Source organism: Bacillus sp. EE-W1 (assembly GCF_009760835.1).
GTDB classification, from domain to species: Bacteria; Bacillota; Bacilli; order Bacillales; family Bacillaceae_G; genus Bacillus_A; species Bacillus_A wiedmannii.
In genome coordinates, this window is sequence record NZ_WIPE01000005.1 from 1 (window position 1) to 56,006 (window position 56,006).

Genomic DNA, 56,006 nt, shown 5'->3' on the forward strand with positions numbered 1-56,006 from the left:
GTGAGAGTAGGACGTCGCCAAGCAACTAAACACGAGTCAAATGACTCGTGTTTTTTCGTATTTTCTTTTATAATCCATAGTAATTAAAAAATGTGTTTAAATAATTATTATTTTGATTAAATACAGGGGAATGTGGCTAGGATAGTGAATAAGCAAAAGAGTTGCAAATTTTATTAATACGTATATAATTAAAGTCAAAGATAGTCAAAGTCAATAAAGGTGGCGGATAAATGAGAAATATATCTGATATCATTGAGCAATATCTAAAGCAAGTTATTGACTTAAGTAATAATAATGTGATTGAAATCAAAAGAAATGAGATTGCGGATCGATTCGAGTGCGTACCATCTCAAATCAATTATGTAATCAATACCCGTTTTACGATAGAAAGAGGATTTGTAGTAGAAAGTAAACGTGGTGGAGGAGGTTACATTCGCATTATAAAAGTCAAACTGCATGACGATATAGACATGATTGATCAAATGCTTCATATGATTGATCATAGCGTTGCGCAAGGGAATGCAGAGAGTATGATTATACGTTTAATAGAAGAGGGAATCATAACAAATCGTGAAGCTAAACTTATGTTAAGTGTACTAGATCGTTCTGTATTATCAATGGATGTTCCTTCTCGAGATGAACTTAGGGCTCGAATATTATGCGCAATGTTAAGAACACTGAAATATAAATAAATATAGCTTTTGTAAAAGAATAATAACTAAGAGATAAGGCAGTTAAATATTGTAGAGGTTTTGAAAAAAGAACACGCACTTTTATTTAAACAAGTAAAGGAAAGTGAACAATCTAGTAATGTATGAAAATTACTATCAGATAGATCGTTCCTATTGTAAAGGTGGGGATAGTGATGACTTGTCAAAACTGTAATATAAGACCAGCAACTTTACATTATACAAAAGTAATCAACGAAAAGAAGACGGAAGTTCATCTTTGTGAGCAATGTGCAGAACAAAGTGGCTATACGTCTTTCTTTCAATCACCGCAGTCTAACTTTTCATTCCATGATTTATTTGCTGGGTTATTACACGGTGAATCAACAATGTTTGAAGAAGGACAAAACGGGCTTTCGAATACAAGTATATTAAGGTGTCCAGATTGTAAGATGACATATGAGCAATTTACAAAGGTGGGACGGTTTGGATGTGCTTCTTGTTACGATACATTTAAGGAACATTTAAAGCCATTATTAAAACGTCTGCACGGCGGACATACAGATCATTGTGGAAAAATTCCGGAACGTATAGAAGGAAATCTTCACTTAAAGAAAGAATTAGATGAACTAAAACTCATTCTGAAACAATACGTACAGAAAGAGGAGTTTGAGAAAGCTGCTGAAGTAAGGGATGATATTCGAGGTCTTGAAAATCAGCTTAGTGAGCATAGAGAGGGGGAATAGTTCTATGTCACTGGACAAAATTATGAATGAAGCGATTAGTCCATGGATGAAGGGGGATGGCCCTGATTCTGATATTGTTTTAAGTAGTCGAATTCGTTTGGCTCGTAATTTTAAAAAATATCAATTCTCTACTATGCAAAACGAAGAAGAAGCTAGACAGATTCATGAATTATTTAAAAAGGAATTTATAAATAAAACGGTAGAACCTTTTGGAGAGTTTGAACTATTAAAAATGAATGAATTAACGCCTCTTCAAAGGAGAGTATTAGTTGAAAAGCATTTAATTAGTCCTAACCTTGCAGGAACAGAATATGGAGCATGTCTATTATCAGAAAGCGAACATATTAGTGTTATGCTTAATGAAGAAGACCACATTAGGATACAGTGCTTATTTTCAGGGTTACAGTTATCAGAGGCTATTCAAAGTGCCAATCAAATAGATAATTGGATAGAGGAAGAGGTTGAATATGCTTTTGATGAATCACTTGGATATATAACGAGCTGCCCTACTAACGTTGGTACAGGATTGAGGGCTTCCGTAATGATTCACTTACCGGGACTCGTTTTAACGAAAAGAATTAGCCGCATTATACAAGTAATTCAAAAATTAGGGTTAGTAGTAAGAGGAATATACGGTGAAGGTAGCGAAGCGTTAGGTAATATATTTCAAGTGTCAAATCAAATGACGCTAGGAAAATCTGAAGAAGATATTATTGCAGATTTAAAAAGTGTCATTCAACAAATCATACAGCAAGAAAAAATAGCTAGAGAATTAATTGTACAAAATTCAAGTATTGAGCTTGAAGATAAGGTTTATCGCTCTTATGGCATACTAGCAAACAGTCGGTTAATTCAATCTGCAGAAGCGGCCACTTGCTTGTCAGATGTACGACTTGGTATTGATTTAGGATATATAAAAGGTGTATCGAGAAATATTTTGACTGAGCTAATGGTTCTTACACAACCAGGCATTTTACAACAATATGCAGGCGGACCTTTAGGACCAGAAGAAAGAGATTATCGAAGAGCAACCTTAATCCGTGAGCGATTACGTATTGAAAAAAACTAAGCGCAAGTAGGAGGCGATTTCTATGATGTTTGGAAGATTTACAGAAAGAGCACAGAAAGTATTAGCTTTATCTCAAGAGGAAGCAATTCGTATTGGGCATAATAATATTGGAACAGAACACATTTTACTTGGGCTTGTACGCGAAGGGGAAGGAATTGCAGCAAAAGCGTTAATTGCTCTTGGATTAAGTCCAGAGAAGGTTCAAAAAGAGGTAGAAGCGTTAATTGGACGCGGAACAGAAGCTTCTCAAACTGTACATTATACACCGCGTGCTAAAAAGGTTATTGAGTTGTCTATGGATGAAGCTCGTAAATTAGGTCATTCTTACGTTGGAACAGAACATATCTTACTTGGTTTAATCCGTGAAGGTGAAGGTGTAGCAGCACGTGTTTTAAATAACTTAGGTGTTAGCCTAAATAAGGCAAGACAACAAGTATTGCAACTCCTTGGAAGTAATGAAGCAAGTTCAGGTCACCAAGGTGGTTCTTCAACGAATGCAAATACACCGACACTGGATAGCTTAGCACGTGATTTAACAGTTGTTGCACGTGAAAATCGTCTAGATCCTGTTATCGGTCGTGGTAAAGAAATTCAACGTGTAATTGAAGTTTTAAGCCGTAGAACAAAAAACAATCCTGTATTAATTGGAGAACCTGGTGTAGGTAAAACGGCAATTGCAGAAGGATTAGCACAACAAATTGTAAATAATGAAGTTCCTGAAACATTAAGAGATAAGCGTGTTATGACACTAGATATGGGTACAGTTGTAGCTGGAACGAAATATCGTGGTGAATTTGAAGATCGTTTAAAGAAAGTTATGGATGAAATCCGTCAAGCTGGAAACATTATTCTATTTATTGATGAACTTCATACATTAATTGGTGCAGGTGGAGCAGAAGGTGCAATTGATGCATCTAACATTTTAAAACCATCTTTAGCACGCGGAGAGTTACAATGTATTGGGGCGACAACCTTAGATGAATATCGTAAATATATTGAAAAAGACGCGGCTTTAGAAAGACGTTTCCAACCAATTCACGTTGATGAGCCAAGTTTAGACGAATCAACTCAAATATTGAAAGGTTTACGTGATCGTTACGAAGCGCATCACCGTGTATCTATTACAGATGATGCAATTGATGCAGCTGTAAAGCTTTCAGACCGCTATATTACAGATCGTTTCTTACCAGATAAAGCAATTGATTTAATTGATGAAGCTGCTTCAAAGGTTCGCTTACGCTCTTATACAACACCACCAAATCTAAAAGAGCTTGAAGTAAAACTTGAGGAAATTAGAAAAGAAAAAGATGCAGCTGTGCAAAGTCAAGAATTTGAAAAAGCTGCTTCCTTACGTGATATGGAACAACGCTTACGTGAAAAGTTAGAAGATACGAAGCGTCAATGGAAAGAGCAACAAGGAAAAGAAAACTCAGAAGTGACAGTAGAAGATATTGCAAATGTCGTTTCTACGTGGACTCGTATACCGGTTTCTAAACTTGCACAAACAGAGACTGATAAATTATTAAACTTAGAATCCATTCTTCACAACCGTGTTATTGGTCAAGATGAAGCGGTAGTAGCTGTAGCGAAAGCTGTTCGTCGTGCTAGAGCAGGATTGAAAGATCCGAAACGTCCGATTGGTTCATTTATTTTCTTAGGACCAACAGGTGTAGGTAAAACAGAACTAGCAAGAGCATTAGCAGAATCTATGTTCGGTGATGAGGATGCAATGATTCGCATCGATATGTCTGAGTACATGGAGAAGCATTCGACTTCTCGTTTAGTTGGATCTCCTCCAGGATATGTTGGATATGAAGAAGGTGGACAATTAACAGAAAAGGTTCGCCGTAAGCCATATTCAGTTGTCCTATTAGATGAAGTAGAGAAAGCTCATCCTGATGTGTTTAACATTTTACTACAAGTATTAGAAGATGGTCGCTTAACGGATTCCAAAGGGCGTACAGTTGATTTCCGTAATACAATTGTTATTATGACATCTAACGTTGGTGCAGATGCGTTAAAACGTAATAAACATCTTGGATTTAACGTACAAGATGAGAGCCGCGATTATTCAGATATGAAAGGTAAAGTAATGGATGAACTGAAAAAGGCATTTCGTCCAGAATTCTTAAACCGTATTGATGAAATTATCGTGTTCCATATGCTTGAGAAAAAACATATTCAAGAGATTGTAACACTTATGGTGAATCAGTTAGTGAAGCGCTTAAAAGAGCAAGAGATTGAATTGCATTTAACAGAAGGAGCGATTTCAGCCATTGCTGATAAAGGATTTGACCGAGAATACGGTGCTCGTCCGCTTCGTAGAGCAATTCAGAAACATGTAGAAGATAGACTATCGGAAGAACTTTTAAAAGGTGCTATTGAGAAAGGACAAAAAGTTATCTTTGATGTTGAAGGGGAATCATTTGTCATTCATAGTGCTGAAAAGGTAAAATAAGTATAGACAAACTAAGAGGGCTACGAGATAGCCCTCTTTCTTGTACGAGAAGGATAAACTGTTTATAGATGAAAGTGAAGTGAAATATAAAACGATATGGCTAAAAAGAAAACAAAATTCACATGTCAAGAGTGTGGTTATCAGTCACCAAAATATATGGGGAAATGCCCTGGTTGTGGTCAATGGAATACGCTTGTTGAAGAGATGGAACCGGTTGTATCATCAAGACGCCTTAATTATGCCAATGCAATTCAATCGGAAGTAACAAAACCAAGACGCCTAACAGAAGTAGAAACAAAATCTGAGGCACGTATTGAAACGAAATTCCAAGAGTTTAACCGTGTACTTGGTGGTGGGATTGTAGATGGATCCTTAGTACTTATTGGTGGAGACCCTGGGATTGGGAAATCAACATTGTTATTACAAATTTCATCGCAATTAGCAGATTCTTCATATGATGTACTATACATATCGGGTGAGGAGTCAGCAAAGCAGATTAAACTTCGTGCAGATCGTTTGCATGTAAAGGGTAGTAATCTATTTGTTGTAGCAGAAACTGATCTACAGCGAATTGCAGCGCACATTGAAGAAATGAATCCAGCTTTTGTTGTTATTGACTCTATTCAAACGATACATTTACCTGAAGTGACGTCAGCCCCAGGAAGTGTAGCGCAAGTACGTGAATGTACAGCGGAATTAATGAAACTTGCAAAAACGAAAGGAATTCCTATTTTTATCGTCGGACATGTAACAAAAGAGGGGGCAATTGCAGGACCTCGTATGTTAGAACATATGGTCGATGCAGTTCTTTACTTTGAAGGAGATCGTCATCATACATATCGTATTTTGCGAGCTGTGAAGAATCGTTTTGGCTCCACGAATGAAATGGGTATTTTTGAAATGAAAGAGCTCGGTCTTGCGGAAGTCTTAAACCCTTCTGAAATTTTTCTTGAGGAAAGACCCGTTGGAGTCGCAGGATCAACAGTAGTTGCCTCAATGGAAGGAACAAGACCGGTTTTAGTAGAAATACAAGCATTAATCTCCCCTACTAGTTTTGGAAACCCTCGAAGAATGGCGACGGGAATTGATCATAACCGTGTATCGCTTATTATGGCAGTGCTAGAAAAAAGAACAGGTTTATTATTGCAAAACCAAGACGCATATTTAAAAGTAGCAGGTGGTTTGAAATTAGATGAACCAGCAATTGATTTAGCTGTGGCTTTAAGTATTGCTTCGAGTTTTAGAGATAAATCTACGACACCAACTGATGCAGTAATAGGAGAAGTAGGATTAACTGGAGAAATAAGAAGAGTATCAAGAATTGAACAACGTGTACAAGAAGCAGCTAAATTAGGATTTCAACGTGCTATTATTCCTAGAAAAAATTTGGGAGGATGGACAATTCCGGATGGGATTGAAGTAGTAGGTGTATCTAATTTAGGGGAAGCGCTTCGTTTGACATTAGGAGGCTAGGCTATGGAAGAAAACAAGCAACGTGTCAAAAGTATGATTAATATTTTACAGCTCGTGGCCCCAGGAACACCACTGCGCGAAGGGATAGATAATGTGCTTCGCGCACAAACAGGGGGACTAATTGTTCTTGGATATAATGAACAAATTAAAAGTATTGTTGATGGGGGATTTCACATTAATTGTGCATTCTCTCCTGCTAGTTTATACGAATTAGCAAAAATGGATGGGGCACTTATTTTAAATGAAACTGGAAGTAAAATTTTAATTGCAAATGCACAGTTAGTTCCAGAGGCATCTATTGATTCTATTGAAACAGGTATGCGCCACCGGACGGCAGAGCGTGTAGCAAAGCAGACAGGTAGTCTCGTTGTGGCTATTTCACAAAGACGTAACGTAATTACACTATATCAAGGGAATTTACGTTATACACTAAAGGATATAGGTGTTATTTTAACAAAGGCAAACCAAGCTATTCAAACGTTAGAAAAATATAAGGCTGTATGGAATGATGGTATTACGAATTTGGGCATTCTAGAATTTGAAGAAGTCGTTACAATGTCCGAGGTGGTTCATGTGTTACATAGTGTTGAAATGGTACTGCGGATTAAAAATGAAATATTGAGCTATATTCATGAGTTAGGAACGGAAGGTAGGTTAATTCGTTTACAACTTACAGAACTACTAGCTGATTTAGAGGCAGAGGCAGCGTTATTAATTAAAGATTATTATCAAGAAAAAACACAAGACCATCATCAAATTTTGAAAAAGTTACAAGATCTTGCGAATACACAACTTCTAGAGGATAGCGATTTAGTTAAATTGCTTGGCTATCCAGGACAAATGAGTTTAGAAGAAAGTGTGACGCCGAGAGGATACCGAATCACAAGCAAAATTTCGCGCGTTCCGCCACTTATCATTGAAAATTTAATTAATCGATTTAAGACTTTGCAAGGTGTTTGTCGAGCAACTATTAATGAATTGGATGATGTGGAAGGAATTGGAGAAGTAAGGGCGAAGAAAATACGAGAAGGCTTAAAAAGAATCCAAGAGCATCTCTATATGAGTAGACACAATTAAGAATATTACATTGATTCCATAATATAACGACACTAGAACATTTTTGGTATAAGATATGGTATATTGGTAAATAAAACTATTTATAAAAAAAACACGTCCGCTTTTGCATTCGGCGTTTTGATTAGCGAAACAATGGTTAATAATGAGTAGGAGGTGGTTGGATGTTAAAACGGATTGTACAGCTCTTCTTTCTAGTAATTGGCGGAGCGTTAGGGATTTACTTAATCCCAAAAGTTATTAATGTATTAGACATCGGTGCCGTTCCTTTATTGGAAGGATCGTATGTTCGTGCAATTATTGGTGCAATTATTTTATTTTTAACAACATTTTGGCTTGTAGATTATATTGTTCAACTTATTAAGCATATTGAAGAGGCTCTTGTAAAGGCGCCTGTAGCGGATGTTTTATTTGGTACATTAGGGTTAATCTCTGGTCTTATTGTTGCATATTTAATTTTAATACCAATTCGTGAATTTACAATTCCAGTTATTAGCACAGTGTTGCAAGTGTTCTTTACTCTTTTACTTGGATATTTAGGATTCCAAGTAGGGTTTAAAAAGAGGAATGAATTGCTAGGATTATTTACATTACCACAACGTGGGAAGAAGAAAAATAATAATAGTGAGAACGAAGAAACTGAGGTAGAAGAATCTACAACTCATTGGAAAATTCTCGATACGAGTGTAATTATCGATGGGCGTATTGCTGATATTTGCCAAACAAAGTTTTTAGAAGGAACAATTGTGATTCCACAATTCGTGTTAGAAGAACTTCAGCACATTGCCGATTCTTCTGATGCTTTAAAGCGTAATCGTGGTCGCAGAGGATTAGATATTTTAAATCGTATTCAAAAAGAGATGCCGATTCCGGTAGAAATTTATGAAGGCGATTTCGATGATATTCAAGAAGTGGATAGCAAACTTGTAAAGTTGGCGAAAATCACTGGTGGAACGGTAGTAACGAATGATTTCAATTTAAACAAAGTTTCTGAATTACAAGGGGTAACGGTGTTAAATATTAACGATTTAGCTAATGCAATTAAACCTGTTGTACTCCCAGGTGAAGAACTGAGTGTTTATGTTGTCAAAGATGGAAAAGAACAAAATCAAGGTGTTGCATATTTAGATGATGGCACGATGATTGTAGTAGAAGATGGTAGAGAATATGTAGGTTCACAACTCAATGTGCTTGTTACTAGTGTGTTACAAACATCGGCTGGGCGTATGATTTTCGCCAAACGTAAATTATTAGAAAAAGCATTATAAGTAGAGGATTATTAATATGTATACATTAATTATTCCAGCAGCTGGTCAAGGTAAGCGGATGGGTGCTGGTAAAAATAAGTTGTTCTTACTTATTAATGAAGTACCGATTATTGTGCATACGTTACGTGCTTTTGAAAAAGATAAAGCGTGCAAAAGTATTATTATGGCAATTAACGAAGAAGAACGTCCGTATTTTGAAGAATTAATGCAGAAGTATCCAATTGAAAAGCCAGTACAATTTATTCAGGGCGGAGCCGAAAGACAAGATAGTGTATATAACGCCATTCAGCATACTAGTGATGTTGAGTATGTTCTTGTACATGACGGCGCGCGTCCATTTGTAACGAACAAAGTGATTCAAGATGTATTAACTGCAGCGGAAAAATATGGAGCGTCCATTTGTGCGGTACCAGTGAAAGATACAGTTAAGAAAGTAGAGCAGGGTATCGTTGTCGAAACGGTAGAAAGATCTCAGCTCAAAGCTGTACAAACCCCACAAGGGTTCGCTGTTTCTCTTTTGTTAGAAGCTCATAGAAGTGCAAAACAGGGTTGTTTCCTTGGTACAGATGATGCAAGCCTCGTAGAACGTATCGGGAAGCAAGTAGGTGTAGTAGAGGGGAGTTACTATAATATTAAAGTGACGACTCCAGAGGATTTATTAATTGCTGAAAGTTTCCTTCATGTTCAAAAGAAATGAAAGTGATGATTATAGCGAAAAAAAGCTCGGCAACAGCCGGGCTTTTCTTTATAAGGATAGCGATATAATATAGAATCATAAAGCTCTGTAGTTTAGCTTGAGGAGGATGTAAAAAATGTTTCGAATTGGACAAGGTTTTGATGTACATGAGTTTGCGGAAGGTAGACCGTTAATTATTGGTGGAATTACAATTCCTCATGAGAAAGGATTAATTGGTCATTCAGATGCAGACGTATTGTTACATACGATTGCGGATGCATGTTTAGGTGCAATTGCAGCTGGGGATATTGGAAAGCATTTCCCTGATACAGATCCTGCTTTTAAAGATGCTGATTCAGCTGTATTGCTGCAAAAAGTTTGGGAATTTGTACGTGAACAAGGTTACGAGTTAGGGAATCTAGATTGTACAATTATTGCTCAAAAGCCAAAGATGGCACCGCATATTGAAAGTATGCGTAAACGTATTAGTGAACTATTAGAAACGTCTATTGACAATATCAATGTAAAAGCAACAACAACAGAAAAATTAGGATTTACAGGTAGAGAAGAAGGAATTGCTTCTCAAGCAGTTGTTTTATTACAGAAAAAATAATGGTTTTTAATTCGTAAGATGGATAATCACATTTTTTTGGTGTACAATTATAGAATGTGTTGACATTAAGAATGGAAGGTGTACCAATTATGGAAAAGCAAGTGAGAGTGCGCTATGCGCCAAGTCCAACAGGACACTTACATATCGGAAATGCGCGTACGGCATTATTTAATTATTTATTTGCTCGTCATCAAGATGGTAAGTTTATTATTCGTATTGAAGATACTGATGTGAAACGTAATGTTGCTGGTGGAGAAGAAAGCCAATTAAAATACTTGAAATGGCTCGGTATGGACTGGGATGAAGGTGTTGATGTTGGTGGTGAATTTGGACCATATCGTCAAACAGAGCGTTTAGATATTTATAAAAAATTATATGAAGATTTATTAGAACGCGGTTTAGCTTACAAATGTTATATGACAGAAGAAGAGCTAGAAGCAGAGCGTGAAGGACAAATCTCTCGTGGTGAAACACCGCGTTATGCTGGAAACCACCGTGATTTAACTGAGGAGCAAATGAAGGGATTTGAGGCTGAAGGCCGCATTCCGAGTATTCGTTTCCGTGTACCGGTTGATCGCGACTACACGTTTAAAGATATCGTAAAAGATGAAGTTGCATTCCATTCAAATGATTTCGGTGATTTCGTTATCGTGAAAAAAGATGGAATTCCAACTTATAACTTTGCGGTAGCAGTAGATGATCACTTAATGGAGATTACACATGTACTTCGTGGTGATGATCATATTTCAAATACGCCAAAACAAATGATGATTTACGAAGCTTTCGGTTGGGATATTCCGCAATTTGGTCATATGACTTTAATTGTAAACGAAAGCCGTAAAAAGTTAAGTAAGCGTGATGAATCTATTATTCAATTTATTGAGCAATATAAAGAGCTTGGATATCTTCCAGAAGCGATCTTTAACTTTATTGCACTACTAGGTTGGTCGCCAGTAGGAGAAGAAGAAATCTTCTCTCAAGAAGAATTTATCAAAATGTTCGATGCAGCTCGTTTATCAAAATCACCTGCATTATTTGATTCTCAAAAACTAAAATGGATGAACAACCAATATATGAAAAAGCAAGATTTAGATACGGTGGTAGAATTAAGCTTACCGCATCTAGTGAAAGCTGGACGTATAGGTGAAACTTTAAGCGAACAAGAACAAGCTTGGATTCGTGATGTAATTGCGTTATATCATGAACAAATGAGTTTTGGAGCTGAAATTGTAGAGCTTTCTGAAATGTTCTTCAAAGATCATGTTGATTATGAAGAAGAAGGACAAGAAGTATTAAAAGGTGAACAAGTACCAGAAGTACTTCGTGCATTTGCGGGTCAAGTAGAAGCACTAGAAGCGATGGAACCAGCAGCAATTAAGGCGGCTATTAAAGCAGTGCAAAAGGAAACAGGTCATAAAGGTAAAAACTTATTTATGCCAATCCGTGTTGCAACTACTGGTCAAACACATGGCCCAGAGCTTCCTAATGCTATTGCACTTCTTGGAAAAGAAAAAGTTTTAAATCGTCTTCAAAAAGTAATTGGTTAACATTTTCTAGATTTAGAAATATAATAAGTATACTTAAAACCTAATAAGGAAAAGCGACGAGAAGGAGAAGTAGAAAATCAGGCTTTTTACAGAGAGAACCACCTTTAGGCTGGAAGTGGTTTATAAGCGGATTTTTGAAATGCCCCTTCGAGTCTTCTGCTGAACAGCGAATTGTTTTGTGAAACGTCTTAGGGCGTAAAGTAAGCAGAAGCGGTGTACACCGTTATCATAGATGAGTTTGAGGCTTTCTTTAGCCTAAACAGAGTGGAACCGCGCTTATAAGGCGTCTCTGTCAATATGACAGAGGCGTCTTTTTTATACCGTAAAAATGGGTATGAGTATAAGTTTTATCCCCGTGTATAAAGATTTAGGGGGATAAGTAGGGAGTTAAGGGAGTTAGTTCACTCGAAAAAGCAGCCCATAAAGGGGAGGGAGCGTCGATGTTTAAGAGGCTTCGGGAAGATATTGAAGTCGTTTTTGAACAGGATCCAGCGGCAAGAAGTTATTTCGAAGTCATTTTGACTTACTCTGGATTACATGCAGTTTGGGCCCATCGAATTGCACATGCTTTTTATAAAAAGAATTTCTTCTTTATTGCACGTTGGATCTCACAAGTTAGTCGTTTTTTTACCGGTATTGAGATTCATCCAGGAGCAACAATTGGTCGTCGTTTTTTCATAGACCATGGAATGGGGGTTGTAATTGGAGAAACGTGCGAGATTGGTGATAATGTAACGATCTATCAAGGTGTTACATTAGGTGGTACGGGTAAAGAAAAGGGGAAGAGGCACCCTACAATTCAGGATAATGTATTAATTGCAACAGGTGCTAAAGTACTAGGTTCTATTACAGTTGGAGAGAATTCTAAAATTGGAGCAGGGTCTGTCGTATTAAAAGAAGTGCCTGCACATTCTACAGTTGTAGGTATACCTGGCCGAGTCGTTATTCAAAATGGAGTAAAGATCGGTCAAGAATTAAATCATTCTGACCTTCCAGACCCAATTTTTGATAAGTTAAAGGTCATGGAAGTAGAACTTGATAAATTGAAAAAACAACTTGAAGCAAAGGTAGAAAGGAAGGATAAAAATGACTATTCACATTTATAATACGTTAACGCGTCAAAAGGAAGAGTTTACTCCATTAGAAGAAAATAAGGTAAAGATGTATGTGTGTGGACCTACAGTTTATAACTATATTCACATTGGGAATGCAAGACCACCTATGGTATTTGATACGGTACGCCGTTATTTAGAATATAAAGGGTATGATGTGCAGTATGTATCTAACTTTACTGACGTAGATGATAAATTAATTAAAGCAGCAAATGAATTAGGTGAAGATGTGCCGACAATTGCTGACCGTTTCGTTGAAGCGTATTTTGAAGATGTAACGGCACTAGGTTGCAAACATGCAACAGTTCATCCGCGTGTAACGGAAAATATGGATATCATTATTGAATTTATTCAAGAACTTGTGAATAAAGGATATGCATATGAATCAGAAGGTGATGTGTACTTTAGAACGAAGGAATTTGAAGGATACGGTAAATTATCGCATCAACCAATCGCCGACTTACGTCACGGTGCACGCATTGAAGTAGGAGAAAAGAAACAAGATCCTCTTGATTTTGCTCTATGGAAAGCTGCGAAAGAAGGAGAAATCTTCTGGGAAAGCCCTTGGGGGAAAGGTCGTCCAGGCTGGCATATTGAATGCTCAGCAATGGCGCGTAAATACTTAGGAGATACAATCGATATTCATGCTGGTGGTCAAGACTTGGCATTTCCTCATCATGAGAATGAAATTGCGCAGTCTGAGGCATTAACAGGAAAAACATTTGCACGTTATTGGATGCACAATGGATATATTAATATTAATAATGAGAAGATGTCTAAGTCACTGGGGAACTTCATTTTAGTTCACGATATCATTAAGCAATATGATCCACAGCTAATTAGATTCTTTATGCTATCGGTACATTACCGTCACCCAATTAATTTCAGTGAAGATTTACTACAAAGTACAAATAACGGACTGGAAAGAATTAAAACGGCTTACGGTAATTTAAAACACCGTATGGAAAGTAGTACTGATTTAACAGATCATAATGAGAAATGGTTAGCGGAACTGGAAAAATTCCAGACTGCATTTGAAGAAGCAATGAATGATGACTTCAACACTGCTAATGCAATCACTGAGTTATATAATGTAGCAAATCATGCAAATCAATATTTACTGGAAGAACATACGTCTACAGTTGTAATTGAAGCATACGTAAAACAACTTGAAACATTATTTGATATTTTAGGGTTAGAATTAGCGCAAGAAGAGTTGCTTGATGAAGAAATTGAGGTACTTATTCAAAAGCGCATTGAAGCTCGTAAAAATCGTGATTTTGCGTTATCGGATCAAATTCGCGATGATTTAAAAGACCGTAATATTATTTTAGAAGATACCGCTCAAGGTACAAGATGGAAAAGAGGATAAGAATGATTGATGCAAAGCAATTAAACAGCTTAGCGTTAGCATATATGGGTGATGCGGTATATGAACAATATATCCGCTATCACCTACTTCAAAAAGGGAAAGTTCGTCCTAATCAATTGCATCGATTAGGGACAAGCTTTGTTTCGGCAAAAGCGCAGGCGAAAGTTGTTTATCATTTATTAGAGACAGCATTTTTAACAGAGGAAGAAGAGGCGGTACTAAGAAGAGGGCGGTAATGCAAATTCAGGTACTGTCCCGAAAAATACTGATGTACAAACATATCGATATAGTACAGCCTTTGAAGCGCTAATTGGCTATCATCACTTATTAAATAATCGTGAAAGATTAGACGAAATTGTATATAAGGCAATTGCTGTTTTAGAAGAAAAGGAAGGGGGCACATCATCATGAGTAGTGAATATATTATCGGACGTAACCCTGTAATTGAAGCGTTACGCTCAGGAAGAGATATTAATAAAATTTGGATCGCGGAAGGTGCTGCCAAAGGACAAATACAAATTGTACTAGCACTAGCGAAAGAAAATAAGATTATTTTACAACATGCACCAAAGAAGAAGTTAGACCAGTTAGTTGAGGGGAACCATCAAGGTGTAATTGCTCAAGTGGCTGCATATCAATATGCTGAGCTAGAAGATCTATTTAAAGTGGCAGAGAAGCGTAACGAAGATCCGTTCTTCTTAATTTTAGATGAAATCGAAGACCCGCATAACCTAGGTTCTATTATGCGTACTGCGGATGCAACAGGAGCTCATGGAATTATTATTCCGAAAAGAAGAGCTGTGGGACTTACTGCATCAGTTGCGAAAGCATCGACTGGAGCAATTGAATATATTCCTGTTGCACGTGTAACGAATTTATCTCGTACAATCGATGAATTAAAAGAACGTGGACTTTGGATTGCTGGTACAGATGCAAAAGGGAAAACGGATTACCGTAATTTAGATGGTAAAATGCCAATTGGATTAGTAATTGGAAGTGAAGGAAAAGGTATGAGTCGTATTATTGGTGAAAAATGTGATTTCTTAATTACTTTACCGATGGTCGGTAAAGTTACATCCTTAAATGCTTCAGTAGCCGCAAGTTTGTTAATGTATGAGGTATATCGTAAGCGTCACGAAATTGGTAAATAAAAAATGAACGATATTTTAATCGTTGACGGTTACAACATTATCGGAGCTTGGGGAGACTTGAAGAAACTACGGGATGTAGATTTGCAATCATCAAGAGATGCACTGATTGATAAGATGGCGGATTACCAAGGATACACAGGTACAAAGGTAATGATAGTTTTTGATGCTTATACAGTCCAAGGTATTGAAAAAAAGATGAAACAATCGCGTGTGGAAGTCATATTCACGAGGAAGAATCAAACTGCAGATGAAAAGATAGAGCAGCTTGCGATTGAGCTTAGAAATATAAATACGCAAATATATGTTGCGACTTCTGATTATACGGAACAATGGGTTATATTTGCGCAAGGTGCTCTTCGGAAATCTGCACGTGAATTGGAGTTGGAAGTACAAGCGATGGAGCAACAAGTAAGAAGGCGTACACAAGACACAAAAGAAAAGCAACCCGCCATGCGAAAGATATTTAGTAAAGATATTACAGAAAAATTAGAAAAATTAAGAAGAGGAGAGCGTTGAAGCATTGACGCTCTTTATCTTTTTACTGTATAATATTGCTAAATAAATAGCGGTCGGAGGGATCAAGGTGGAAGCAGGCTTCGTAAGTGTAGGCGACGTTACATTTCGTGATTTAGAGGATGAGGCAATCGTTGAGTTAGTTCGAAAAGGTAATACTGACGCTCTAGAATATTTGATTCACAAATATAAGAACTTTGTTCGCGCGAAATCGAGATCTTATTTCTTAGTGGGTGCCGATCGAGAAGATATTGTTCAAGAAGGTATGATTGGATTGTTTAAAGCGATTCGTGATTATAAAGAGGACAAGCTGTCTTCATTCAAAGCATTTGCTGAACTGTGTATCACTCGGCAAATTATTACCGCTATTAAAACAGCAACAAGGCAAAAACATATTCCGTTAAATTCATATGTGTCTTTAGATAAGCCGATTTATGATGAGGAATCTGATCGGACATTATTAGATGTTATTTCGGAAGCGAAGGTAACGGATCCTGAAGAAATGATTATAAGTCAGGAAGAATATACAGACATAGAATCTAAAATATCTGAATTATTAAGCGATTTAGAAAGAAAAGTGCTTTCTTTATATCTAGATGGTCGTTCTTATCAAGAGATTTCGGAACAGTTAAATAGACATGTGAAATCTATTGATAATGCTTTACAGAGGGTGAAGCGGAAATTGGAACGATATATGGAAATGAGAGAGAGTACCACTTTAAATTCATAACAAATGCTACAGGTGTAAAAAATCACCTGTTTTCTTTTTGTAGAGAGTGCAAAAGGCATGTCATTGACATTGTCTTTTGTTGTATGATACATTTTTAGGGACATAATGTTACAAGGTTGGTGTAACTAATGAGGAAAAAAGTTGTACTCTCATGTGAAGAGTGTAAAAATCGAAACTACTCTACGATGAAAGATACGAGCTCAGTAGAGCGACTTGAAATAAAGAAGTTTTGTAAAACATGCAATCAGCATACAGTTCACAAGGAAACAAAATAAATAATTGAAATAATACACTGGAGGTCCCGTAGATGCGTTTAACGAACTTTTTCGGCGATGTAGGTCGCGAAATGAAAAAAGTAAGTTGGCCTAAAAAAGATGAATTACTCCGTTCAACAGCGACTGTTATCGCTACAGTTGTCTTCTTTGCGATTTTCTTCGCAGTGGTTGATATGGGCATTTCTTCTTTAATTCGGTTAATTCTTGGTTAATTCTTGAATAAGAAGCACTTATCCATGATATAATGTTATTTATAAGAACTGTGTAAAGGCCCGGTGAACGGGTTTTTTCATTTGCGCAAAAAAATGTACGTCAGGGAGGGAAGGACGCTCGTCCTAAATGAATGGAAAAAAGTTGGTATGTTGTCCATACTTATTCTGGATATGAAAATAAAGTAAAAGCAAACCTAGAGAAACGTGTAGAATCAATGGGTATGCAAGATAAAATTTTCCGTGTTGTTGTCCCGGAAGAAGTAGAAGTAGAAATGAAAAACGGTAAAGAAAAATTAATGAAAAGAAAAGTGTTCCCAGGTTATGTATTAGTAGAATTAATCATGACTGATGACTCTTGGTATGTTGTACGTAACACGCCAGGTGTAACTGGGTTCGTTGGTTCTTCTGGTTCTGGATCTAAACCATCACCTCTATTAGAAGAGGAAGTGGTTACCATTATGAAGCATATGGGAATGGACAACGAAGTGGTTGATTTCGACTTTGAACTTCATGAGACAGTGCGTGTAAATGAGGGGCCATTCGCAGATTATACAGGTGCTATTGAAGAAATTGATGTGGAGAAGAAAAAGGTTAGCGTGCTTGTGGACATGTTTGGTCGCGAGACTCCAGTTGAGCTTGACTTCCATCAAATTGAAAAATTATAAAATGAAACTTGAAATGAATTGTAAAAAGTGATAATATCTTTTAAGTCAGTACGTCTTCGTTATCGGAGACGTTTTTTGAAAGATTTTATCCTTACAGATAAAATATGACGTGGGAGGGCAAATCACTGTCCAATTGACCACATCACGGACTTAAGGAGGTGTGTCTCGTGGCTAAAAAGGTAATTAAAATGGTAAAGCTTCAAATTCCTGCAGGTAAAGCTAACCCAGCTCCACCAGTTGGTCCAGCATTAGGACAAGCAGGTGTTAACATCATGGGCTTCTGTAAAGAGTTTAACGCTCGTACAGCTGATCAAGCTGGTCTTATCATCCCTGTTGAAATTACGGTATTTGAGGACCGTTCATTCACTTTCATTACTAAAACTCCTCCTGCTGCTGTTCTTCTTAAGAAAGTAGCTGGTATTGAGTCTGGTTCTGGTGAACCAAACCGTAATAAAGTGGCAACTGTTAAGCGTGATAAAGTACGCGAAATCGCTGAAACTAAAATGCCTGACCTAAACGCTGCTAGTGTAGAAGCTGCAATGCGTATGGTTGAAGGTACTGCACGCAGTATGGGCATCGTTATCGAAGACTAATTCGATTTGTTTTTTTTAAAAAGGTTGCGGGTCTGGAATTCCAATTCGCAACCTTTATTATCGTAAATGATTATCGTTTTTAAATAAATGGATGGCGCGCATCCTCAGGTTATACCTGAAAATAAGCGTAAACGTGGGAGGTTATTCCGCTAAAACCACATTCGAGGAGGAAATAAAAATGGCTAAAAGAGGTAAAAAGTACGTAGAAGCTGCAAAGCTTGTTGATCGTGCAACTGCTTACTCTGCAACAGAAGCAGTAGAATTAGTAAAGAAAACAAACACAGCTAAATTTGATGCGACTGTAGAAGTTGCATTCCGTTTAGGTGTTGACCCTAAGAAAGCTGACCAACAAATCCGTGGTGCAGTTGTTCTTCCACACGGTACTGGTAAAGTACAACGTGTATTAGTATTCGCTAAAGGTGAAAAGGCTAAAGAAGCTGAAGCTGCTGGAGCTGACTTCGTAGGCGATGCTGATTACATCGGTAAAATCCAACAAGGTTGGTTCGATTTCGATGTAGTAGTAGCAACTCCTGACATGATGGGTGAAGTTGGTAAACTTGGTCGCGTATTAGGACCTAAAGGTTTAATGCCAAACCCTAAAACTGGAACAGTTACTTTCGATGTAACTAAAGCTGTTAACGAAATCAAAGCTGGTAAAGTTGAATACCGCGTTGATAAAGCTGGTAACATCCACGTTCCAATCGGTAAAGTATCTTTCGAAGATGCTAAATTAGTAGAAAACTTCGGAACAATTGCTGACACTTTACAAAAAGTTAAGCCAGCTGCTGCAAAAGGTACTTACATGAAGAACGTAACAGTTGCTTCTACAATGGGACCTGGCGTACGTGTAGACGTTTCTACATTAGCGTAAAATTTGGAAGTTGACTTCATAAAGAAGTTTTTATATAATCATTTATGTTGTGAATTTAATTAGTGTACCGTAGACAGTAGGTGTCAATAGACTTAATTTCCTACCTAGGTGTTAATATACGAAACGGAATTTTTTTCTGTGACTATATGCCTCCATGTCTACAAGTTGGGCATGGAGGTTTTTAGTGCACTTTCGGTACATCTTCTATATAATCTACAGGAGGTGTAATAACATGAGCAAAGTAATCGAAACTAAACAACAAGTTGTAACTGAAATCGCGGACAAACTTCGCGAAAGTAAATCTACAATCGTTGTTGACTACCGTGGTTTAACAGTTTCTGAAGTAACAGAATTACGTAAAAACTTACGTGAAGCTGGCGTTGAGTTCAAAGTTTACAAAAACTCTTTAACTCGTCGTGCTGCAGAGTCTGCTGAAATGGCTGAGTTAAACGAATTCTTAACAGGACCAAACGCAATCGCGTTCAGTAACGAGGATGTAGTTGCTCCTGCGAAAGTATTAAACGACTTCGCTACAAAACATGAAGCTTTAGAAATTAAAGCTGGTGTAATCGAAGGTAAACTTGTAACACTTGATGAGGTTAAAGCTATCGCTACTCTTCCATCACGTGAAGGCTTACTTTCTATGCTTCTTAGCGTTCTTCAAGCTCCAATCCGTAACCTTGCACTTGCTACTAAAGCAGTTGCAGAACAAAAGGAAGAGCAAGGCGCTTAATTTTTTAAAAGATAATTACTTGTTATCTATAAAACAATACAAACCTATTTAAGGGAGGATATTTACAATGACTAAAGAACAAATCATTGAAGCAGTTAAATCTATGACTGTATTAGAACTTAACGACTTAGTAAAAGCTATCGAGGAAGAATTCGGCGTAACTGCTGCTGCTCCTGTAGCTGTAGCTGGTGGCGCTGGTGAAGCTGCTGCTGAGAAAACTGAATTTGACGTAGTACTTGCAAGTGCTGGCGCTCAAAAAATCAAAGTTATCAAAGCTGTACGTGAAATCACTGGTCTTGGCTTAAAAGAAGCTAAAGAATTAGTTGACAACACTCCAAAAGCAATCAAAGAAGGCGTTTCTAAAGAGGAAGCTGAAGAAATGAAAGCTAAACTTGAAGAAGTTGGCGCTGCTGTAGAAGTTAAGTAATTAACTTTTGATGCTTTAAAAAAAGCTCGCTCTCATGCGAGCTTTTTTTTTAACTGTAAAGAAAAGAGGTGGCCATATGGCAGACCATTATTTTTCTAACGACCCTTCTAGTAAAAGTGATCGTAAACGATGGGAATTTACACTTCGTGGATCTCAATTTACTTTCTTATCTGACCGTGGGGTGTTCTCGAAAAACGAAGTGGACTTTGGTTCTCGTCTTTTAATTGAAGCGTTTCAAGTGCCAGATATTAAAGGTGATATATTAGACGTAGGTTGTGGATATGGACCAATTGGTTTATCGTTGGCGAAAGAGTTTCAAGACCGTAAAGTTCACATGGTGGATGTGAATGAAAGGGCGCTTGAGCTTGCGAAAGAAAATGCCGCTAACAATAGAATTGGAAATGTACGCATTTTTCAAAGTAGCGTCTATGAAAATGTAGATGGTATGTATGCTGCTATTCTATCTAATCCTCCAATTCGTGCAGGTAAAGATATCGTGCATGAGATTTTAGAAAAGGCTGTAGAGTATTTAGTTCCAGGTGGAGAGTTGTGGATTGTTATTCAAAAGAAGCAAGGTGCACCATCTGCACTGAAGAAACTAGAGGAAGTATTTTCTGAAGTCGAAGTTGTAGAAAAGAAAAAAGGATATTATATCATAAAATCAAAAAAACGTTGACGGTTATTTTTGGCTATGTTAACATTATACAATGCCAATATATGATTTTCTGCGTTGAGAAAGATGTATATTTTTGTTTCTCTTGGAAAAGATAGTAAAATCAGCAGATTATGAAACAGAATGATGGTTTTCTTATAGAAGCCATTTTTCTTTTTTGAGCAGGTAGAAAGACTCAACGTATTTATCTTTAAGAGAAAAAACTACGCTAATAGCAGTAGTTGTATTTATTTGTGATTTTGCACAAATTTTTTTGTGCATTTATAATACTCATGATTTGAGGGGTGAAGCAGTTGACAGGTCAACTAGTTCAATACGGACGCCACCGCCAACGAAGAAGTTATGCCCGTATTAGTGAAGTATTAGAGTTACCAAATCTTATCGAAATTCAAACCTCTTCTTATCAGTGGTTTCTTGATGAGGGTTTGCGAGAAATGTTCCAGGACATTTCTCCGATCGAAGACTTTACGGGAAATCTATCGCTTGAATTTATCGACTACAGCTTAGGTGAACCTAAATACTCTGTAGACGAATGCAAAGAGCGTGATGTGACGTATGCAGCACCACTTCGTGTAAAAGTGCGTCTAATCAACAAGGAAACTGGTGAAGTAAAAGAACAAGATGTGTTCATGGGAGATTTCCCACTCATGACAGAGACTGGAACATTCGTAATTAACGGTGCAGAACGTGTTATCGTTTCCCAGTTAGTTCGCTCTCCAAGCGTATACTATAGTGGCAAAGTGGATAAAAACGGAAAACGTGGTTTTACTGCTACTGTAATTCCAAACCGCGGAGCTTGGTTAGAGTATGAGACAGATGCTAAGGATGTTGTATATGTGCGTATTGACCGTACGCGTAAACTTCCTGTAACTGTTTTGTTACGCGCATTAGGGTTTGGCTCTGATCAAGAAATCACCGAGCTTTTAGGTGATAACGAATACTTAAGCAACACATTAGAAAAAGACAACACAGATAGCACAGAAAAAGCATTGCTTGAAATTTATGAGCGTCTACGTCCTGGTGAACCACCAACAGTAGAAAATGCTAAGAGCTTACTTGTGTCTCGTTTCTTCGATCCAAAGCGCTACGATTTAGCAAATGTAGGTCGCTATAAGATCAACAAGAAGTTACACATTAAAAACAGATTGTTTAATCAACGTTTAGCTGAAACATTAGTGGATCCAGAAACTGGTGAAATTTTAGCGGCGGAAGGAACAATCTTAGATCGTCGTACACTTGATCGCATTTTACCTTACTTAGAGAAAAACATTGGATTCAAAACAGCGAAACCAATGGGTGGAGTGGTAGAAGGCGATGTTGAGCTGCAATCTATTAAAATTTATGCTCCTGAGTCAGAAGGCGAACGCGTAATTAATGTAATTGGTAATGCAAATATTACTCGTGATGTAAAACACATCACACCAGGTGATATCCTTGCTTCTATCAGTTACTTCTTCAACCTACTATACAAAGTGGGGGATACAGATGATATCGACCATTTAGGAAACCGTCGTCTGCGTTCTGTTGGAGAACTATTACAAAATCAATTCCGTATCGGTCTTTCTCGTATGGAACGTGTTGTTCGTGAGAGAATGTCGATTCAAGATACAAATGCAATTACACCACAAGCGTTAATTAACATTCGCCCGGTTATTGCATCTATTAAAGAGTTCTTCGGAAGTTCTCAGTTATCTCAGTTCATGGATCAAACAAACCCATTAGCAGAGTTAACTCACAAACGAAGACTATCTGCATTAGGACCCGGTGGTTTAACGCGTGAGCGCGCAGGCTTTGAAGTACGTGACGTTCACTACTCTCACTATGGTCGTATGTGTCCGATTGAAACGCCAGAGGGACCAAACATCGGTTTGATTAACTCATTATCATCGTTCGCGAAAGTAAATGAGTTTGGTTTCATTGAAACACCATACCGTCGTGTTGATCCAGAATCTGGTCTTGTAACAGGGCAGGTTGATTACTTAACAGCAGATGAAGAAGATAATTATGTTGTAGCCCAAGCGAATATGAAATTATCTGAAGAAGGAGAATTCCTTAGCGAAGATATCGTAGCTCGTTTCCGTGGTGAAAACATTGTCACAAATAAAGAACGCATCGACTACATGGATGTATCTCCAAAACAAGTAGTGTCGGCAGCGACAGCTTGTATTCCGTTCTTAGAAAACGATGACTCTAACCGCGCACTTATGGGAGCGAACATGCAACGTCAGGCGGTTCCGTTAATGAATCCGGAATCTCCGATTGTAGGTACAGGTATGGAGTACGTATCAGCAAAAGACTCAGGTGCTGCAGTAATCTGTAAACATCCTGGTGTTGTTGAACGCGTAGAAGCACGTGAAGTTTGGGTACGTCGCTATGTAGAAGTTGACGGTCAAACAGTAAAAGGCGACTTAGATCGTTACAAAATGCAAAAATTCATTCGTTCTAACCAAGGAACTTGCTACAACCAACGTCCAATCGTAAGTGTTGGAAATGAAGTTGTAAAAGGTGAGATTCTTGCGGATGGTCCTTCTATGGAATTAGGTGAACTAGCACTTGGACGTAACGTGCTTGTTGGCTTCATGACTTGGGACGGTTATAACTACGAGGATGCGATCATTATGAGTGAGCGCCTTGTAAAAGATGATGTGTACACTTCTATTCATATTGAAGAATATGAGTCAGAAGCTCGTGATACGAAGCTTGGACCAGAAGAAATTACACGTGACATTCCAAACGTTGGGGAAGATGCATTACGCAACCTTGACGAGCGCGGTATCATTCGCGTTGGTGCGGAAGTAAAAGATGGAGATTTACTTGTTGGTAAAGTAACACCTAAAGGTGTAACAGAATTAACAGCTGAAGAACGTCTATTACATGCTATCTTTGGAGAAAAAGCACGTGAAGTACGTGATACATCACTACGTGTACCACACGGTGGTGGCGGTATTATCTTAGACGTAAAAGTATTCAACCGTGAAGATGGCGATGAATTGCCACCAGGCGTGAATCAACTTGTACGTGCATATATCGTTCAAAAACGTAAAATCTCTGAAGGTGACAAGATGGCCGGACGTCACGGTAACAAAGGTGTTATCTCTCGTATTTTACCAGAAGAAGATATGCCTTACTTACCAGACGGTACGCCAATCGATATCATGTTAAACCCATTAGGGGTACCATCTCGTATGAATATCGGTCAGGTATTAGAGCTTCATCTTGGTATGGCAGCAAGATACCTTGGTATTCACATTGCAACACCAGTATTCGATGGTGCTCGTGAGGAAGATGTTTGGGGCACGATTGAAGAAGCTGGTATGGCAAATGACGCGAAAACAATCCTGTATGACGGACGTACTGGTGAACCATTCGATAACCGCGTATCTGTTGGTGTCATGTATATGATCAAACTTGCGCACATGGTTGACGATAAACTTCATGCTCGTTCTACTGGACCATACTCACTTGTAACGCAGCAGCCTCTTGGAGGTAAAGCTCAGTTCGGTGGACAGCGTTTCGGTGAGATGGAGGTTTGGGCACTTGAAGCTTACGGTGCTGCTTATACTCTTCAAGAAATCTTAACAGTGAAGTCTGATGATGTTGTTGGACGTGTTAAGACGTATGAAGCAATTGTTAAAGGTGAAAATGTTCCAGAACCAGGCGTTCCTGAATCATTCAAAGTATTGATTAAAGAGCTGCAAAGTTTAGGTATGGACGTTAAAATGATGTCTAGCGACGATAAAGAAATTGAAATGCGTGATACAGAAGATGACGATGATCATCAATCAGCAGATAAATTGAATGTCGAAGTTGAGACAACTAAAGAATAATTGGGATAACCTGTAGACTAAAAGGGAGGTAGGCCCCTTGATAGATGTAAATAACTTTGAATATATGAAGATTGGACTTGCTTCACCTGACAAGATTCGTTCTTGGTCATACGGTGAAGTTAAGAAACCAGAAACAATTAACTATCGTACGTTAAAGCCTGAAAAAGATGGCTTGTTCTGTGAGCGTATTTTCGGACCACAAAAGGACTGGGAATGTCATTGCGGAAAATACAAACGTGTACGTTATAAAGGTGTAGTTTGTGATCGATGTGGCGTTGAAGTAACGCGTGCAAAAGTTCGTCGTGAACGTATGGGTCATATCGAATTAGCTGCTCCTGTATCTCATATTTGGTATTTCAAAGGTATCCCGAGCCGCATGGGACTTGTCTTAGACATGTCCCCTCGCGCGCTTGAAGAAGTAATTTATTTCGCTTCTTATGTTGTAACAGAAAGTGGAGATACACCACTTGATAAGAAGCAATTACTTTCTGAAAAAGAATACCGTGCATATCGTGATCGATATGGTAGCACATTCCAAGCTGCTATGGGTGCGGAAGCGATTAAAAAGCTACTACAAGACATCGATTTAGATAAAGAAGTAGACTTCTTAAAAGAAGAATTAAAAACAGCGCAAGGACAACGCCGTACTCGTGCTATTAAACGTCTAGAAGTATTAGAAGCATTCCGTAACTCTGGAAATCACCCATCTTGGATGATCCTAGATGTTCTTCCAGTTATCCCGCCAGAACTACGCCCAATGGTACAGTTGGATGGTGGACGTTTTGCTACTTCTGACTTAAACGACTTATACCGTCGTGTAATTAACCGTAATAATCGTTTAAAACGTCTATTGGACTTAGGTGCACCAAGCATCATCGTTCAAAACGAAAAACGTATGTTACAAGAAGCTGTAGACGCATTAATCGATAATGGTCGCCGCGGCCGTCCAGTTACTGGACCAGGTAACCGTCCATTAAAATCACTATCTCACATGCTTAAAGGTAAACAAGGACGTTTCCGTCAAAACTTATTAGGTAAACGTGTTGACTACTCTGGCCGTTCTGTAATCGTTGTAGGACCGAACTTAAAGATGTACCAATGTGGATTACCGAAAGAAATGGCGCTTGAATTGTTTAAGCCTTTCGTTATGAAAGAGTTAGTTGGAAAAGGTTTAGCACACAACATTAAGAGTGCTAAACGTAAAATTGAGCGTGTACAACCTGAAGTTTGGGACGTTTTAGAATCTGTGATCAAAGAGCATCCAGTACTTCTAAACCGCGCACCAACACTTCACCGTCTTGGTATCCAGGCGTTTGAACCTACATTAGTAGAAGGTCGCGCAATTCGTCTTCACCCACTTGTATGTACTGCATACAACGCGGACTTTGACGGTGACCAAATGGCAGTTCACGTACCGTTATCATCAGAGGCACAAGCAGAAGCTCGTATTCTTATGTTAGCGGCACAAAACATCTTGAATCCAAAAGACGGAAAACCAGTTGTTACTCCATCTCAGGATATGGTATTAGGTAACTACTACTTAACACTTGAGCGTGAAGGCGCAATCGGTGAAGGTATGGTCTTCAAAGATGCAAACGAAGCAATACTTGCATACCAAAATGGATATGTACATCTGCACACACGTGTTGCAGTTGCTGCAAGTTCGGTAAATAATGTAACGTTTACTGAAGAGCAAAAGAGTAAGCTTCTATTAACAACAGTTGGTAAATTAATATTTAACGAAATCTTACCAGAGTCGTTCCCTTATATTAATGAACCAACAAACTCAAACCTTGAAAAAGAAACACCAGCGGAATATTTCGTTGAAAAAGGTGCGAACATTAAAGAAATTATTGCTAGTCGCGAAGAAGTGGCGCCATTTAGCAAGAAGATTCTTGGTAACATCATTGCGGAAGTATTCAAACGTTTCCAAATTACGGAAACATCTCGCATGCTTGACCGTATGAAAAACTTAGGATTTAAGTACTCTACAAAAGCTGGTATTACAGTTGGGGTATCTGACATTCTTGTATTAGGCGAAAAAGATGAAATTCTCCATGAAGCACAAGCAAAAGTAGATAATGTAATTAAACAATTCCGTCGCGGTTTAATCACGGAAGAAGAACGTTACGATCGCGTTATCTCTATTTGGAGTAATGCAAAAGATGTTATCCAAGGAAAACTGATGAAATCCTTGAATAAACGCAACCCAATCTTCATGATGAGTGATTCAGGTGCCCGTGGTAACGCATCGAACTTTACTCAGCTTGCTGGTATGCGTGGTCTGATGGCCAATCCATCTGGTCGTATTATCGAACTTCCAATTAAATCAAGTTTCCGTGAAGGTTTAACAGTACTTGAGTACTTCATCTCTACGCATGGTGCGCGTAAAGGTCTTGCCGATACAGCACTTAAAACTGCCGATTCTGGTTACTTAACACGTCGTCTTGTAGACGTTGCACAAGATGTAATTGTCCGTGAAGATGATTGTGGAACAGATCGTGGTCTATTAATTGGTGCGATTAAAGAGGGTAATGAAGTAATTGAGTCATTATATGATCGTCTTGTTGGACGTTTTGCAAGAAAAACTGTAAAACATCCTGAAACAGGTGAAGTATTAGTTAGTGAAAACCAACTAATTACTGAAGATATCGCGCATATCGTTGAAAATTCGGGTGTTGAAACTGTAAACATTCGTTCAGCGTTCACGTGTAACACTCGCCACGGTGTATGTAAGAAGTGTTACGGTCGAAACTTAGCAACTGGTACAGACGTAGAAGTAGGAGAAGCGGTAGGTATTATCGCAGCTCAATCTATCGGTGAGCCAGGTACACAGTTAACGATGCGTACGTTCCATACAGGTGGGGTTGCCGGAGATGATATCACTCAAGGTTTACCTCGTATCCAAGAGATCTTCGAAGCTCGTAACCCGAAAGGTCAGGCAGTTATCAGTGAAATTGATGGTGTTATCGCAGCGATTAACGATGTTAAAGATCGCCAAGAAGTAGTTGTACAGGGTGAAGTTGAAGCTCGTACGTATGCTATTCCTTACGGTGCACGTCTGAAAGTAACTCTAGGACAGCCAATTAGCCACGGTAAAGAGTTAACAGAAGGTTCTATTGATCCGAAAGAATTACTAAAAGTAACGGACATTACGGCGGTTCAAGAATACTTACTACGTGAAGTTCAAAAAGTATACCGTATGCAAGGGGTAGAAATTGGTGACAAACACGTAGAAGTAATGGTACGTCAAATGTTACGTAAAGTTCGTGTAAGTGATGCGGGTGAAACAGATGTATTACCAGGAACACTACTAGATATCCATCAGTTTACTGATGCGAATGCGAAGGTGTTACTGAAAGGTAAACAACCAGCAACGGCTAGACCTGTTCTACTTGGTATTACAAAAGCTTCACTTGAAACTGATTCATTCTTATCTGCAGCATCGTTCCAAGAAACGACACGTGTCTTAACTGATGCAGCGATTAAGGGTAAACGCGATGAGCTTCTAGGATTGAAAGAAAATGTTATTATCGGTAAACTTGTTCCTGCTGGAACAGGTATGAATCGTTATCGCAAAGTGGATCTTGTAAAAACAACACAAGGTGACATGAATGTAGAAAACGATGAAGTTTATGTGGAACAGTAAAATTTTCCGTCGTAAATTTTGTATAAAAACAGTTAATCCTAGTTGACATTGTATGAGTCAAAATGTTACTATAATCAAGGTTGCTCCTGAACGATGCTTTGGAGGATATTTATATGTCTTATCAAAAAGTGTCAAATGCTGAAAATGTAGTCGTTGGTCATAAACGCACATTGGAGGCAATCAAAAATGGTATAGTTAAAGAAGTTGTTATTGCGGAAGATGCTGATATGCGGTTAACCCATATGATCATTCGTACCGCCTTGCAACATAACATACCCATAACCAAAGTTGAATCAGTTCGTAAGCTTGGAAAAGTTTCGGGGATTCAAGTGGGAGCTTCAGCAATAGGAATAATAAGTTAAAACTGTTTTTGTGAGGAGAGAGCATTTGCTCTTCCTTGCAAAAACTTTGTTTTCAACTAATAATGAACCACCTGGATATGTGGTCATACAAACATGCGAAGGGAGGATAATCAAATGCCTACTATTAACCAATTAGTGAGAAATGGTCGTACTGATAAAGTATGGAAATCTAAATCACCTGCGTTAAACAAAGGGTTCAACTCTTTAAAGAAAAAATCAACTGATATCTCTGCACCTCAAAAACGTGGTGTATGTACTCGTGTTGGTACAATGACTCCAAAGAAACCTAACTCAGCGTTACGTAAATACGCTCGTGTACGTTTAACAAACGGTATCGAGGTTACAGCTTACATCCCAGGTATCGGTCATAACCTACAAGAGCATAGCGTAGTATTAATTCGCGGTGGTCGAGTAAAGGATTTACCAGGGGTACGTTACCACATCGTTCGTGGTGCGCTTGATACAGCTGGTGTTGACAAACGTATGCAAGGACGTTCTAAATATGGTACTAAGCGACCAAAACCTGCTAAAAAATAATAAACTTATAATGAAAGGAGGAACTCAATATGCCTCGTAAAGGACCTGTTGCGAAACGTGACGTGTTACCAGATCCAATGTACAAGTCTAAGCTAGTAACACGCCTTATCAACAAAATGATGGTTGACGGTAAAAAAGGTAAATCTCAAACAATTCTTTATAACGCTTTCGATATCGTTCGTGAACGTTCAGATAAAGACCCTATGGAAGTATTCGAGCAAGCTCTTAAGAACATCATGCCTGTTCTTGAAGTACGTGCTCGTCGTGTTGGTGGTGCTAACTACCAAGTTCCAGTTGAGGTTCGTCCAGAACGCCGTACAACTTTAGGTCTTCGCTGGTTAGTAAACTATGCTCGTCTTCGTGGTGAAAAAACTATGGAAGAGCGTCTAGCTTACGAAATCTTAGATGCAGCTAACAATGCTGGTGCATCTGTTAAGAAACGTGAAGACACTCATAAAATGGCAGAAGCTAACAAAGCATTTGCTCATTACCGTTGGTAGGATTCAACGTAAAATAAATGTAAGCATAAACCGCTTTATTTGTCGCTTATGGAAGTGTGGAGAGGGAGAATGCCTCTCCCTTTCGTTGGGCGCTCGTTTTACATAATGAGGGTACTGGACATACTGACATGTGTAACAATATAAAGTGGCTTTTTTGCTACTTAAAATAAAAAAATCCAATCCATATATGGAAGGAGCAAGACACCAAATGACAAGAGAGTTCTCTTTAGAAAACACTCGTAATATTGGTATCATGGCTCACATCGATGCTGGTAAAACAACAGCAACTGAGCGTATTCTGTATTATACAGGACGTATTCATAAAATCGGTGAAACTCATGAAGGTGCATCTCAGATGGACTGGATGGAGCAAGAGCAAGAGCGTGGTATCACAATTACTTCTGCTGCAACTACAGCTCAATGGAAAGGTCACCGTGTAAACATCATTGACACTCCAGGACACGTAGACTTCACAGTAGAAGTAGAACGTTCTTTACGCGTACTTGATGGTGCGGTAGCAGTACTTGATGCACAATCTGGTGTAGAACCACAAACAGAAACTGTTTGGCGTCAGGCTACTACTTACGGTGTACCTCGTATCGTATTCGTTAACAAAATGGATAAGATTGGTGCGGATTTCTTATACTCTGTAGGAACAATCCACGATCGTTTACAAGCAAACGCACACCCAATTCAGTTACCAATTGGTGCTGAAGATGAGTTCAATGGTATCATTGACCTTGTTGAGGAATGTGCTTACATGTACGGTAACGATTTAGGAACAGACATCGAGCGTGTTGAAATTCCTGAAGAGCATAAAGAATTAGCTGCAGAATACCGTGGAAAACTTATCGAAGCGGTAGCTGAGCTTGATGAAGAAATGATGATGAAGTACCTAGAAGGTGAAGAAATCACTGTAGAAGAGCTTAAAGCTGGTATCCGTAAGGCTACAACTTCTGTAGAATTCTTCCCAGTAATCTGTGGTTCTGCATTCAAAAATAAAGGTGTTCAAATTCTGTTAGACGCAGTTATCGACTACCTACCATCTCCATTAGACGTACCAGCTATTAAAGGTACTCTTCCGGATACAGATGAAGAAATCGAACGTAAGTCTAGCGATGAAGAACCATTCGCAGCTTTAGCATTCAAAATCATGACTGACCCTTATGTTGGTAAGTTAACGTTCTTCCGTGTGTATTCTGGTGTGTTAAACTCTGGATCATACGTGAAAAACTCAACTAAAGGTAAGCGTGAGCGTGTAGGTCGTATCCTACAAATGCACGCTAACAGCCGTGAAGAGATTTCAACAGTTTACGCTGGTGATATCGCTGCTGCTGTAGGTTTAAAAGATACTACTACTGGTGATACTCTTTGTGATGAGAAGAGTCTTGTTATCCTTGAGTCTATGGAATTCCCAGAGCCAGTTATCTCTGTAGCTATCGAACCAAAATCTAAAGCTGACCAAGATAAAATGGGTACAGCATTATCTAAGCTTTCTGAAGAAGATCCAACATTCCGTGCTCACACTGACCAAGAAACTGGCCAAACAATCATCGCTGGTATGGGTGAACTTCACCTTGATATCATCGTTGACCGTATGCGCCGTGAATTCAAAGTGGAAGCAAACGTTGGTGCTCCTCAGGTAGCATACCGTGAGACTTTCCGCGCTGCTGCGAAAGTTGAAGGTAAGTTCGCTCGTCAATCTGGTGGTCGTGGACAATTCGGTCACGTTTGGATTGAGTTTGAACCTAATGAAGAAGGTAAAGGTTTTGAATTCCAAAACAAAATCGTCGGTGGTGTAGTTCCACGTGAATACATCCCAGCTGTTGGAGCGGGTCTTGAAGACTCACTTAAAAATGGTGTACTAGCTGGTTATCCACTAGTTGACATCAAAGCTGCGTTAGTTGACGGATCTTACCATGATGTCGATTCATCTGAGATGGCGTTCAAAATCGCTGCATCTATGGCACTTAAAGCTGCGGTTTCTAAATGTAGCCCAGTAATTCTTGAGCCAATGATGAAAGTTGAAGTTGTAATTCCTGAAGAGTACATGGGTGACATTATGGGCGACGTAACATCTCGTCGTGGACGTGTAGAAGGTATGGAAGCTCGCGGTAACGCACAAGTTGTTCGTGCTATGGTTCCACTTTCTGAAATGTTCGGTTATGCAACGGCATTACGTTCTAACACTCAAGGACGCGGAACATTCTCAATGACATTTGATCATTATGAAGAAGTACCGAAGTCTGTTTCTGAAGAAATTATTAAAAAAAATAAAGGTGAATAATTGATTTTTATCGATTGTTCAAGTATAACTACTTATGTAAGCTTAGAAAGTGGGACGTAAGTTTCACTTTCTAGTCTAAATATAAAATAACCTATATAAACTAAGGAGGAATTTAGAATGGCTAAAGCTAAATTCGAACGTTCTAAACCCCATGTTAACATCGGTACAATCGGCCACGTTGACCATGGTAAAACTACATTAACTGCTGCGATCACTACAGTTCTTGCAAAAGCTGGTGGTGCTGAAGCACGCGGATACGATCAAATCGACGCTGCTCCAGAAGAAAGAGAGCGCGGAATCACAATCTCAACTGCACACGTTGAGTACGAAACTGAAACTCGTCACTATGCACACGTTGACTGCCCAGGTCACGCTGACTATGTTAAAAACATGATCACTGGTGCTGCTCAAATGGACGGCGGTATCTTAGTAGTATCTGCTGCTGATGGCCCAATGCCTCAAACACGTGAGCACATCCTTCTTTCTCGTCAAGTAGGTGTTCCTTACATCGTTGTATTCTTAAACAAATGCGACATGGTAGACGACGAAGAATTATTAGAATTAGTAGAAATGGAAGTTCGCGACCTATTATCTGAATACGGATTCCCAGGCGACGATATTCCTGTAATCAAAGGTTCTGCTCTTAAAGCTCTTCAAGGAGAAGCTGATTGGGAAGCAAAAATCATTGAATTAATGACTGAAGTTGATGCTTACATCCCAACTCCAGAACGTGAAACTGACAAACCATTCTTAATGCCTATCGAGGATGTATTCTCTATCACAGGTCGTGGTACAGTTGCAACTGGTCGTGTAGAGCGCGGAATCGTTAAAGTTGGTGACGTAGTAGAAATCATCGGTCTTGCTGAAGAAAATGCTTCTACAACTGTAACTGGTGTAGAGATGTTCCGTAAACTTCTTGACCAAGCTCAAGCTGGAGACAACATCGGTGCTTTACTTCGTGGGGTTGCTCGTGAAGACATCCAACGTGGACAAGTTCTTGCTAAAACTGGCTCTGTAAAAGCTCACGCTAAATTCAAAGCTGAAGTTTTCGTATTATCTAAAGAAGAAGGTGGACGTCACACTCCATTCTTCGCTAACTACCGTCCTCAGTTCTACTTCCGTACAACTGACGTAACTGGTATCATCCAATTACCAGAAGGTACTGAAATGGTAATGCCTGGTGACAACATCGAAATGACTATCGAACTTATCGCTCCAATCGCTATCGAAGAGGGAACTAAATTCTCTATTCGTGAAGGTGGACGTACAGTAGGTTACGGTGTAGTTGCTACTATCGTTGAGTAATCTTAACTGATATAAAAAAACCAAGGGATTTTCCCTTGGTTTTTTTGTTTGTATTTATATAAGGAATGAAATGATTTTTTTATGTTTTGACGAGTTTCTTCTATAGTAATACAAAATCAATAAACTAAAATCCAGAAACTGTAAAACAGATTCTGTGAGATGAAAACTTGAAATTCTTTAAAGTGCCATGTATAATAGCAAAAGTAGAGAAAAGCAGATGCAAACAAAAAGATGCTTGCATCTAGACGAATAACATTGTATAATAGACAATGTTGGTCTTTGACTGCGATGAAGTGGAAGGTTGCTGACACACCCGGCCGCTTTGCCATGGCATGGTGTGGGGAAATTTCCATGGAGAAGGTCTATTTTAGAAATAGGCGAACGAAGGAGGGAAAATAATGGCAAAAGAAAAAATTCGTATCCGTTTAAAAGCTTATGATCACCGTATTCTTGATCAATCAGCTGAGAAAATTGTAGAAACAGCTAAGCGTTCTGGGGCAACAGTTTCTGGTCCGATCCCATTACCAACTGAGAAGACTATTTACACAATTCTTCGTGCTGTTCATAAGTACAAAGATTCTCGTGAGCAATTCGAAATGCGCACACACAAACGTTTAATCGATATCGTGAGTCCTACTCCACAAACAGTAGATTCATTAATGCGTTTAGACTTACCGTCTGGTGTAGATATCGAAATCAAACTATAATTCATATAACTTAAAAATGTAGGAGGTGTAACTCATGACCAAAGGAATCTTAGGAAGAAAGATCGGTATGACTCAAGTATTTGCTGAGAACGGTGAGTTAATCCCAGTAACAGTTATCGCTGCTAATCCAAACGTTGTTCTTCAAAAGAAAACAACTGAAACTGATGGCTACAATGCAATCCAGTTAGGATTTGAAGATAAACGTGAAAAGTTAACTAACAAACCTGAACAAGGCCACACTGCTAAAGCATCTACAACTCCTAAGCGCTTCATTCGCGAAATCCGCGATGCAGACGTGGACGGATTAGAGGTTGGTCAAGAGGTAAAAGTTGAAGTTTTCGCTGCAGGTGAAATCGTTGACGTAACAGGAATTTCTAAAGGTAAAGGTTTCCAAGGTGTTATCAAACGCCACGGACAATCTCGCGGACCTATGTCTCATGGTTCTCGCTATCACCGTCGTCCAGGTTCAATGGGCCCAGTTGCTCCGAACCGTGTATTCAAAGGCAAAAAACTTGCTGGACGTATGGGTGGAGACCAAGTTACTATCCAAAACTTAGAAATCGTTCAAGTTGACACTGAGCGCAACTTATTACTAGTAAAAGGTAACGTTCCAGGTGCTAAGAAATCTCTTGTAGTTGTTCAAGGCGCTGTGAAGGTTAGCAAATAATTCACAATAGGAAGGAGGAATTCCAATGCCAAAAGTTACTGTATATAACCAAACTGGTTCACAGGTTGGTGAAATCGAATTAGCTGAAGCTATTTTCGGTATCGAACCAAATGAAGCTGTACTTTTCGAAGCTGTAATGATGCAACGTGCATCTTTACGTCAAGGTACACACAAAGTAAAAACTCGTTCTGAAGTTCGTGGTGGTGGTCGTAAACCATGGCGTCAAAAAGGAACTGGACGTGCTCGTCAAGGGTCTATCCGCTCTCCTCAATGGCGTGGTGGTGGTACGGTATTCGGACCTACACCAAGAAGCTATGCGTACAAACTTCCTAAGAAGGTTCGTCGTTTAGCAATCAAATCTGCATTAGCTACTAAAGTAGTTGAGAACAACATTGTAGTTCTTGAAGACCTAGTGTTAAATGCACCAAAAACAAAAGACATGCTAGCAGTACTTAAAGGATTAACTGTTGAGAAGAAAGCTCTTATCGTAACTGCTGATGCAAACGAATCTGTAGAGTTATCTGCTCGCAATATCCCTGGAGTAACAGTAATCACTGCTGATGGCGTAAACGTTTTAGACGTGCTTCATCATGATAAGCTAATCATGACAAAAGCGGCAGTGGAAAAAGTAGAGGAGGTGCTTGCATAATGAGAGATCCTCGTGATATCATTAAGCGCCCAGTTATCACTGAACGTTCTATGGAAATGATGGCTGAAAAAAAATACACGTTCGATGTGGACGTTAAATCTAATAAAACAGAAGTTAAAGATGCTCTTGAAGCGATCTTTGGTGTTAAAGTAGAAAAAGTGAACATCATGAACTACAAGCCGAAAGCAAAACGCGTTGGTCGTCACGCTGGTTTTACTAGCCGTCGTCGTAAAGCAATCGTTAAGCTAACTGCTGACAGCAAAGAAATCGAAATCTTCCAAGGTGTTTAATTCTTACTAAAGAAGGAGGGAAATTGAGATGGGAATTAAAAAGTATAATCCAACTACTAACGGTCGTCGTAATATGACTACGAATGATTTCGCTGAAATCACGACTGACAGACCAGAAAAGTCATTACTTGCTCCTTTAAGCAAGAAGGCTGGTCGTAATAACCAAGGTAAAATTACTGTACGTCATCAAGGTGGCGGACATAAGCGTCAATACCGTATCATCGACTTTAAGCGTAACAAAGATGGAATTCCAGGACGCGTTGCTACGATCGAATACGATCCAAACCGCTCTGCGAATATCGCATTAATTAACTACGTTGACGGTGAAAAACGTTACATTCTTGCTCCTAAATCTTTAGAAGTAGGTATGGAAGTTATGTCTGGCCCAGAAGCTGACATCAAAATCGGTAACGCATTACCATTAATCAACATTCCAGTAGGTACTGTTGTTCATAATATCGAGCTTAAGCCTGGTCGTGGCGGACAATTAGTTCGTTCTGCTGGTACTTCTGCTCAAGTACTTGGTAAAGAAGGTAAATACGTACTTGTACGTTTAACTTCTGGTGAAGTACGTCTTGTATTATCTGCTTGTCGCGCTTCAATCGGTCAAGTAGGTAACGAACAGCATGAACTTATCAAAATCGGTAAAGCAGGTCGCTCTCGCTGGTTAGGTAAACGCCCAACAGTTCGTGGTTCTGTAATGAACCCGGTTGATCACCCACACGGTGGTGGTGAAGGACGTTCTCCAATCGGACGTAAGTCTCCAATGTCTCCATGGGGTAAACCAACTCTTGGATTCAAGACTCGTAAGAAAAACAAAGCGTCTGACAAATTCATCGTTCGTCGTCGTAAAAAATAATGGGATTGTAGTACGGTTCATTTCTAGAACCGTACGCCAATCACGAAGGGAGGCACCAAAATGGCTCGTAGCTTAAAAAAAGGACCATTTGTCGATGATCACTTAATGAGCAAAATGGAAAAATTAGTTGCATCTGAGCAAAAACAAGTTGTTAAAACTTGGTCTCGCCGTTCAACAATCTTCCCTCAGTTCATCGGACACACAATCGCTGTATATGATGGTCGTAAACACGTACCTGTGTACATCACTGAGGATATGGTTGGCCATAAGTTAGGTGAATTCGCACCAACTCGTACGTATAAAGGTCACCTTGCTGACGATAAGAAAACTAGAAGATAATGAGAGGAGGCACTTCAATGCAAGCTAAAGCAGTAGCGAGAACAGTTCGTATTGCTCCTCGTAAAGTTCGTTTAGTAGTAGACTTAATCCGAGGTAAGCAAGTGGGTGAAGCGATTGCTATCCTTAACCACACACCAAAAACTGCTTCTCCAGTTGTAGAGAAAGTTTTAAAATCTGCAATCGCAAATGCAGAGCACAATTATGAGATGGATATTAACAACCTAGTTGTTGAAAAAGTTTTCGTTGACGAAGGTCCAACGTTGAAACGTTTCCGTCCACGTGCAATGGGTCGTGCAAGCCAAATTAACAAACGCACAAGCCACATTACAGTTGTGGTATCAGAAAAGAAGGAGGGATAATCGATGGGTCAAAAGGTTAATCCAATTGGTCTTCGTGTCGGCGTTATCCGTGACTGGGAATCTCGTTGGTTCGCAGAGAAAGATTATGCTACATTACTACATGAAGACATCAAAATCCGTGAGTACATTACTGTACGCTTAAAAGATTCTGCTGTTGCTAAAGTAGAAATCGAACGTGCAGCAAATCGTGTAAATGTTACAATTCACACTGCAAAACCTGGTATGGTAATTGGTAAAGGTGGTACTGAAGTTGAAGCACTTCGTAAAGCTCTTAACCAATTAACAGGCAAGCGTGTACACATCAACATTTTAGAAGTTAAGAGAGCTGATCTTAACGCTAAATTAGTAGGCGAAAACATCGCTCGTCAATTAGAAAACCGTGTATCATTCCGTCGTGCACAAAAGCAAGTTATTCAACGTGCTATGCGTGCAGGTGCTAAAGGTATTAAAACACAGGTTTCTGGTCGTCTTGGCGGAGCTGATATCGCTCGTGCAGAATCTTACAGTGAAGGAACTGTTCCACTTCATACACTTCGCGCTGATATTGACTATGCAGCAGTTGAAGCTGATACAACATACGGTAAATTAGGCGTAAAAGTATGGATCTACCGTGGAGAAGTCCTTCCTACAAAAAAGAAAGCTTCTGAGGAAGGAGGAAAATAATATGTTAATGCCAAAACGCGTAAAATATCGTAGAGAGCATCGTGGTAAAATGCGTGGTCGTGCAAAAGGTGGAACTGAAATTGCTTTCGGTGAATTCGGTTTACAAGCACAAGCTGCTTCATGGATTACAAACCGTCAAATCGAAGCTGCTCGTCGTGCAATGACTCGTTACATGAAACGTGGCGGTAAAGTATGGATTAAAATTTTCCCTTCTAAACCTTACACTGCAAAACCTCTAGAAGTACGTATGGGTTCCGGTAAAGGGGCACCAGAAGGCTGGGTAGCAGTAGTAAAACCTGGGAAAATTATGTTCGAAATCGCGGGTGTATCTGAAGAGGTAGCACGCGAAGCATTACGTCTTGCAGCTCACAAGTTACCTGTGAAATGTAAATTCGTAAAACGTGAAGAAAATGGTGGTGAATCTAATGAAAACTAATGATATTCGTGAATTAACCACTGCCGAAATCGAAACAAAAGTTAAAGCTTTAAAGGAAGAATTGTTCAATCTTCGCTTCCAACTTGCTACAGGACAATTAGAGAATCCAACTCGCATTCGTGAAGTGCGTAAAGCAATTGCTCGTATGAAAACTGTAGTTCGTGAAAGAGAGATCGGAATTAATCGATAAATTGAGGGGAGGTTTGCATAGTGAGCGAACGTAACCAACGCAAAGTTTATACTGGTCGTGTTGTGTCTGACAAAATGGACAAAACGATTACAGTTTTAGTTGAAACTTACAAAACTCATTCCTTGTACGGAAAACGTGTTAAGTATTCTAAGAAGTACAAAGCCCATGATGAGCAAAACCAAGCGAAACTTGGCGATATCGTTAAAATCATGGAAACTCGCCCGCTTTCTGCTACTAAGCGTTTCCGTTTAGTTGAAATCGTTGAAGAAGCGGTTATTATCTAAATAGACGAATCGGAATTTTTAGTCCGAAGGGAGGTTTCATAACATGATCCAACAAGAATCTCGTTTGAAAGTTGCTGACAACTCTGGTGCACGTGAACTTTTAACAATTAAAGTATTAGGCGGCTCTGGTCGTAAATATGCTAACATTGGTGACATTATCGTTGCTACGGTAAAACAAGCAACACCAGGTGGCGTTGTTAAAAAAGGTGACGTTGTTAAAGCAGTAGTGGTACGTACGAAGAGCGGAGCTCGTCGTCCGGACGGTTCTTATATCAAATTTGATGAAAACGCAGCGGTTATCATCAAAGACGATAAGAGCCCACGTGGTACTCGTATCTTCGGACCAGTAGCTCGTGAATTACGTGATAGCAACTTCATGAAGATCGTTTCTTTAGCTCCAGAAGTTCTATAATTTAAGGTATTGCCTTGCTAAGGAGGTGCAGAATTAAGATGCATGTAAAAAAAGGTGATAAAGTACAGGTAATCACTGGAAAAGACAAAGGAAAACAAGGCGTTATCCTTGTGGCTTTCCCAAAGCAAAACCGTGTTATCGTTGAGGGTGTTAACATCGTTAAAAAACACTCTAAGCCATCTCAATTAAATCCACAAGGTGGAATTATTACTAAAGAAGCACCTATTCACGTTTCTAACGTTATGGTTTTAGATCCGAAAACAGGTGAACCTACTCGCGTAGGCTTCAAAGTAGAAGATGGTAAAAAAGTTCGTATTGCAAAAAAATCTGGTGAATTATTAGATAAATAATTTTCTTAAGAAAGGAGGTCACTTCATTGAATCGCCTTAAAGAGAAGTTCCAAAAGGAAATTACTCCTGCTCTAGTGAGCAAGTTTAACTATAAATCTGTGATGGAAGTACCGAAAATCGAAAAGATCGTAATCAACACTGGTGTTGGTGACGCGGTATCTAACTCAAAAGCTTTAGACAATGCAGTAGAAGAATTAACACAAATCGCAGGTCAAAAACCTGTTGTAACTCGTGCTAAAAAATCAATCGCTGGTTTCCGTCTTCGTGAAGGTATGCCAATCGGTGCGAAAGTAACTTTACGCGGCGAGCAAATGTATGAGTTCTTCGACAAATTAGTATCAGTTTCTTTACCACGTGTACGTGATTTCCGTGGTGTTTCTAAGAAATCATTCGATGGTCGTGGGAACTACACATTAGGTGTTAAAGAGCAACTTATCTTCCCTGAGATCGATTATGATAAAGTAAGCAAAGTCCGCGGTATGGACATCGTAATCGTTACTACAGCGAAAACTGATGAAGAAGCTCGTGAACTTTTAACACAATTCGGTATGCCATTCCAAAAATAATGGAAACCAACGCTAAGTAGAGGAGGCGAAAACGTGGCTAAAAAATCTATGATAGCGAAACAAAAGCGTACTCCTAAGTTTAAAGTACAAGAGTATACACGTTGCGAACGCTGCGGTCGTCCGCATTCTGTATACCGCAAATTTAAGCTTTGCCGTATTTGTTTCCGTGAACTTGCATATAAAGGTCAAATTCCTGGTGTTAAAAAAGCTAGTTGGTAAAACCCACAAATGGGAAGGAGGTAAAACACATGGTGATGACAGATCCAATTGCAGACATGCTTACTCGCATCCGTAATGCGAACATGGTACGTCATGAGAAATTAGAGGTTCCTGCTTCTAAAATCAAAAAAGAGATCGCTGAACTTTTAAAACGTGAAGGTTTCATTCGTGATGTAGAATACATCGAGGATAACAAACAAGGTATCCTTCGTATTTTCCTGAAATATGGTGCAAACAATGAACGTGTAATCACTGGATTAAAACGTATCAGTAAACCTGGCTTACGCGTTTACGCTAAAGCTGATGAAGTACCACGTGTACTTAACGGATTAGGTATCGCTCTTGTTTCTACATCTAAGGGAGTAATGACAGACAAAGACGCTCGTCAATTACAAACTGGTGGAGAAGTAGTAGCATACGTTTGGTAATATATATTTAAAACGAACGGAGGTGTGACCACATGTCTCGTATTGGTAAAAAGATTCTTGAAATCCCTGCAGGTGTTACTATTACAATTGCAGAAGACAATACTGTAGCAGTAAAAGGCCCTAAAGGTGAATTAACTCGTAAATTCAATGCTGATATGTCTATCAAAATTGAAGAAAATACACTAACAGTTGAGCGTCCATCTGAACAGAAGGAACACCGTGCATTACACGGTACAACTCGTGCTTTAATCGGAAACATGGTTGAAGGTGTAACTACAGGTTTCGCACGCGGACTTGAATTAGTCGGTGTTGGTTACCGTGCTCAAAAACAAGGAGATAAACTTGTATTAAGCGTAGGTTATTCTCATCCAGTAGAAATGACTCCGGAAGCAGGTCTTGAAGTTGAAGTACCTGTACCAACTAAAATCGTAATCAAAGGTATCGACAAGCAACGTGTTGGCGAATTTGCTGCTAACATCCGTGCTGTACGTGCTCCTGAGCCTTATAAAGGTAAAGGTATTCGTTACGAAGGCGAAGTTGTTCGTCGTAAAGAAGGTAAAACTGCTAAGTAAACCCGTTAGGTGAGAGAAAGGAGTGACAAGAATGATCACTAAAGCTGATAAAAATGCGACTCGTAAGAAAAGACATGCACGTGTACGTGCTAAACTTACTGGTACTGCAGAACGTCCACGTTTAAACGTGTTCCGTTCTAACCAACATATTTACGCTCAAGTTATTGATGATGTAAATGGTGTAACGTTAGTAAGTGCATCTACTCTTGATAAAGACCTTGCTCTTAACGGTACTAGCAATACTGAAGCTGCTACGAAAGTAGGAGAATCAGTTGCTAAGCGTGCTGTAGAGAAAGGCGTTAAAGAAGTAGTATTCGATCGCGGTGGTTACTTATACCATGGCCGTGTTAAAGCTCTAGCTGAGGCTGCTCGTGAGGCTGGATTACAATTTTAATGGTCAAAGGAGGGAAAATTGATGCATCGCATTGACCCAAGTAAATTAGAACTTGAAGAACGTGTAGTTACGATAAATCGTGTCGCGAAAGTTGTTAAGGGTGGTCGTCGTTTCCGCTTTGCTGCACTAGTTGTAGTTGGCGATAAAAACGGTCATGTTGGATTCGGTACTGGTAAAGCACAAGAGGTACCAGACGCAATCCGCAAAGCTATCGAAGACGCTAAGAAAAACTTAATCGCTGTACCATTAGTTGGTACAACAATTCCACACACAATCAACGGTCATTTTGGAGCTGGTGAAGTATTCTTAAAACCTGCTGCTGAAGGTACTGGTGTTATTGCTGGTGGACCTGTTCGTGCGGTACTTGAATTAGCTGGTGTACAAGATATTCTTTCGAAATCTCTTGGTTCTAACACACCAATCAACATGATTCGCGCTACTGTGAACGGATTAAGCGAACTTAAGCGCGCTGAAGATGTTGCAAAATTACGCGGTAAATCTGTAGAAGAGCTACTAGGTTAAGGAGGGAAAACAAATGGCGAAAAAGTTAGAAATTACCCTCACTCGTAGTGTAATTGGTCGTCCACAAGATCAACGTGCGACGGTAGAAGCTTTAGGTCTTAAAAAGTTGAATTCAACTGTAGTTAAGGAAGAAACTCCTGCTATTCTTGGTATGATCAACAAAGTTTCTCACCTTATAACTGTAACAGAAGCTTAAGGATAACTCATTAATATAAGGAGGTGCCTGGGAATGAAACTTCATGAATTAAAACCTGCAGAAGGTTCTCGTAAAGTACGTAACCGTGTCGGTCGTGGTATCGGTTCTGGTAACGGTAAAACTGCTGGTAAAGGTCATAAAGGACAAAACGCACGTTCTGGTGGCGGTGTTCGTCTTGGCTTCGAAGGTGGTCAAACTCCATTATTCCGTCGTTTACCAAAACGCGGCTTCACAAACATTAACCGTAAAGAGTTTACTATTGTAAACTTATCAACGTTAAATCGTTTTGAAGATGGTACAGAAGTAACACCTGAATTATTGCTGGAAACTGGCGTTATCAGCAAGTTAAACGACGGTGTTAAAATTCTTGCAAGCGGCGCAGTAGAGAAAAAATTAACTGTTAAAGCGCACAAGTTCTCTTCAAGTGCTAAAGAAGCAATTGAAGCAGCTGGCGGATCAGTTGAGGTGATCTAATGTTTCGTACAATCTCCAACTTTATGCGCGTTGCTGAGATAAGACGTAAAATATTATTCACTTTAGCGATGTTAATCGTATTCAGAATTGGCACGTTTATCCCAGTGCCATTTACAAATGGAGACGTACTGAAAGCACAAGATCAATTAAATGCCTTAGGTATCCTAAATACATTTGGCGGTGGCGCCTTGAAAAACTTCTCCATCTTCGCGATGGGAATCATGCCGTATATTACAGCATCCATCATCGTGCAATTATTGCAGATGGATGTTGTTCCTAAATTTTCGGAATGGTCGAAGCAAGGTGAAATGGGCCGTCGTAAACTAACGCAATTCACGCGTTACTTTACAATTGTTCTTGCGTTTATTCAGGGGTTTGGTATGTCAATTGGTTTTAATGGTATGGTAGGTGGGCAATTAATTTTGAATCCTGGTTGGAGCACTTATTTATACATTGCTACGGTACTGACTGCTGGTACTGCATTTTTAATGTGGTTAGGTGAACAGATTACAGCTAAAGGTGTAGGTAATGGTATTTCCATCCTTATCTTTGGCGGTATTGCCGCAGCGATCCCAAGTGTTATATCTCAAGTGTATCAACAACAGTTTCAAAATATCGGAGATCAATTGTTCATGAGTATCGTTAAAGTTGCATTGATCTTACTAGCTGTGCTAGCGGTTATTGTTGGTGTTATTTTCATTCAACAGGCTGTTAGAAAGATCCCAATTCAATATGCGAAGCGTGTAACAGGAGGGAATGGGAATCATGCTGGAGCACAAAACACACATTTACCCCTTAAGGTAAATAGTGCGGGTGTTATTCCAGTCATTTTTGCTGTTTCATTCTTAATTACGCCTCCAACTATTGCACAGTTCTTCCCGAATCATGATGTATCGCAGTGGATCATTGCAAACTTTAACTATTCTCACCCAGTGGGAATGATCATATATGTTGCGCTCATTGTAGCCTTCACATATTTCTATGCGTTTGTTCAGGTTAATCCAGAGCAAATGTCAGAGAATCTAAACAAACAAGGTGGATATGTTCCAGGTATTCGTCCGGGTAAGAATACGGAACAATATCTAACAAAAATCTTGTATCGTTTGACCTTTGTAGGATCAATTTTCCTAGCAGCGATTGCAATCTTACCAGTTATCTTTACGAAATTGGGAAATCTTCCTCCATCTGCACAGATTGGTGGAACGAGTATGTTAATCGTTGTCGGCGTTGCTTTAGAAACAATGAAGCAGCTAGAAAGTCAACTGGTAAAACGCCATTACAAAGGGTTTATCAAGCAATGAGTAAGTGGGAAGAATTGTCTTCCCTACATGCTCATGTACTCTGAGGGGGAACAAGGATGAACTTAATTTTAATGGGGCTTCCTGGTGCTGGTAAAGGTACACAAGCCGAACAGATTGTTGCCAAGTATAACATCCCTCACATTTCAACAGGAGATATGTTTCGTGCAGCTATGAAGGCTGAAACTGAAATGGGTCTACAAGCAAAATCTTTTATTGATAAAGGTGCACTTGTTCCAGATGAAGTTACAATCGGAATCGTTCGTGAACGTTTAAGTCAAGAAGACTGCGTAAGAGGTTTCTTACTAGACGGTTTCCCACGAACTGTTGCACAAGCATCAGCTCTTGAAGAGATTATGAAAGATCTTGGTAAAAAAATCGACTATGTTTTAAACATTAATGTGGATTCAGGGTTGTTATTAACACGCCTTACAGGCCGTCGCATTTGTAAAGAGTGCGGTGCGACTTACCACTTAGAATTCAATCCACCAGCAAAAGCTGATGTGTGCGATAAATGTGGTGGCGAATTATATCAACGCTCTGATGACAATGAAGAAACTGTGGCAAATCGTTTAGATGTAAATATTAAGCAAACAAAACCTTTGCTTGATTTCTACGAGGAGCTTGGTTACTTACAAAGCATTAATGGTGAGCAAGATATCAATAAAGTATTTGCTGATATCGATGTTCTCATCGGAGGCTTAGCGTAATGATCATCTGCAAAACTCCTCGCGAGATAGAAATCATGCGAGAAGCTGGCAGGATCGTTGCTTTAACTCATCAAGAGTTGAAACAGCATATTACTCCAGGAATTACAACGAAAGAGCTCGATCAAATAGCGGAAAAGACGATTCAAAAATATGGTGCTACGCCATCTTTTAAAGGATACAACGGATTTCCGGGGAGCATATGTGCTTCTGTAAATGAAGAGCTTGTACACGGAATTCCAGGGAAGCGCAAGCTCGAAGAGGGCGATATCATCAGTATCGATATTGGTGCGAAATACAATGGGTACCATGGAGATTCTGCATGGACGTATCCAGTTGGAAACATTTCTGAATCTGTTCAAAAGCTACTTGATGTCACAGAAAAATCGTTGTATCTTGGTCTAGAACAAGTAAAACCAGGCGAAAGATTATCAAATATCTCACATGCGGTTCAAACCCATGCTGAAGAGAATGGGTTCTCGATCGTTAGGGAGTATGTTGGTCACGGAATCGGGCAAGACTTACATGAGGACCCTCAAATCCCGCACTATGGTCCACCAAATAGAGGCCCTAGATTAAAGCCGGGAATGGTCATCTGTGTTGAGCCGATGGTGAATCAAGGAAGACGATATGTAAAAACACTATCTGATGACTGGACAGTGGTAACGGTAGATGGTAAATGGTGTGCACACTTTGAGCACACGATTGCTCTTACAGAAGCAGGATACGAAATCCTTACCACTTTATAAGTAGCTGGCTCTCCGGGATTTCAGAGCAGTGTAAAATGTTACTGATTTGAAGAAGGGAGAACTATTGAATGGCTAAAGATGATGTAATTGAAGTCGAAGGTACCGTTCTTGAAACGTTGCCAAATGCTATGTTCAAAGTAGAATTAGAGAATGGGCATGTCGTATTGGCTCACGTTTCTGGTAAAATCCGTATGAACTTCATTCGTATTTTACCAGGAGACAAAGTTACGGTAGAATTATCTCCGTACGATTTAAATCGTGGTCGTATTACGTACCGTTTTAAATAATATAGCACTCCGTAATCTTTAAGGAGGTTCGAGACATGAAAGTAAGACCGTCAGTTAAACCAATCTGCGAAAAATGTAAAGTTATTCGTAGACGTGGAAAAGTAATGGTTATTTGTGAAAACCCTAAACATAAACAAAAACAAGGTTAATCAGAAGGAGGTGCATTCAGAATGGCACGTATCGCAGGTGTAGATATTCCTCGAGACAAACGCGTTGTTATTTCTTTAACTTACGTATTCGGCATTGGTCGCACAACTGCTGAAAAAATTCTAACTGAAGCTGGTATTTCTTCAGAAACACGAGTTCGTGATTTAACGGAAGACGAACTAGGACGTATCCGTGATATCATCGATCGTATTAAAGTTGAGGGAGACCTTCGTCGTGAAGTATCTCTTAACATTAAACGTCTAATGGAGATCGGTTCTTACCGTGGTCTTCGTCACCGTCGTGGTTTACCAGTTCGTGGTCAAAACTCTAAAAACAATGCTCGTACACGTAAAGGTCCACGTCGTACAGTAGCAAATAAAAAGAAATAATAAGTAAAGGAGGTTGAACTAACAATGGCACGTAAAACAAACACTCGTAAAAAACGTGTGAAAAAGAATATTGAAGCTGGTATAGCTCATATTCGTTCTACTTTCAACAACACAATCGTAACACTTACAGATACTCATGGTAACGCACTTTCTTGGTCTAGTGCTGGTGCACTTGGTTTCCGTGGATCTCGTAAGTCTACTCCATTCGCTGCGCAAATGGCTGCTGAAGCTGCTGCTAAAGTTGCAATGGAGCACGGTTTAAAAACTTTAGAGGTTACTGTTAAAGGTCCTGGTGCTGGTCGTGAAGCTGCAATTCGTGCTCTTCAAGCTGCAGGTCTAGAAGTAACAGCAATTAGAGATGTTACTCCAGTTCCTCATAATGGATGTCGTCCACCAAAACGTCGTCGTGTGTAATTTTTCTGTATAGAATTTTCCCTTTTGTCTATAATGGATATGATGCATTATCGAGAAATTTCGTACAGAAACATCGCTTGTTGTGCACAATCGGGAACTGCCTAAGGGGGACTTTCGGTTAGACAGGGGGTATCCCTTTGTTTAACCGGGGTTTCGACGTTTTGAAGGAGGGTTTAGTTAATGATTGAAATCGAAAAGCCGAAAATCGAAACGGTTGAACTTAACGAAGATGCTAAATATGGTAAATTCGTAATTGAACCGCTTGAGCGTGGATATGGTACTACTTTGGGTAACTCCTTACGTCGTATTCTTTTATCCTCACTCCCTGGTGCCGCTGTTACTGCTATCCAAATCGATGGCGTATTACATGAATTTTCAACAGTTGAGGGCGTAGTAGAAGACGTTACGACGATCATCTTAAACTTGAAAAAGTTAGCTCTTAAAATCTACTCTGAAGAAGAGAAGACGTTGGAAATTGATGTGCAGGGCGAAGGTATTGTCACAGCTGCTGATATTACTCATGATAGTGATGTAGAAATCTTAAATCCAGATTTACACATTGCAACGTTAGCAAAAAATGCGCATTTCCGCATGCGTTTAACTGCAAAGTGTGGCCGTGGGTATACGCCAGCTGATGCAAATAAAAGCGAAGATCAACCAATAGGAGTAATTCCTATTGATTCTATTTATACTCCAGTATCACGTGTGACTTACCAAGTGGAAAAGACACGTGTCGGACAAGTGGCTAATTATGATAAGCTTACGCTTGATGTATGGACGGATGGAAGCATCGGGCCAAAAGAAGCTATCTCTTTAGGTGCCAAAATCTTAACTGAGCATTTAAATATCTTTGTTGGTTTAACTGATGAAGCACAAAATGCTGAGATTATGGTCGAGAAGGAAGAAGATCAAAAAGAGAAAGTTCTTGAGATGACTATCGAAGAACTAGATCTTTCTGTTCGTTCTTATAATTGCCTAAAACGTGCAGGAATTAATACTGTACAAGAGCTTGCGAACAAAACAGAAGAAGATATGATGAAAGTTCGTAACTTAGGACGTAAATCCTTAGAAGAAGTTAAACATAAGCTTGAGGAATTAGGTTTAGGTTTACGTAAAGACGACTGAGGATTTAAACCCATCAACAAAGGAGGGAACTACGAATGGCATACAGAAAATTAGGCCGTACAAGTGCGCAACGTAAAGCTATGTTACGTGATTTAGCTACTGATTTAATTATCAACGAGCGCATCCAAACGACAGAAACTCGTGCAAAAGAACTTCGTTCTGTAGTGGAAAAAATGATCACTTTAGGTAAACGCGGAGATCTTCACGCTCGTCGTCAAGCAGCAGCTTTCATTCGCAATGAAGTAGCTAACGCTGAGACTGGTCAAGATGCACTTCAAAAATTATTCGCTGATGTAGCTCCACGCTATGCTGAGCGCCAAGGCGGATACACTCGTATTGCAAAAATTGGTCCACGTCGCGGAGACGCAGCACCAATGGTAATTATCGAGTTAGTATAATGATAATTAAAAGGGCAGGACAGTTCTTTTCAAGAAACTGGTCATGGCCCTTTTTTTTAAATATAAAAATAGGCTAACTTGGCGAAGGAAAGGGTGCCTTGTATTGAAAAAAGAGAAACTTCGGACAGAAAATATATCATTTCAATATCCTGGGGCAGCCACTTATGCATTAAAAGATGTTTCATTTGCCTTGTATGAGGGAGAATGGGTATCTGTTATTGGACAAAACGGTTCAGGGAAGTCTACACTTGCAAAATTATTGAATGGTTTGTTTTTGCCGGAAGCAGGGACTATTACAGTAAATGATACAATGGTTTTATCAGAGGAAACGGTATGGGATGTTCGAAAACAAATTGGGATGGTATTTCAAAATCCAGACAATCAATTTGTTGGAACGACAGTGCAAGACGACGTTGTTTTTGGCTTAGAGAATATCGGAATGCCAAGAGAGCAAATGGTAGAAAGATTAAATCAGGCTCTCAAACTTGTCCGTATGGAAGATTTTCTTAATGATGAACCTCATTCGTTATCTGGTGGGCAAAAGCAGCGAGTGGCAATAGCAGGCGTTTTAGCACTTCAGCCATCTATTTTGATATTAGATGAAGCAACGTCAATGTTAGATCCTCAAGGGAGACGTGAAGTAGTAGAAACGGTTAGACAACTTGTTAATCAAAAAGGTATTACCGTGTTATCAATTACGCACGATTTAGAAGAAGCGGCACAATCAGATCGTGTCATTATTTTAAACAAGGGAGAAATATTAGAGGAAGGGACTCCAAAGCAAATCTTCAAGTCCTCTCATATGCTCCAAGAAATTGGATTAGATGTACCATTTTCAGTGAAAATAGCAGAATTATTAAAAAGAAATGAAATTCTCTTGCAAAATACGCATCTTACAATGGAAAGCTTGGTGAACGAACTTTGGAGATTACATTCCAAAAAGTAGAACATCGTTATCAATATAAAACTCCATTTGAAAGACGCGCACTTTATGATGTAGACGTGTCGTTTCCAAGTGGGGGCTATTATGCCATTATCGGTCATACTGGTTCAGGTAAGTCGACGATGATTCAACATTTAAATGGTTTATTGCAGCCGACGAATGGCACAGTTCAAATTGGTGAACATTTCATTTCGGCAGGAAAGAAAGAAAAAAAGCTAAAGCCACTACGTAAAAAGGTAGGGGTTGTCTTTCAATTCCCAGAACATCAGTTGTTTGAAGAGACTGTGGAGAAGGATATTTGTTTCGGCCCTACTAATTTTGGGGTATCTGTAGAAGAAGCGAAGCAAAAGGCAAGAGAGGCAATTGAACTTGTAGGGTTAGAGCCAGAACTGTTAACACGTTCACCGTTTGAGTTAAGTGGTGGGCAAATGAGGCGTGTTGCGATAGCGGGTGTATTGGCGATGGAACCCGAAGTGCTTGTATTAGATGAACCTACAGCAGGACTAGATCCAAAAGGGCAGAATGAACTTATGGAGATGTTTTATAAGCTGCATAAGGAAAAAGGTCTTACAGTTATCCTAGTAACACATAATATGGAGGATGCTGCTAAGTATGCGGAGCAGATTGTAGTCATGCATAAAGGAACGGTCTTTTTGCAAGGAAGTGCAGAGGAAGTATTTTCACATGCTGATGAACTAGAGAAAATTGGCGTGGATCTTCCTATGTCTTTAAAGTATAAACGTGCAATTGAAGAGAAGTTTGGTATTTCAATCCCAAAGGCTACCTTATCTTTAGAGGATCTTACTCATGAAGTTGTGCAGGTGTTACGAAAAGGTGGTCATGAATCATGCAGCAGTTGATTATTGGAAGATATATTCCAGGGAAGTCTCTTATTCATCAACTTGATCCACGTACGAAGCTGCTGATTGTCTTTTTATATGTATTTGTTGTTTTCTTAGCAAATAATGCGATTTCATATGGATTTTTATTTTTATATGCACTCATTGCTTTATTTTTTGCAAAAGTGCCGATTCGTTATGTACTTTCGGGCTTAAAACCAATTCTATGGATTTTTCTTTTTACATTTTTCCTGCATATTTTTACAAATAAAGAAGGGGAAGTACTATTCCAGCTTGGTTGGTTTTCGATACATGAAAAAGGATTAGAGCAAGGGATATACATTTCTATACGATTCTTCGTTATTATTTTAATGACGACATTATTAACGTTAACGACGACACCTATTGAGATTACAGATGGTTTGGAGACGTTATTAAAGCCGTTGAAACGTATAAAAGTTCCTGTTCATGAAATCGCATTAATGATGTCAATTTCTCTTCGTTTTATTCCGACATTAATGGATGAAACGAGTAAAATAATGAAGGCACAATCTTCACGCGGTATTGATTTCGCAGGAGGACCGATAAAAGATAGGATGAAAGCTATTATCTCACTACTCGTTCCTCTATTTATCAGTGCTTTTAAGCGTGCTGAGGACTTAGCAATTGCTATGGAAGCACGTGGGTATCAAAATGGTGAAGGACGTACTAAATTTAGGCAACTACACTGGAAAACAAGTGATACAGTAACGATAATAAGCTTACTTTGTTTAGCTTGTATTTTGGCATGGGTGCGATCGTAATGGAGAATAGAGAAATGGATAGAATAAAATGTACGGTTGCATATGATGGCATGCATTTTTGTGGTTATCAAATTCAGCCGCAGCATCGTACTGTTCAACAAGAGATTGAGAAAGCTTTGCAGAAATTGCATAAAGGAGCACTTGTTCGTGTTCAGGCATCGGGCAGAACGGATTCTACCGTTCACGCTAAAGGACAAGTCATACACTTTGATACACCGTTGTCGCTTGAAGAGTGGCAATGGAGTAATGCATTAAACACAATGTTGCCAGATGATATTGTTATCAGACAGGTAGAGAAAAAAACAGAAGAATTTCATGCGCGTTACGGTGTCGAGAGAAAAGAATATCGTTATCGTGTATTATTATCAAAGACTGCGGATGTATTCCGTAGAAATTACGTATATCAATATCCATATCCGCTCGAAATAAGCTCTATAAGAAAGGCGATTCCTTATTTTATTGGAACGCATGATTTCACTTCTTTTTGTTCGGCAAAAACTGACAAAAAAGATAAGGTGCGAACGATTTATGAAATTGAGTTAATTGAGCAAGGCGATGAATTAATTTTTCGTTTTGTAGGTAATGGATTTTTATATAATATGGTCAGAATTATTGTTGGTACGTTACTTAGCGTAGGGCAAGGAAAGCTTGATCCTGATAGCATTCCAGAGATTTTAGCGAAACAAAATCGTCAGTTTGCTGGAAAGATGGCTCCAGGTCATGGACTTTACTTATGGCAGGTAAACTATAACAACTAATCCTGGTGTAACATTTGCTTGACATTAGAAACTCAAAAGTATATCATAACATATGGTATTGTTTCTAAAACCACGATTAGCCCCGGAAGGAAATCGTGTTTAAGATAAACAATAGATTTTTTCTATGGAAAAGATAACGAGGAGGGAAACACATGCGTACGACTTTTATGGCAAAAGCTAACGAAGTTGAGCGTAAATGGTATGTGGTTGATGCTGAAGGTCAAACTTTAGGTCGCCTATCTACTGAAGTAGCATCTATTTTACGCGGTAAAAACAAACCTACATTTACACCACACGTTGACACGGGTGATCATGTAATTATTATTAACGCTGAAAAAATTCATTTAACAGGTAATAAATTAAACGATAAAATTTACTACCGTCACACTAACCACCCAGGTGGACTTAAACAAAGAACAGCTCTAGAAATGCGTACAAACTACCCTGTACAAATGTTAGAGCTTGCAATTAAAGGGATGCTTCCAAAAGGACGTTTAGGACGTCAAGTATCTAAGAAATTAAACGTGTATGCTGGAGCAGAGCATCCACACCAAGCACAAAAACCAGAAGTTTACGAACTTCGCGGATAATCAATTAAAGGAGGGCTTACTTTGGCACAGGTTCAATACTATGGCACTGGACGTCGTAAGAGTTCAGTAGCGCGCGTACGCCTAGTTCCAGGCGAAGGACGCGTTATCATTAACGGTCGTGATTTTGAAAACTATATCCCATTTGCTGCATTACGTGAAGTAGTGAAACAACCTCTAGTTGCAACAGAAACTTTAGGTAACTACGATGTACTTGTAAACGTAAATGGTGGTGGATACACTGGTCAAGCTGGTGCTATTCGTCACGGTATTTCTCGCGCTTTATTAAAAGCTGATCCAGAATACCGTCTAACACTAAAACGTGCAGGTCTATTAACTCGTGACGCACGTATGAAAGAGCGTAAAAAATACGGTCTTAAAGGCGCACGTCGTGCACCTCAGTTCTCAAAACGTTAATTTTTGCGAACTACAAACCCCAACCATTTTGGTTGGGGTTTTTTTATGTTTCATTCCTCTTTTGTAATTTTTGTAGTTTGGAATATTTTAGTGCTATTCTCTCGCGTATGCTTCTTCTTTAGAAGTTTAGACTAATACGTATTAGGGAGGTTTATAAGTACTATGAATGTCATTGTCAGCTTACAAGAAAAACAAAAAGAAAAGCAGTTGAAATATGAACGGAAGATGCTGCGAGAATTATCATTAAAAACATTACGTTCAAATATTAGGGATGCCTTTCAGATGCAGGAACTTCATCGTCAGTATGAAGATTACTGTATTGAATTAGGGATAGAATCGTATTTATTAGGAGCGAGATACAGTAAGTTTGGTTATTATGGTGAATCATTCTTTGATGTGAAATATAGAGCCTTAGAAGAAGAGCAACAATTAACGGAAACACTATTCCAATTTTTAACGAGCATGACTATGCGGGAAATTAAGTTACAAGATGAGGAATTACTTTTTGAATCTTGCCAGCAGTTTATCGGCTTATGGTGGCAGGAAGGATATGAAAAAGGTGAAAGAAGATATCGATTAAAGCTTCATTAAGACAAGCATAAACTTTCCTCTTGTCCCATATAAGTAATTAGAGGGACTAGCTGGAGGAGGAAAGGTATGAAGAGAATTCGAATTATCTCTTTTGCACTCGCTGCGGTTGTTTTGTTTTTTTTAGTCAAACAAGAATTTCAAATTACAAAATCGTGGCGAGCTTGGAATTTACCCTTATCAGGGAAAGTGATTGTATTAGATGCTGGGCATGGTGGGCCAGACGGAGGGGCTGTTGGTGGAAAAGATATTATAGAAAAAGATATTACGCTTGAAATTACAAAGAAGGTACAAGATTATTTACAAGAACAAGGTGCACTAGTTATTTTAACACGTGAGGGAGATTATGATTTAGCTCAGAAAGATACAAAATCATATAGTAGACGTAAAGCAGAGGATTTAAAAAAGCGTGTAGAGATTATTAATAAGCCTGATGTAGACTTTTTTGCGAGTATTCATTTAAATGCTTTAACTAGTAGTGGATCGAAAGGCGCACAAACGTTCTACTATCGTTCTTCGGTTGAAAATGAACGTGCTGCGAAATTTATACAAGCTGAATTGAGAACGAGTTTAGAGAATACGAATCGTTCTGCTAAAACAATTTCTCATGTGTATTTATTGAAGTATGCGAAAACACCAGGTGCTCTAATTGAAGCTGGCTTTTTATCGAATGTAAACGAAAGGTATATGTTAAATTCGGAGAAATATCAGCAAAAGGTAGCGGCTGCAGTATATCGTGGTATATTACGTTATTTCACGGAAAAAGGGAATCCTCCAGAATAAGGAGGATTTTTTGAGTTTCTCCCGTTAACGAAGTTTTCCGAAAATATGTTATACTGGAAATGTAAACGCATTTATTTCAAAAATAAAGAGAGATAAATTTAATTAACATTACGTTATTTTTCATACAGGGGGCTGGGCTAACTATGGTAACGAAAGAGCAAGTAGTGGAAGCGTTAGAAGGGATTGTAGATCCGTTTTTACATAAAACGTTAAAAGAAACAGGTGCAATTAAAGAGGTAACAGTTAAGCCTGAGAAGGAACATGTAAGTGTTAAAATTGCAATTGTAAAAACCGGTACAGCGGAACAAATGCAATTGCAATCTGGAATTGTAAAATTAGTAAAAGAACTAGGAGCAGCAACAGTAGGGCTTCGCTTTGCAGAATTTACAGAAGAGGAATTAGCTCAGTTTGCACCGGAACAGGAAGAAGAGCAAACTGAATCTTTATTGTCACCAAATTCAAAAACAACATTTTTAGCAGTGGCGAGTGGAAAAGGTGGAGTCGGAAAATCAACAGTTTCTGTTAACCTTGCTATTGCTTTAGCTCGTCTAGGTAAAAAGGTTGGTATCATTGATGCTGATATTTATGGTTTTAGCGTACCGGATATGATGGGGATAGAAAAACGTCCTGTTGTAAGAGGGGATAGAATCATTCCAGTGGAGCGTCTAGGTGTAAAGGTAATTTCAATGGGATTCTTTGTAGAAGATAATGCACCGGTTATTTGGAGAGGCCCTATGCTTGGGAAAATGTTAAATCACTTCTTTACAGAAGTAGAGTGGGGCGATTTAGACTATTTAGTTTTAGATTTACCACCGGGTACAGGTGATGTTGCGCTAGACTTACACTCAATGTTGCCAGCTTGTAAAGAGATTATTGTAACAACGCCACATCCAACAGCGGCATTTGTGGCAGCGCGTGCTGGAGCCATGGCTTTACGTACAGAACATAGTATTCTTGGTGTTGTTGAAAATATGGCATATTTTGAAAGTAAAACAACTGGTGAAAAAGAATATGTGTTTGGAAGAGGTGGAGGAGATAAATTAGCTACAGAACTTCAAACAGAAGTACTTGGCCGAATCCCGCTTCAACAACCTGATTGGAATAAAGATGACTTTGCGCCTTCGGTATATGAAGATACACATACGACGGGTCTTATTTATCGTACGATAGCTGAGACAGTAATTGATAAAATAGCTGTCGCGCAAAAATAAAATAATAATGAGTGGACGATACATATATTGTCCACTCATTATTATAATTATTATTTTTACTGTTGCTCCTTTTTACCGTCTTGGGAACCACCTTCACCGCCTGCTTCTTTTTTATCAGATCCACTTTTTTCGGCCTTTTGTACACCTTTACTAATAATATCAATCATCTTAGCTTGGAAGAGTGGGCTTTCAGCAGTTTCTGTTAGTACTTGTTGTAAATATTGGCGGTATTCTTTGCTCTTCATTGTTTGTAACATTATTTTTTCTACTTCAGGGTTTTTCATAATTTCTATAACGCCTGCTTGGTATTCAGGGTCTTTTAGTAATGTTTTCATTAAGGTTGTTTGTTCTTTCCCCATACTTTTAGCGAATTTCGATGAGAACTCAGGGTCTTTAAAGAGCTTTTCCCAGAATTGTTGCCCTTTGTCGGATACCATTGCATCTTCAATCGTTTTCTTTACTACTGTTTCATCTAGTATGAGTGCTTGTTTCATTTTTTCATCAGTTAACACATCTTGAATGGCTTTCTTACCTTGATCGGTTTTTAAAATATCAACAATCATTTTCTTCGTTTGATCATAATCAAGTTCGGACTTTGCTT

At 39.0% G+C, this 56,006-nt stretch carries 70 protein-coding genes, 1 pseudogene and 2 other annotated features (1 of these 73 running past the window's edge); of the genes and pseudogenes, 70 read left to right on the plus strand and 1 reads right to left on the minus strand.

The window, feature by feature from the left end; all coding sequences use genetic code 11:
• Positions 1–230: 230 nt before the first annotated feature.
• The 70 genes and pseudogenes from ctsR (at position 231) to GFJ36_RS00685 (ending at position 55,405) form a co-directional block, all read left to right on the plus strand.
• Positions 231–692: a transcriptional regulator CtsR gene (ctsR, locus tag GFJ36_RS00340; RefSeq protein WP_001244556.1), complete on the plus strand. Its 462-nt coding sequence runs from the start codon at positions 231–233 to the stop codon at positions 690–692.
• A gap of 173 nt (positions 693–865) precedes the next feature.
• On the plus strand, positions 866–1,414 hold the full coding sequence (gene mcsA, locus GFJ36_RS00345; protein ID WP_088061472.1) for a protein-arginine kinase activator protein McsA: 549 nt from the start codon (positions 866–868) through the stop codon (positions 1,412–1,414).
• A 4-nt stretch (positions 1,415–1,418) separates the two neighbouring features.
• Positions 1,419–2,483 carry a protein-arginine kinase McsB gene (gene mcsB / locus GFJ36_RS00350; RefSeq protein ID WP_088061474.1) on the plus strand — a complete coding sequence of 355 codons (1,065 nt, stop codon included), beginning with the start codon at positions 1,419–1,421 and terminating at the stop codon, positions 2,481–2,483.
• Between the two features lie 22 nt (positions 2,484–2,505).
• Positions 2,506–4,941 carry an ATP-dependent protease ATP-binding subunit ClpC gene (gene clpC, locus GFJ36_RS00355; protein WP_000971181.1) on the plus strand — a complete coding sequence of 812 codons (2,436 nt, stop codon included), beginning with the start codon at positions 2,506–2,508 and terminating at the stop codon, positions 4,939–4,941.
• 96 nt (positions 4,942–5,037) lie between these two features.
• Positions 5,038–6,414: a DNA repair protein RadA gene (gene radA, locus GFJ36_RS00360; protein WP_001085205.1), complete on the plus strand. Its 1,377-nt coding sequence runs from the start codon at positions 5,038–5,040 to the stop codon at positions 6,412–6,414.
• 3 nt (positions 6,415–6,417) lie between these two features.
• Complete coding sequence (gene disA / locus GFJ36_RS00365) at positions 6,418–7,491, plus strand: DNA integrity scanning diadenylate cyclase DisA (RefSeq protein ID WP_000392165.1); 1,074 nt, start codon at positions 6,418–6,420, stop codon at positions 7,489–7,491.
• A 161-nt stretch (positions 7,492–7,652) separates the two neighbouring features.
• Positions 7,653–8,756, plus strand: coding sequence for a PIN/TRAM domain-containing protein (locus tag GFJ36_RS00370; protein WP_000919686.1), 1,104 nt, complete (start codon positions 7,653–7,655; stop codon positions 8,754–8,756).
• 16 nt (positions 8,757–8,772) lie between these two features.
• Positions 8,773–9,453 carry a 2-C-methyl-D-erythritol 4-phosphate cytidylyltransferase gene (gene ispD, locus GFJ36_RS00375; protein WP_048562648.1) on the plus strand — a complete coding sequence of 227 codons (681 nt, stop codon included), beginning with the start codon at positions 8,773–8,775 and terminating at the stop codon, positions 9,451–9,453.
• Between the two features lie 115 nt (positions 9,454–9,568).
• On the plus strand, positions 9,569–10,045 hold the full coding sequence (gene ispF, locus GFJ36_RS00380; RefSeq protein ID WP_000488386.1) for a 2-C-methyl-D-erythritol 2,4-cyclodiphosphate synthase: 477 nt from the start codon (positions 9,569–9,571) through the stop codon (positions 10,043–10,045).
• A gap of 89 nt (positions 10,046–10,134) precedes the next feature.
• Positions 10,135–11,592, plus strand: coding sequence for a glutamate--tRNA ligase (gene gltX / locus GFJ36_RS00385; RefSeq protein ID WP_088061476.1), 1,458 nt, complete (start codon positions 10,135–10,137; stop codon positions 11,590–11,592).
• A gap of 47 nt (positions 11,593–11,639) precedes the next feature.
• Positions 11,640–11,886 (plus strand) — a binding site (T-box leader).
• A 146-nt stretch (positions 11,887–12,032) separates the two neighbouring features.
• Positions 12,033–12,698, plus strand: coding sequence for a serine O-acetyltransferase (gene cysE / locus GFJ36_RS00390; RefSeq protein WP_088061478.1), 666 nt, complete (start codon positions 12,033–12,035; stop codon positions 12,696–12,698).
• Positions 12,679–14,076, plus strand: coding sequence for a cysteine--tRNA ligase (cysS, locus tag GFJ36_RS00395; RefSeq protein ID WP_000152265.1), 1,398 nt, complete (start codon positions 12,679–12,681; stop codon positions 14,074–14,076). Before cysE ends, cysS begins: the two co-directional genes overlap by 20 nt.
• A gap of 2 nt (positions 14,077–14,078) precedes the next feature.
• Positions 14,079–14,487, plus strand: a pseudogene (locus GFJ36_RS00400) (Mini-ribonuclease 3).
• Positions 14,484–15,227, plus strand: coding sequence for a 23S rRNA (guanosine(2251)-2'-O)-methyltransferase RlmB (gene rlmB / locus GFJ36_RS00405; protein WP_000093757.1), 744 nt, complete (start codon positions 14,484–14,486; stop codon positions 15,225–15,227). Before GFJ36_RS00400 ends, rlmB begins: the two are co-directional and overlap by 4 nt.
• A gap of 3 nt (positions 15,228–15,230) precedes the next feature.
• On the plus strand, positions 15,231–15,743 hold the full coding sequence (locus GFJ36_RS00410) for an NYN domain-containing protein (RefSeq protein WP_000997888.1): 513 nt from the start codon (positions 15,231–15,233) through the stop codon (positions 15,741–15,743).
• 67 nt (positions 15,744–15,810) lie between these two features.
• Complete coding sequence (locus GFJ36_RS00415; protein ID WP_000387198.1) at positions 15,811–16,470, plus strand: RNA polymerase factor sigma-70; 660 nt, start codon at positions 15,811–15,813, stop codon at positions 16,468–16,470.
• 128 nt (positions 16,471–16,598) lie between these two features.
• The gene (rpmG, locus tag GFJ36_RS00420; RefSeq protein ID WP_002070160.1) at positions 16,599–16,745 is read left to right on the plus strand and encodes a 50S ribosomal protein L33; all 147 of its coding nucleotides are present in this window, start codon (positions 16,599–16,601) and stop codon (positions 16,743–16,745) included.
• A 32-nt stretch (positions 16,746–16,777) separates the two neighbouring features.
• The gene (gene secE / locus GFJ36_RS00425; protein WP_001241321.1) at positions 16,778–16,957 is read left to right on the plus strand and encodes a preprotein translocase subunit SecE; all 180 of its coding nucleotides are present in this window, start codon (positions 16,778–16,780) and stop codon (positions 16,955–16,957) included.
• 131 nt (positions 16,958–17,088) lie between these two features.
• A complete protein-coding gene (gene nusG, locus GFJ36_RS00430; protein ID WP_000415794.1) occupies positions 17,089–17,622 on the plus strand; it encodes a transcription termination/antitermination protein NusG in 534 nt (177 codons plus the stop codon).
• A gap of 167 nt (positions 17,623–17,789) precedes the next feature.
• Entirely contained in the window at positions 17,790–18,215 is a 426-nt protein-coding gene (rplK, locus tag GFJ36_RS00435) for a 50S ribosomal protein L11 (RefSeq protein ID WP_001085872.1), read from the plus strand.
• A gap of 178 nt (positions 18,216–18,393) precedes the next feature.
• Positions 18,394–19,086 carry a 50S ribosomal protein L1 gene (gene rplA, locus GFJ36_RS00440; RefSeq protein ID WP_002096939.1) on the plus strand — a complete coding sequence of 231 codons (693 nt, stop codon included), beginning with the start codon at positions 18,394–18,396 and terminating at the stop codon, positions 19,084–19,086.
• Positions 19,087–19,135: 49 nt separating this feature from the next.
• Positions 19,136–19,279: a sequence feature (ribosomal protein L10 leader region), on the plus strand.
• A 39-nt stretch (positions 19,280–19,318) separates the two neighbouring features.
• Positions 19,319–19,819 (plus strand): 50S ribosomal protein L10, encoded by a 501-nt coding sequence (gene rplJ / locus GFJ36_RS00445; RefSeq protein ID WP_000048721.1) that lies wholly within the window; start codon positions 19,319–19,321, stop codon positions 19,817–19,819.
• A gap of 67 nt (positions 19,820–19,886) precedes the next feature.
• Positions 19,887–20,246 carry a 50S ribosomal protein L7/L12 gene (gene rplL / locus GFJ36_RS00450; protein ID WP_000159737.1) on the plus strand — a complete coding sequence of 120 codons (360 nt, stop codon included), beginning with the start codon at positions 19,887–19,889 and terminating at the stop codon, positions 20,244–20,246.
• 76 nt (positions 20,247–20,322) lie between these two features.
• Positions 20,323–20,922, plus strand: coding sequence for a class I SAM-dependent methyltransferase (locus GFJ36_RS00455; protein ID WP_048543031.1), 600 nt, complete (start codon positions 20,323–20,325; stop codon positions 20,920–20,922).
• Positions 20,923–21,212: 290 nt separating this feature from the next.
• Positions 21,213–24,746: a DNA-directed RNA polymerase subunit beta gene (gene rpoB / locus GFJ36_RS00460; protein ID WP_000147550.1), complete on the plus strand. Its 3,534-nt coding sequence runs from the start codon at positions 21,213–21,215 to the stop codon at positions 24,744–24,746.
• Between the two features lie 37 nt (positions 24,747–24,783).
• Positions 24,784–28,395 (plus strand): DNA-directed RNA polymerase subunit beta', encoded by a 3,612-nt coding sequence (gene rpoC / locus GFJ36_RS00465; RefSeq protein ID WP_000567950.1) that lies wholly within the window; start codon positions 24,784–24,786, stop codon positions 28,393–28,395.
• Between the two features lie 113 nt (positions 28,396–28,508).
• Positions 28,509–28,757 (plus strand): 50S ribosomal protein L7ae-like protein, encoded by a 249-nt coding sequence (locus GFJ36_RS00470; RefSeq protein WP_000121828.1) that lies wholly within the window; start codon positions 28,509–28,511, stop codon positions 28,755–28,757.
• A 114-nt stretch (positions 28,758–28,871) separates the two neighbouring features.
• Positions 28,872–29,294 (plus strand): 30S ribosomal protein S12, encoded by a 423-nt coding sequence (gene rpsL, locus GFJ36_RS00475; RefSeq protein ID WP_001142341.1) that lies wholly within the window; start codon positions 28,872–28,874, stop codon positions 29,292–29,294.
• A gap of 29 nt (positions 29,295–29,323) precedes the next feature.
• Positions 29,324–29,794, plus strand: a complete 471-nt coding sequence (gene rpsG, locus GFJ36_RS00480) for a 30S ribosomal protein S7 (RefSeq protein WP_001137489.1) — start codon at positions 29,324–29,326, stop codon at positions 29,792–29,794.
• Between the two features lie 208 nt (positions 29,795–30,002).
• Positions 30,003–32,081, plus strand: coding sequence for an elongation factor G (gene fusA, locus GFJ36_RS00485; protein WP_000196381.1), 2,079 nt, complete (start codon positions 30,003–30,005; stop codon positions 32,079–32,081).
• A gap of 117 nt (positions 32,082–32,198) precedes the next feature.
• Complete coding sequence (gene tuf / locus GFJ36_RS00490; RefSeq protein ID WP_001029617.1) at positions 32,199–33,386, plus strand: elongation factor Tu; 1,188 nt, start codon at positions 32,199–32,201, stop codon at positions 33,384–33,386.
• Positions 33,387–33,784: 398 nt separating this feature from the next.
• A complete protein-coding gene (gene rpsJ / locus GFJ36_RS00495; protein ID WP_001040595.1) occupies positions 33,785–34,093 on the plus strand; it encodes a 30S ribosomal protein S10 in 309 nt (102 codons plus the stop codon).
• A gap of 34 nt (positions 34,094–34,127) precedes the next feature.
• Positions 34,128–34,760, plus strand: coding sequence for a 50S ribosomal protein L3 (gene rplC / locus GFJ36_RS00500; protein ID WP_000160209.1), 633 nt, complete (start codon positions 34,128–34,130; stop codon positions 34,758–34,760).
• A gap of 25 nt (positions 34,761–34,785) precedes the next feature.
• Positions 34,786–35,409: a 50S ribosomal protein L4 gene (gene rplD, locus GFJ36_RS00505; protein WP_001127258.1), complete on the plus strand. Its 624-nt coding sequence runs from the start codon at positions 34,786–34,788 to the stop codon at positions 35,407–35,409.
• A complete protein-coding gene (rplW, locus tag GFJ36_RS00510) occupies positions 35,409–35,699 on the plus strand; it encodes a 50S ribosomal protein L23 (RefSeq protein ID WP_001205558.1) in 291 nt (96 codons plus the stop codon). Before rplD ends, rplW begins: the two co-directional genes overlap by 1 nt.
• Positions 35,700–35,727: 28 nt before the next feature.
• Positions 35,728–36,558, plus strand: a complete 831-nt coding sequence (gene rplB / locus GFJ36_RS00515) for a 50S ribosomal protein L2 (protein WP_000511583.1) — start codon at positions 35,728–35,730, stop codon at positions 36,556–36,558.
• A gap of 60 nt (positions 36,559–36,618) precedes the next feature.
• Positions 36,619–36,897, plus strand: a complete 279-nt coding sequence (gene rpsS / locus GFJ36_RS00520) for a 30S ribosomal protein S19 (protein WP_000124454.1) — start codon at positions 36,619–36,621, stop codon at positions 36,895–36,897.
• 17 nt (positions 36,898–36,914) lie between these two features.
• Complete coding sequence (rplV, locus tag GFJ36_RS00525) at positions 36,915–37,256, plus strand: 50S ribosomal protein L22 (RefSeq protein ID WP_001148024.1); 342 nt, start codon at positions 36,915–36,917, stop codon at positions 37,254–37,256.
• Between the two features lie 3 nt (positions 37,257–37,259).
• Positions 37,260–37,919, plus strand: coding sequence for a 30S ribosomal protein S3 (gene rpsC / locus GFJ36_RS00530; protein WP_000529958.1), 660 nt, complete (start codon positions 37,260–37,262; stop codon positions 37,917–37,919).
• Between the two features lies 1 nt (position 37,920).
• A complete protein-coding gene (gene rplP, locus GFJ36_RS00535) occupies positions 37,921–38,355 on the plus strand; it encodes a 50S ribosomal protein L16 (RefSeq protein ID WP_000928969.1) in 435 nt (144 codons plus the stop codon).
• Positions 38,345–38,545 (plus strand): 50S ribosomal protein L29, encoded by a 201-nt coding sequence (gene rpmC / locus GFJ36_RS00540; RefSeq protein WP_000855718.1) that lies wholly within the window; start codon positions 38,345–38,347, stop codon positions 38,543–38,545. The genes rplP and rpmC overlap by 11 nt, the downstream gene beginning before the upstream one ends.
• Before the next feature lie 20 nt (positions 38,546–38,565).
• On the plus strand, positions 38,566–38,829 hold the full coding sequence (gene rpsQ / locus GFJ36_RS00545) for a 30S ribosomal protein S17 (RefSeq protein ID WP_000004106.1): 264 nt from the start codon (positions 38,566–38,568) through the stop codon (positions 38,827–38,829).
• Between the two features lie 43 nt (positions 38,830–38,872).
• Positions 38,873–39,241, plus strand: a complete 369-nt coding sequence (rplN, locus tag GFJ36_RS00550) for a 50S ribosomal protein L14 (RefSeq protein ID WP_000615912.1) — start codon at positions 38,873–38,875, stop codon at positions 39,239–39,241.
• Between the two features lie 38 nt (positions 39,242–39,279).
• Positions 39,280–39,591 (plus strand): 50S ribosomal protein L24, encoded by a 312-nt coding sequence (gene rplX / locus GFJ36_RS00555; protein WP_000558201.1) that lies wholly within the window; start codon positions 39,280–39,282, stop codon positions 39,589–39,591.
• A 26-nt stretch (positions 39,592–39,617) separates the two neighbouring features.
• Positions 39,618–40,157: a 50S ribosomal protein L5 gene (gene rplE / locus GFJ36_RS00560; RefSeq protein ID WP_001080829.1), complete on the plus strand. Its 540-nt coding sequence runs from the start codon at positions 39,618–39,620 to the stop codon at positions 40,155–40,157.
• Between the two features lie 33 nt (positions 40,158–40,190).
• Complete coding sequence (rpsN, locus tag GFJ36_RS00565) at positions 40,191–40,376, plus strand: 30S ribosomal protein S14 (RefSeq protein ID WP_001085700.1); 186 nt, start codon at positions 40,191–40,193, stop codon at positions 40,374–40,376.
• A 29-nt stretch (positions 40,377–40,405) separates the two neighbouring features.
• On the plus strand, positions 40,406–40,804 hold the full coding sequence (gene rpsH, locus GFJ36_RS00570; RefSeq protein ID WP_000245511.1) for a 30S ribosomal protein S8: 399 nt from the start codon (positions 40,406–40,408) through the stop codon (positions 40,802–40,804).
• A 32-nt stretch (positions 40,805–40,836) separates the two neighbouring features.
• Entirely contained in the window at positions 40,837–41,376 is a 540-nt protein-coding gene (gene rplF / locus GFJ36_RS00575) for a 50S ribosomal protein L6 (RefSeq protein ID WP_000086550.1), read from the plus strand.
• A 31-nt stretch (positions 41,377–41,407) separates the two neighbouring features.
• Positions 41,408–41,770 carry a 50S ribosomal protein L18 gene (gene rplR / locus GFJ36_RS00580; protein WP_000628818.1) on the plus strand — a complete coding sequence of 121 codons (363 nt, stop codon included), beginning with the start codon at positions 41,408–41,410 and terminating at the stop codon, positions 41,768–41,770.
• Positions 41,771–41,791: 21 nt separating this feature from the next.
• On the plus strand, positions 41,792–42,292 hold the full coding sequence (gene rpsE / locus GFJ36_RS00585; protein ID WP_000554646.1) for a 30S ribosomal protein S5: 501 nt from the start codon (positions 41,792–41,794) through the stop codon (positions 42,290–42,292).
• A gap of 13 nt (positions 42,293–42,305) precedes the next feature.
• On the plus strand, positions 42,306–42,488 hold the full coding sequence (rpmD, locus tag GFJ36_RS00590) for a 50S ribosomal protein L30 (protein WP_001085232.1): 183 nt from the start codon (positions 42,306–42,308) through the stop codon (positions 42,486–42,488).
• Positions 42,489–42,521: 33 nt separating this feature from the next.
• Positions 42,522–42,962: a 50S ribosomal protein L15 gene (gene rplO, locus GFJ36_RS00595; RefSeq protein ID WP_000766083.1), complete on the plus strand. Its 441-nt coding sequence runs from the start codon at positions 42,522–42,524 to the stop codon at positions 42,960–42,962.
• Positions 42,962–44,263: a preprotein translocase subunit SecY gene (gene secY / locus GFJ36_RS00600; RefSeq protein ID WP_000490119.1), complete on the plus strand. Its 1,302-nt coding sequence runs from the start codon at positions 42,962–42,964 to the stop codon at positions 44,261–44,263. Before rplO ends, secY begins: the two co-directional genes overlap by 1 nt.
• Before the next feature lie 56 nt (positions 44,264–44,319).
• A complete protein-coding gene (locus tag GFJ36_RS00605) occupies positions 44,320–44,970 on the plus strand; it encodes an adenylate kinase (RefSeq protein WP_001048998.1) in 651 nt (216 codons plus the stop codon).
• The gene (gene map, locus GFJ36_RS00610) at positions 44,970–45,716 is read left to right on the plus strand and encodes a type I methionyl aminopeptidase (RefSeq protein ID WP_000582534.1); all 747 of its coding nucleotides are present in this window, start codon (positions 44,970–44,972) and stop codon (positions 45,714–45,716) included. Before GFJ36_RS00605 ends, map begins: the two co-directional genes overlap by 1 nt.
• Positions 45,717–45,784: 68 nt before the next feature.
• On the plus strand, positions 45,785–46,003 hold the full coding sequence (gene infA / locus GFJ36_RS00615) for a translation initiation factor IF-1 (RefSeq protein ID WP_001029884.1): 219 nt from the start codon (positions 45,785–45,787) through the stop codon (positions 46,001–46,003).
• A 35-nt stretch (positions 46,004–46,038) separates the two neighbouring features.
• A complete protein-coding gene (gene rpmJ / locus GFJ36_RS00620; RefSeq protein WP_000868344.1) occupies positions 46,039–46,152 on the plus strand; it encodes a 50S ribosomal protein L36 in 114 nt (37 codons plus the stop codon).
• Positions 46,153–46,173: 21 nt separating this feature from the next.
• Positions 46,174–46,539, plus strand: coding sequence for a 30S ribosomal protein S13 (rpsM, locus tag GFJ36_RS00625; RefSeq protein ID WP_000090790.1), 366 nt, complete (start codon positions 46,174–46,176; stop codon positions 46,537–46,539).
• A 24-nt stretch (positions 46,540–46,563) separates the two neighbouring features.
• Complete coding sequence (gene rpsK / locus GFJ36_RS00630) at positions 46,564–46,953, plus strand: 30S ribosomal protein S11 (protein ID WP_000101797.1); 390 nt, start codon at positions 46,564–46,566, stop codon at positions 46,951–46,953.
• A gap of 180 nt (positions 46,954–47,133) precedes the next feature.
• Positions 47,134–48,078 (plus strand): DNA-directed RNA polymerase subunit alpha, encoded by a 945-nt coding sequence (locus GFJ36_RS00635; RefSeq protein WP_157349423.1) that lies wholly within the window; start codon positions 47,134–47,136, stop codon positions 48,076–48,078.
• Between the two features lie 35 nt (positions 48,079–48,113).
• The gene (rplQ, locus tag GFJ36_RS00640; protein ID WP_000331490.1) at positions 48,114–48,476 is read left to right on the plus strand and encodes a 50S ribosomal protein L17; all 363 of its coding nucleotides are present in this window, start codon (positions 48,114–48,116) and stop codon (positions 48,474–48,476) included.
• Between the two features lie 103 nt (positions 48,477–48,579).
• Complete coding sequence (locus tag GFJ36_RS00645; RefSeq protein WP_137035281.1) at positions 48,580–49,422, plus strand: energy-coupling factor ABC transporter ATP-binding protein; 843 nt, start codon at positions 48,580–48,582, stop codon at positions 49,420–49,422.
• Positions 49,398–50,279, plus strand: coding sequence for an energy-coupling factor ABC transporter ATP-binding protein (locus GFJ36_RS00650; RefSeq protein WP_000406519.1), 882 nt, complete (start codon positions 49,398–49,400; stop codon positions 50,277–50,279). Before GFJ36_RS00645 ends, GFJ36_RS00650 begins: the two co-directional genes overlap by 25 nt.
• A complete protein-coding gene (locus GFJ36_RS00655) occupies positions 50,267–51,061 on the plus strand; it encodes an energy-coupling factor transporter transmembrane component T family protein (RefSeq protein WP_098230824.1) in 795 nt (264 codons plus the stop codon). Before GFJ36_RS00650 ends, GFJ36_RS00655 begins: the two co-directional genes overlap by 13 nt.
• 14 nt (positions 51,062–51,075) lie before the next feature.
• Positions 51,076–51,819: a tRNA pseudouridine(38-40) synthase TruA gene (gene truA / locus GFJ36_RS00660; RefSeq protein ID WP_088061486.1), complete on the plus strand. Its 744-nt coding sequence runs from the start codon at positions 51,076–51,078 to the stop codon at positions 51,817–51,819.
• Positions 51,820–51,971: 152 nt separating this feature from the next.
• Entirely contained in the window at positions 51,972–52,409 is a 438-nt protein-coding gene (gene rplM / locus GFJ36_RS00665; RefSeq protein WP_001260795.1) for a 50S ribosomal protein L13, read from the plus strand.
• A 21-nt stretch (positions 52,410–52,430) separates the two neighbouring features.
• The gene (gene rpsI / locus GFJ36_RS00670; protein ID WP_000079986.1) at positions 52,431–52,823 is read left to right on the plus strand and encodes a 30S ribosomal protein S9; all 393 of its coding nucleotides are present in this window, start codon (positions 52,431–52,433) and stop codon (positions 52,821–52,823) included.
• Positions 52,824–52,985: 162 nt separating this feature from the next.
• The gene (locus tag GFJ36_RS00675) at positions 52,986–53,414 is read left to right on the plus strand and encodes a YbaK family protein (RefSeq protein ID WP_001101006.1); all 429 of its coding nucleotides are present in this window, start codon (positions 52,986–52,988) and stop codon (positions 53,412–53,414) included.
• 66 nt (positions 53,415–53,480) lie between these two features.
• A complete protein-coding gene (cwlD, locus tag GFJ36_RS00680) occupies positions 53,481–54,194 on the plus strand; it encodes an N-acetylmuramoyl-L-alanine amidase CwlD (RefSeq protein WP_000822446.1) in 714 nt (237 codons plus the stop codon).
• 143 nt (positions 54,195–54,337) lie between these two features.
• Positions 54,338–55,405 (plus strand): Mrp/NBP35 family ATP-binding protein, encoded by a 1,068-nt coding sequence (locus GFJ36_RS00685; protein WP_000256609.1) that lies wholly within the window; start codon positions 54,338–54,340, stop codon positions 55,403–55,405.
• A 56-nt stretch (positions 55,406–55,461) separates the two neighbouring features.
• Here the strand turns inward: GFJ36_RS00685 and gerD are convergent, their stop codons facing one another.
• Positions 55,462–56,006 carry the 3' portion of a spore germination protein GerD gene (gene gerD / locus GFJ36_RS00690; protein ID WP_087983920.1) on the minus strand. 73 nt of this gene lie beyond the right edge of the window, so only the last 545 of its 618 coding nucleotides appear in the window; its start codon lies off the right edge, out of view; the stop codon is at positions 55,462–55,464.

What these genes read in the sequence shown, in the direction of transcription:
- ctsR (WP_001244556.1), top strand. Translation starts at nt 231, where the DNA reads ATGAGAAATATATCTGATATCATTGAGCAATATCTAAAGCAAGTTATT.
- mcsA (WP_088061472.1), top strand. Translation starts at nt 866, where the DNA reads ATGACTTGTCAAAACTGTAATATAAGACCAGCAACTTTACATTATACA.
- mcsB (WP_088061474.1), top strand. Translation starts at nt 1,419, where the DNA reads ATGTCACTGGACAAAATTATGAATGAAGCGATTAGTCCATGGATGAAG.
- clpC (WP_000971181.1), top strand. Translation starts at nt 2,506, where the DNA reads ATGATGTTTGGAAGATTTACAGAAAGAGCACAGAAAGTATTAGCTTTA.
- radA (WP_001085205.1), top strand. Translation starts at nt 5,038, where the DNA reads ATGGCTAAAAAGAAAACAAAATTCACATGTCAAGAGTGTGGTTATCAG.
- disA (WP_000392165.1), top strand. Translation starts at nt 6,418, where the DNA reads ATGGAAGAAAACAAGCAACGTGTCAAAAGTATGATTAATATTTTACAG.
- GFJ36_RS00370 (WP_000919686.1), top strand. Translation starts at nt 7,653, where the DNA reads ATGTTAAAACGGATTGTACAGCTCTTCTTTCTAGTAATTGGCGGAGCG.
- ispD (WP_048562648.1), top strand. Translation starts at nt 8,773, where the DNA reads ATGTATACATTAATTATTCCAGCAGCTGGTCAAGGTAAGCGGATGGGT.
- ispF (WP_000488386.1), top strand. Translation starts at nt 9,569, where the DNA reads ATGTTTCGAATTGGACAAGGTTTTGATGTACATGAGTTTGCGGAAGGT.
- gltX (WP_088061476.1), top strand. Translation starts at nt 10,135, where the DNA reads ATGGAAAAGCAAGTGAGAGTGCGCTATGCGCCAAGTCCAACAGGACAC.
- cysE (WP_088061478.1), top strand. Translation starts at nt 12,033, where the DNA reads ATGTTTAAGAGGCTTCGGGAAGATATTGAAGTCGTTTTTGAACAGGAT.
- cysS (WP_000152265.1), top strand. Translation starts at nt 12,679, where the DNA reads ATGACTATTCACATTTATAATACGTTAACGCGTCAAAAGGAAGAGTTT.
- rlmB (WP_000093757.1), top strand. Translation starts at nt 14,484, where the DNA reads ATGAGTAGTGAATATATTATCGGACGTAACCCTGTAATTGAAGCGTTA.
- GFJ36_RS00410 (WP_000997888.1), top strand. Translation starts at nt 15,231, where the DNA reads ATGAACGATATTTTAATCGTTGACGGTTACAACATTATCGGAGCTTGG.
- rpmG (WP_002070160.1), top strand. Translation starts at nt 16,599, where the DNA reads ATGAGGAAAAAAGTTGTACTCTCATGTGAAGAGTGTAAAAATCGAAAC.
- secE (WP_001241321.1), top strand. Translation starts at nt 16,778, where the DNA reads ATGCGTTTAACGAACTTTTTCGGCGATGTAGGTCGCGAAATGAAAAAA.
- nusG (WP_000415794.1), top strand. Translation starts at nt 17,089, where the DNA reads ATGGAAAAAAGTTGGTATGTTGTCCATACTTATTCTGGATATGAAAAT.
- rplA (WP_002096939.1), top strand. Translation starts at nt 18,394, where the DNA reads ATGGCTAAAAGAGGTAAAAAGTACGTAGAAGCTGCAAAGCTTGTTGAT.
- rplJ (WP_000048721.1), top strand. Translation starts at nt 19,319, where the DNA reads ATGAGCAAAGTAATCGAAACTAAACAACAAGTTGTAACTGAAATCGCG.
- rplL (WP_000159737.1), top strand. Translation starts at nt 19,887, where the DNA reads ATGACTAAAGAACAAATCATTGAAGCAGTTAAATCTATGACTGTATTA.
- GFJ36_RS00455 (WP_048543031.1), top strand. Translation starts at nt 20,323, where the DNA reads ATGGCAGACCATTATTTTTCTAACGACCCTTCTAGTAAAAGTGATCGT.
- GFJ36_RS00470 (WP_000121828.1), top strand. Translation starts at nt 28,509, where the DNA reads ATGTCTTATCAAAAAGTGTCAAATGCTGAAAATGTAGTCGTTGGTCAT.
- rpsL (WP_001142341.1), top strand. Translation starts at nt 28,872, where the DNA reads ATGCCTACTATTAACCAATTAGTGAGAAATGGTCGTACTGATAAAGTA.
- rpsG (WP_001137489.1), top strand. Translation starts at nt 29,324, where the DNA reads ATGCCTCGTAAAGGACCTGTTGCGAAACGTGACGTGTTACCAGATCCA.
- fusA (WP_000196381.1), top strand. Translation starts at nt 30,003, where the DNA reads ATGACAAGAGAGTTCTCTTTAGAAAACACTCGTAATATTGGTATCATG.
- tuf (WP_001029617.1), top strand. Translation starts at nt 32,199, where the DNA reads ATGGCTAAAGCTAAATTCGAACGTTCTAAACCCCATGTTAACATCGGT.
- rpsJ (WP_001040595.1), top strand. Translation starts at nt 33,785, where the DNA reads ATGGCAAAAGAAAAAATTCGTATCCGTTTAAAAGCTTATGATCACCGT.
- rplC (WP_000160209.1), top strand. Translation starts at nt 34,128, where the DNA reads ATGACCAAAGGAATCTTAGGAAGAAAGATCGGTATGACTCAAGTATTT.
- rplD (WP_001127258.1), top strand. Translation starts at nt 34,786, where the DNA reads ATGCCAAAAGTTACTGTATATAACCAAACTGGTTCACAGGTTGGTGAA.
- rplW (WP_001205558.1), top strand. Translation starts at nt 35,409, where the DNA reads ATGAGAGATCCTCGTGATATCATTAAGCGCCCAGTTATCACTGAACGT.
- rplB (WP_000511583.1), top strand. Translation starts at nt 35,728, where the DNA reads ATGGGAATTAAAAAGTATAATCCAACTACTAACGGTCGTCGTAATATG.
- rpsS (WP_000124454.1), top strand. Translation starts at nt 36,619, where the DNA reads ATGGCTCGTAGCTTAAAAAAAGGACCATTTGTCGATGATCACTTAATG.
- rplV (WP_001148024.1), top strand. Translation starts at nt 36,915, where the DNA reads ATGCAAGCTAAAGCAGTAGCGAGAACAGTTCGTATTGCTCCTCGTAAA.
- rpsC (WP_000529958.1), top strand. Translation starts at nt 37,260, where the DNA reads ATGGGTCAAAAGGTTAATCCAATTGGTCTTCGTGTCGGCGTTATCCGT.
- rplP (WP_000928969.1), top strand. Translation starts at nt 37,921, where the DNA reads ATGTTAATGCCAAAACGCGTAAAATATCGTAGAGAGCATCGTGGTAAA.
- rpmC (WP_000855718.1), top strand. Translation starts at nt 38,345, where the DNA reads ATGAAAACTAATGATATTCGTGAATTAACCACTGCCGAAATCGAAACA.
- rplN (WP_000615912.1), top strand. Translation starts at nt 38,873, where the DNA reads ATGATCCAACAAGAATCTCGTTTGAAAGTTGCTGACAACTCTGGTGCA.
- rplX (WP_000558201.1), top strand. Translation starts at nt 39,280, where the DNA reads ATGCATGTAAAAAAAGGTGATAAAGTACAGGTAATCACTGGAAAAGAC.
- rpsH (WP_000245511.1), top strand. Translation starts at nt 40,406, where the DNA reads ATGGTGATGACAGATCCAATTGCAGACATGCTTACTCGCATCCGTAAT.
- rplF (WP_000086550.1), top strand. Translation starts at nt 40,837, where the DNA reads ATGTCTCGTATTGGTAAAAAGATTCTTGAAATCCCTGCAGGTGTTACT.
- rplR (WP_000628818.1), top strand. Translation starts at nt 41,408, where the DNA reads ATGATCACTAAAGCTGATAAAAATGCGACTCGTAAGAAAAGACATGCA.
- rpsE (WP_000554646.1), top strand. Translation starts at nt 41,792, where the DNA reads ATGCATCGCATTGACCCAAGTAAATTAGAACTTGAAGAACGTGTAGTT.
- rpmD (WP_001085232.1), top strand. Translation starts at nt 42,306, where the DNA reads ATGGCGAAAAAGTTAGAAATTACCCTCACTCGTAGTGTAATTGGTCGT.
- rplO (WP_000766083.1), top strand. Translation starts at nt 42,522, where the DNA reads ATGAAACTTCATGAATTAAAACCTGCAGAAGGTTCTCGTAAAGTACGT.
- secY (WP_000490119.1), top strand. Translation starts at nt 42,962, where the DNA reads ATGTTTCGTACAATCTCCAACTTTATGCGCGTTGCTGAGATAAGACGT.
- GFJ36_RS00605 (WP_001048998.1), top strand. Translation starts at nt 44,320, where the DNA reads ATGAACTTAATTTTAATGGGGCTTCCTGGTGCTGGTAAAGGTACACAA.
- map (WP_000582534.1), top strand. Translation starts at nt 44,970, where the DNA reads ATGATCATCTGCAAAACTCCTCGCGAGATAGAAATCATGCGAGAAGCT.
- infA (WP_001029884.1), top strand. Translation starts at nt 45,785, where the DNA reads ATGGCTAAAGATGATGTAATTGAAGTCGAAGGTACCGTTCTTGAAACG.
- rpmJ (WP_000868344.1), top strand. Translation starts at nt 46,039, where the DNA reads ATGAAAGTAAGACCGTCAGTTAAACCAATCTGCGAAAAATGTAAAGTT.
- rpsM (WP_000090790.1), top strand. Translation starts at nt 46,174, where the DNA reads ATGGCACGTATCGCAGGTGTAGATATTCCTCGAGACAAACGCGTTGTT.
- rpsK (WP_000101797.1), top strand. Translation starts at nt 46,564, where the DNA reads ATGGCACGTAAAACAAACACTCGTAAAAAACGTGTGAAAAAGAATATT.
- GFJ36_RS00635 (WP_157349423.1), top strand. Translation starts at nt 47,134, where the DNA reads ATGATTGAAATCGAAAAGCCGAAAATCGAAACGGTTGAACTTAACGAA.
- rplQ (WP_000331490.1), top strand. Translation starts at nt 48,114, where the DNA reads ATGGCATACAGAAAATTAGGCCGTACAAGTGCGCAACGTAAAGCTATG.
- GFJ36_RS00655 (WP_098230824.1), top strand. Translation starts at nt 50,267, where the DNA reads ATGCAGCAGTTGATTATTGGAAGATATATTCCAGGGAAGTCTCTTATT.
- truA (WP_088061486.1), top strand. Translation starts at nt 51,076, where the DNA reads ATGGATAGAATAAAATGTACGGTTGCATATGATGGCATGCATTTTTGT.
- rplM (WP_001260795.1), top strand. Translation starts at nt 51,972, where the DNA reads ATGCGTACGACTTTTATGGCAAAAGCTAACGAAGTTGAGCGTAAATGG.
- GFJ36_RS00675 (WP_001101006.1), top strand. Translation starts at nt 52,986, where the DNA reads ATGAATGTCATTGTCAGCTTACAAGAAAAACAAAAAGAAAAGCAGTTG.
- cwlD (WP_000822446.1), top strand. Translation starts at nt 53,481, where the DNA reads ATGAAGAGAATTCGAATTATCTCTTTTGCACTCGCTGCGGTTGTTTTG.
- GFJ36_RS00685 (WP_000256609.1), top strand. Translation starts at nt 54,338, where the DNA reads ATGGTAACGAAAGAGCAAGTAGTGGAAGCGTTAGAAGGGATTGTAGAT.